Annotated in this window: 43 protein-coding genes, 2 pseudogenes and 1 riboswitch (1 of these 46 only partly in view); of the genes and pseudogenes, 35 read left to right on the forward strand and 10 right to left on the reverse strand. The window is 33.4% G+C overall.

All coding sequences use genetic code 11. The features are described 5' to 3' along the window. From ACSBO6_RS03775 to ACSBO6_RS03790, 4 genes and pseudogenes are all read left to right on the forward strand, one after another. Positions 1-711 carry the 3' portion of an MFS transporter gene (locus ACSBO6_RS03775; RefSeq protein ID WP_498844183.1) on the forward strand. It extends 615 nt beyond the left edge of the window, so the window shows 711 of its 1,326 coding nt (coding positions 616-1,326); its start codon lies beyond the left edge, outside the window; it ends in the stop codon at positions 709-711. A gap of 50 nt (positions 712-761) precedes the next feature. Beyond that, positions 762-1,727 carry an MBL fold metallo-hydrolase gene (locus ACSBO6_RS03780; RefSeq protein ID WP_498844184.1) on the forward strand — a complete coding sequence of 322 codons (966 nt, stop codon included), beginning with the start codon at positions 762-764 and terminating at the stop codon, positions 1,725-1,727. A 65-nt stretch (positions 1,728-1,792) separates the two neighbouring features. After that, positions 1,793-2,400: pseudogene (locus tag ACSBO6_RS03785) on the forward strand (SpoVR family protein); the annotation flags it as partial. A gap of 203 nt (positions 2,401-2,603) precedes the next feature. Then, a complete protein-coding gene (locus ACSBO6_RS03790) occupies positions 2,604-2,924 on the forward strand; it encodes a hypothetical protein (RefSeq protein WP_498844185.1) in 321 nt (106 codons plus the stop codon). 427 nt (positions 2,925-3,351) lie between these two features. Here ACSBO6_RS03790 and ACSBO6_RS03795 read toward each other — a convergent pair whose 3' ends face one another. Together ACSBO6_RS03795 and ACSBO6_RS03800 are read right to left on the reverse strand one after the other, a co-directional pair. Beyond that, positions 3,352-4,491 (reverse strand): D-alanyl-D-alanine carboxypeptidase family protein, encoded by a 1,140-nt coding sequence (locus ACSBO6_RS03795; protein ID WP_498844186.1) that lies wholly within the window; start codon positions 4,489-4,491, stop codon positions 3,352-3,354. Positions 4,492-4,678: 187 nt separating this feature from the next. Further along, on the reverse strand, positions 4,679-5,509 hold the full coding sequence (locus ACSBO6_RS03800; RefSeq protein ID WP_498844187.1) for a M15 family metallopeptidase: 831 nt from the start codon (positions 5,507-5,509) through the stop codon (positions 4,679-4,681). Positions 5,510-5,747: 238 nt separating this feature from the next. On the opposite strand from ACSBO6_RS03800, the pseudogene ACSBO6_RS03805 reads away from it, so the two are divergent. From ACSBO6_RS03805 to ACSBO6_RS03870, 14 genes and pseudogenes are all read left to right on the forward strand, one after another. Next, positions 5,748-5,909: pseudogene (locus ACSBO6_RS03805) on the forward strand (stage V sporulation protein R); the annotation flags it as partial. Positions 5,910-6,369: 460 nt separating this feature from the next. Next, positions 6,370-8,307, forward strand: coding sequence for a BglG family transcription antiterminator (locus ACSBO6_RS03810; protein ID WP_498844188.1), 1,938 nt, complete (start codon positions 6,370-6,372; stop codon positions 8,305-8,307). Between the two features lie 255 nt (positions 8,308-8,562). Beyond that, on the forward strand, positions 8,563-8,871 hold the full coding sequence (locus ACSBO6_RS03815; RefSeq protein WP_098843855.1) for a PTS sugar transporter subunit IIB: 309 nt from the start codon (positions 8,563-8,565) through the stop codon (positions 8,869-8,871). A gap of 22 nt (positions 8,872-8,893) precedes the next feature. Continuing rightward, a complete protein-coding gene (gene celB / locus ACSBO6_RS03820) occupies positions 8,894-10,237 on the forward strand; it encodes a PTS cellobiose transporter subunit IIC (protein WP_098843856.1) in 1,344 nt (447 codons plus the stop codon). Positions 10,238-10,428: 191 nt separating this feature from the next. After that, the gene (locus ACSBO6_RS03825; RefSeq protein WP_098843857.1) at positions 10,429-10,749 is read left to right on the forward strand and encodes a PTS sugar transporter subunit IIA; all 321 of its coding nucleotides are present in this window, start codon (positions 10,429-10,431) and stop codon (positions 10,747-10,749) included. A 176-nt stretch (positions 10,750-10,925) separates the two neighbouring features. Further along, positions 10,926-12,419 (forward strand): family 1 glycosylhydrolase, encoded by a 1,494-nt coding sequence (locus ACSBO6_RS03830; protein ID WP_498844189.1) that lies wholly within the window; start codon positions 10,926-10,928, stop codon positions 12,417-12,419. A gap of 549 nt (positions 12,420-12,968) precedes the next feature. Beyond that, positions 12,969-13,307, forward strand: coding sequence for a zinc ribbon domain-containing protein YjdM (locus tag ACSBO6_RS03835; RefSeq protein WP_498844190.1), 339 nt, complete (start codon positions 12,969-12,971; stop codon positions 13,305-13,307). Positions 13,308-13,504: 197 nt separating this feature from the next. After that, the gene (locus ACSBO6_RS03840; protein ID WP_498844191.1) at positions 13,505-15,271 is read left to right on the forward strand and encodes a SulP family inorganic anion transporter; all 1,767 of its coding nucleotides are present in this window, start codon (positions 13,505-13,507) and stop codon (positions 15,269-15,271) included. Positions 15,272-15,373: 102 nt separating this feature from the next. After that, positions 15,374-15,700, forward strand: coding sequence for an ArsR/SmtB family transcription factor (locus ACSBO6_RS03845; RefSeq protein WP_098843861.1), 327 nt, complete (start codon positions 15,374-15,376; stop codon positions 15,698-15,700). A 118-nt stretch (positions 15,701-15,818) separates the two neighbouring features. Further along, the gene (locus ACSBO6_RS03850; protein ID WP_098843862.1) at positions 15,819-16,019 is read left to right on the forward strand and encodes a hypothetical protein; all 201 of its coding nucleotides are present in this window, start codon (positions 15,819-15,821) and stop codon (positions 16,017-16,019) included. A gap of 181 nt (positions 16,020-16,200) precedes the next feature. Then, positions 16,201-16,773 (forward strand): hypothetical protein, encoded by a 573-nt coding sequence (locus ACSBO6_RS03855; RefSeq protein WP_498844192.1) that lies wholly within the window; start codon positions 16,201-16,203, stop codon positions 16,771-16,773. A gap of 362 nt (positions 16,774-17,135) precedes the next feature. Then, the gene (locus ACSBO6_RS03860; RefSeq protein WP_498844193.1) at positions 17,136-18,671 is read left to right on the forward strand and encodes a spore germination protein; all 1,536 of its coding nucleotides are present in this window, start codon (positions 17,136-17,138) and stop codon (positions 18,669-18,671) included. Position 18,672: 1 nt separating this feature from the next. Next, a complete protein-coding gene (locus ACSBO6_RS03865; protein WP_098843865.1) occupies positions 18,673-19,866 on the forward strand; it encodes a Ger(x)C family spore germination protein in 1,194 nt (397 codons plus the stop codon). Between the two features lie 13 nt (positions 19,867-19,879). Beyond that, complete coding sequence (locus ACSBO6_RS03870) at positions 19,880-20,977, forward strand: GerAB/ArcD/ProY family transporter (protein ID WP_098843866.1); 1,098 nt, start codon at positions 19,880-19,882, stop codon at positions 20,975-20,977. Here the strand turns inward: ACSBO6_RS03870 and ACSBO6_RS03875 are convergent. Together ACSBO6_RS03875 and ACSBO6_RS03880 are read right to left on the reverse strand one after the other, a co-directional pair. Continuing rightward, positions 20,966-21,169 carry a hypothetical protein gene (locus ACSBO6_RS03875; RefSeq protein WP_098843867.1) on the reverse strand — a complete coding sequence of 68 codons (204 nt, stop codon included), beginning with the start codon at positions 21,167-21,169 and terminating at the stop codon, positions 20,966-20,968. The genes ACSBO6_RS03870 and ACSBO6_RS03875 overlap by 12 nt on opposite strands. Positions 21,170-21,569: 400 nt before the next feature. Beyond that, entirely contained in the window at positions 21,570-22,457 is an 888-nt protein-coding gene (locus tag ACSBO6_RS03880; protein ID WP_180232773.1) for a LysR family transcriptional regulator, read from the reverse strand. Between the two features lie 221 nt (positions 22,458-22,678). Here ACSBO6_RS03880 and ACSBO6_RS03885 point away from each other — a divergent pair, with 221 nt between their 5' ends. The 15 genes from ACSBO6_RS03885 (at position 22,679) to modA (ending at position 47,861) form a co-directional block, all read left to right on the forward strand. After that, entirely contained in the window at positions 22,679-26,845 is a 4,167-nt protein-coding gene (locus ACSBO6_RS03885; RefSeq protein WP_180232775.1) for a S8 family serine peptidase, read from the forward strand. A 640-nt stretch (positions 26,846-27,485) separates the two neighbouring features. Then, positions 27,486-31,613, forward strand: coding sequence for a S8 family serine peptidase (locus tag ACSBO6_RS03890; RefSeq protein WP_498844194.1), 4,128 nt, complete (start codon positions 27,486-27,488; stop codon positions 31,611-31,613). Positions 31,614-32,071: 458 nt separating this feature from the next. After that, positions 32,072-32,488, forward strand: coding sequence for a type VII toxin-antitoxin system HepT family RNase toxin (hepT, locus tag ACSBO6_RS03895; RefSeq protein ID WP_098843873.1), 417 nt, complete (start codon positions 32,072-32,074; stop codon positions 32,486-32,488). An 884-nt stretch (positions 32,489-33,372) separates the two neighbouring features. Further along, positions 33,373-35,568, forward strand: coding sequence for a CDP-glycerol glycerophosphotransferase family protein (locus ACSBO6_RS03900; protein ID WP_498844195.1), 2,196 nt, complete (start codon positions 33,373-33,375; stop codon positions 35,566-35,568). Positions 35,569-36,123: 555 nt separating this feature from the next. After that, positions 36,124-37,362 (forward strand): efflux RND transporter periplasmic adaptor subunit, encoded by a 1,239-nt coding sequence (locus ACSBO6_RS03905; protein WP_098843927.1) that lies wholly within the window; start codon positions 36,124-36,126, stop codon positions 37,360-37,362. Then, positions 37,362-38,081, forward strand: coding sequence for an ABC transporter ATP-binding protein (locus ACSBO6_RS03910; protein WP_098843875.1), 720 nt, complete (start codon positions 37,362-37,364; stop codon positions 38,079-38,081). Before ACSBO6_RS03905 ends, ACSBO6_RS03910 begins: the two co-directional genes overlap by 1 nt. After that, positions 38,056-39,210, forward strand: a complete 1,155-nt coding sequence (locus tag ACSBO6_RS03915) for an ABC transporter permease (protein WP_483295152.1) — start codon at positions 38,056-38,058, stop codon at positions 39,208-39,210. The genes ACSBO6_RS03910 and ACSBO6_RS03915 overlap by 26 nt, the downstream gene beginning before the upstream one ends. Before the next feature lie 324 nt (positions 39,211-39,534). Continuing rightward, positions 39,535-40,368, forward strand: a complete 834-nt coding sequence (locus ACSBO6_RS03920; protein ID WP_098843877.1) for a DMT family transporter — start codon at positions 39,535-39,537, stop codon at positions 40,366-40,368. 11 nt (positions 40,369-40,379) lie between these two features. Further along, positions 40,380-41,681, forward strand: a complete 1,302-nt coding sequence (locus tag ACSBO6_RS03925) for a helix-turn-helix domain-containing protein (RefSeq protein ID WP_098843878.1) — start codon at positions 40,380-40,382, stop codon at positions 41,679-41,681. A gap of 135 nt (positions 41,682-41,816) precedes the next feature. Next, positions 41,817-43,046 carry a Zn-dependent hydrolase gene (locus ACSBO6_RS03930; RefSeq protein WP_098843879.1) on the forward strand — a complete coding sequence of 410 codons (1,230 nt, stop codon included), beginning with the start codon at positions 41,817-41,819 and terminating at the stop codon, positions 43,044-43,046. 14 nt (positions 43,047-43,060) lie between these two features. Next, on the forward strand, positions 43,061-44,236 hold the full coding sequence (locus ACSBO6_RS03935; RefSeq protein WP_098843880.1) for a M20 family metallopeptidase: 1,176 nt from the start codon (positions 43,061-43,063) through the stop codon (positions 44,234-44,236). 109 nt (positions 44,237-44,345) lie between these two features. Beyond that, complete coding sequence (locus ACSBO6_RS03940; RefSeq protein WP_098843881.1) at positions 44,346-44,540, forward strand: DUF3311 domain-containing protein; 195 nt, start codon at positions 44,346-44,348, stop codon at positions 44,538-44,540. A 1-nt stretch (position 44,541) separates the two neighbouring features. Then, entirely contained in the window at positions 44,542-46,014 is a 1,473-nt protein-coding gene (locus tag ACSBO6_RS03945) for a sodium:solute symporter family protein (protein ID WP_098843882.1), read from the forward strand. A 519-nt stretch (positions 46,015-46,533) separates the two neighbouring features. After that, positions 46,534-46,839, forward strand: coding sequence for a LysR family transcriptional regulator (locus ACSBO6_RS03950; RefSeq protein WP_098843883.1), 306 nt, complete (start codon positions 46,534-46,536; stop codon positions 46,837-46,839). Positions 46,840-47,048: 209 nt separating this feature from the next. Next, positions 47,049-47,861 (forward strand): molybdate ABC transporter substrate-binding protein, encoded by an 813-nt coding sequence (modA, locus tag ACSBO6_RS03955; protein ID WP_498844196.1) that lies wholly within the window; start codon positions 47,049-47,051, stop codon positions 47,859-47,861. A gap of 258 nt (positions 47,862-48,119) precedes the next feature. Here the strand turns inward: modA and ACSBO6_RS03960 are convergent, their stop codons facing one another. The 6 genes from ACSBO6_RS03960 to ACSBO6_RS03985 all read right to left on the reverse strand — a co-directional run bounded on the left by ACSBO6_RS03960 (position 48,120) and on the right by ACSBO6_RS03985 (position 53,618). Beyond that, the gene (locus ACSBO6_RS03960; RefSeq protein WP_498844197.1) at positions 48,120-48,584 is read right to left on the reverse strand and encodes a hypothetical protein; all 465 of its coding nucleotides are present in this window, start codon (positions 48,582-48,584) and stop codon (positions 48,120-48,122) included. A 189-nt stretch (positions 48,585-48,773) separates the two neighbouring features. After that, positions 48,774-49,199 carry a hypothetical protein gene (locus ACSBO6_RS03965; RefSeq protein WP_498844198.1) on the reverse strand — a complete coding sequence of 142 codons (426 nt, stop codon included), beginning with the start codon at positions 49,197-49,199 and terminating at the stop codon, positions 48,774-48,776. Further along, positions 49,171-50,367, reverse strand: a complete 1,197-nt coding sequence (locus ACSBO6_RS03970; RefSeq protein WP_498844199.1) for an MFS transporter — start codon at positions 50,365-50,367, stop codon at positions 49,171-49,173. The genes ACSBO6_RS03965 and ACSBO6_RS03970 overlap by 29 nt, the downstream gene beginning before the upstream one ends. Next, complete coding sequence (locus ACSBO6_RS03975; RefSeq protein WP_498844200.1) at positions 50,360-51,001, reverse strand: dienelactone hydrolase family protein; 642 nt, start codon at positions 50,999-51,001, stop codon at positions 50,360-50,362. The genes ACSBO6_RS03970 and ACSBO6_RS03975 overlap by 8 nt, the downstream gene beginning before the upstream one ends. Positions 51,002-51,114: 113 nt before the next feature. Beyond that, a complete protein-coding gene (locus ACSBO6_RS03980) occupies positions 51,115-52,371 on the reverse strand; it encodes a cytochrome P450 (RefSeq protein WP_098843889.1) in 1,257 nt (418 codons plus the stop codon). Positions 52,372-52,385: 14 nt separating this feature from the next. Beyond that, on the reverse strand, positions 52,386-53,618 hold the full coding sequence (locus ACSBO6_RS03985; RefSeq protein ID WP_498844201.1) for an HD domain-containing protein: 1,233 nt from the start codon (positions 53,616-53,618) through the stop codon (positions 52,386-52,388). Between the two features lie 270 nt (positions 53,619-53,888). Beyond that, a riboswitch (purine riboswitch) is annotated at positions 53,889-53,990 on the reverse strand. Positions 53,991-54,357: 367 nt separating this feature from the next. Here ACSBO6_RS03985 and ACSBO6_RS03990 point away from each other — a divergent pair. Both ACSBO6_RS03990 and ACSBO6_RS03995 read left to right on the forward strand, forming a co-directional pair. Then, positions 54,358-56,337, forward strand: a complete 1,980-nt coding sequence (locus ACSBO6_RS03990; protein WP_498844202.1) for an acetoacetate--CoA ligase — start codon at positions 54,358-54,360, stop codon at positions 56,335-56,337. A gap of 184 nt (positions 56,338-56,521) precedes the next feature. Next, positions 56,522-57,532 (forward strand): DNA/RNA non-specific endonuclease, encoded by a 1,011-nt coding sequence (locus tag ACSBO6_RS03995; protein WP_498844203.1) that lies wholly within the window; start codon positions 56,522-56,524, stop codon positions 57,530-57,532. Positions 57,533-57,671 lie beyond the last annotated feature (139 nt).

Here is a 57,671-nt window from a genome sequence, read left to right on the forward strand (position 1 = left end):
AGTAAAAGTGAATTAGATTTTATTAATCAGAATAAAGTGGCAACTCTACAAGTAACTACGAAGGAAAAAGTTAACCACAAGATTTACTTGAAAGATCGTACCTTCTATGTGATTTGCCTGATGATGTTTTGTCAGATTGGTATTCTTTGGGGATTTACAACGTGGCTTAGCACTTTTTTAGTCCAACAACACAACTTTAATATTAAGGAAATGGGGTTTGTCTCATCATTACCTCCAATAATTAGTATCATCAGTATTTTAATGGGAGGTTGGTTGATGGATAAATTTAATAAAATGAAACCAATTGCTCTGATTGCTTATATTGGATGTATTCCCGTGCTTTGGATGCTCGGATCAGTTAATAAGGGAAATACACCTATGCTATTAATTTTGCTATTGGCGTCAGGATTTTTTGTAGCATTTAACTCTGGTTCTTTAACAGCTGCACTTCAAAAAAGGTACCCTAGTGAAGTGGTCGGTAGTGTAACGGGAATAGTTAATGGTTGTGGTCAGTTGGGGGCATTTGTAACCCCGTTAGTAGCCGGTTATCTAATAACAGTTCGTACAGGTGGAAGTTTTGATTTCACTAAAGTATTTATATTTTTCTCAGTACTTGCGGCGATAGCAGCAGTTAGTGCTCTATTCCTAAAAGAAAAACCAGTTCAAACCAGTGAAATAGTTAAAAACGCTGTAAATAATCAGATTGTATGAAATAAATCTTAGTTTAACAAATGGCTAAAGTAGAGGTGAAATAGCCTATTATGCAATTAATTAATAAAGGAATTGAAAAAATGAAAGGATATGGCATTTATCAAGTAACAATTCCACTACCTTTTTGGAATGATAATGTTCATTGTTACTTAGCCTGTAGAGAAGGAAAATGGACAATAATCGATACGGCAATGAATCGCAATGAAACTCGCTTGGCCTGGGAAGCTGCGTTTAATAAATACAGTATTGAACCACTTCGAGATGTTGAGCGTATCTTGATAACCCATCATCACCCTGATCATTTTGAATATGCAAGAGAATTACAACAGCAGACTGGAGCGAATGTTTTTCTAAGTGAGAAAGAACAAGCAATCGCACAGAATAATCTAGATGTGGAATCACTTTCAAGATTTTATTTATCAGCAGGCGTGCCACAGGAACTAGTAAAGCAATTACAACCTGTGAACACATCAGCTAATAGATTTCCGAAAAACGTGTGTACCATAGAAACAAATAGGCTTTATCCAATTGGTGAGCTTCTTTTTGAAGCTATACCAATGCCTGGTCATTCGGATGGGCACATCTGTTTTTATAATAGTGAAGAACAGATTCTTCTGTCAGGAGATCATTTGACTAGAGAAACTATACCTTATATCTCATATCATGGCTACGGAAATCAAAATCCATTAAGTATCTATCTTGAGACATTAAAATCAATGCAACTAATGGGAATTTCATTAGTTCTACCAGGACATGGTCCCATTTTTATGGATGCACAAGAGCGAATTAACGAACTACTAAATCATTATGAAGATCGAATTGGTTTTGTACTCGAGCAGATTACAGGAGAGATGAGTGCATACCAAGTATCAAATACTTTATTTCCAATAGGTTCAAGTGTACTAGAAAAGTGGATTGCACTCGGAGAGACTAATGCCTATTTAAGTTATTTAGTTGCAAAAGGTGAAATACGTGAGTATAAAGATGGGCTTCAAAATAAATACGTAAGAAAGTAAATTATTTATGGATACTCTATATTTCTCTTAAATAAAGAAGAACATTTTAAGTTCTTTGAGAAAAACAAGGTTGGGCAAGTTATTGGCATATCCGTATCATGCGCGAACTAAACCTAGACTCAAACGAAGCAATCGAATACGCAAAACTAAACGCAGGTGTTGTACAGCCATCAAAAACAAGCATTAACCCGTAATATTTAGACTAAGAATGTTTGAAGATATTGAAGAGCGATATAATAATCCAAGCAAAGAAATGAGAGAGTTAGGTGTTAAACCTGGCAGCGGTCGAGAAAAAATGTTTGAAGTACGAGAGTTAGAGTCTGATAGTTCATTTATACGAAACTACTTAACAAAAGATCTTGTCATGAGTGAAGATATGTATTTATTCCAGCGACAAGGTAAGTAATATAAAGTTACGGATAAAGCGTGGGAAAATGTACGAGATCAACTTGTTGTTAGTAGGGTTAACGGTGGATTCCCTTATATTGTTGTTCAAGAAGGCGATTATTTAAAAAATGGGGAGCTTTATTTGAAGCATTCCTATGAACATATGGAACTTGATGTGAAGTATGTTGAGAAGGTAATGCCTTATATTCATCAATTGTGGGGTAGGGGAGTTCATTTAGAGACGAATATCAAGACCAAGCGTTTTTTGTTATTTTTTATGGTCTAAAAAATACACAGTAAAAGATAATTATAACATTCGTGAAGACGACTTTGATGAAGGCTTTCACAAAGAAGAAATAATATTTATAACTTAGAAGACTATAAAAGCTTTGGATAAGGGAATGTAACCATGATAGAATTTTATTAGACTATAGAACGATATTTTTACAATTTTTTGATTTAGATTTAAAGTTTAAAGGAGAAGTCTGTATGGATAATTTATTGAAAATTTTTAATCAAAAAAACTTCATATTTAAAAAAGAAACAACGAAAGCAATAGAATTTGAAAACATTCAGAGTAAAGAAGTAATTTATTTATTACCTACTGTTGAAATTACAATTGCTTTAGACCCTAAAGTAGTAGAAGGAAATGTAGAATTAGAAAACAAATCTTACGGATATACACATAGTACAGCCTTAAGTCGATTTCCAAAGAGGAAACATACTGGTAAAGACTTGATTCATTATGGATACTCCTTTAAATTTCAATCTAAAGATGAATTAAGTTCTTTCTTAAATAATTTGAATTAATAATAATCCAATAAACTTAAAATCAGTAATAGATTTACCTACACACTTTGAAATCCATTTTTCATTCAAAAAGATGAAGTATATATGAAAAGTGAAATGGCAGTGGAACTAAATTCCACTGCCATTTAAATGTTTTCTATACGATAAAAGTTGACGGTAAATACTTCCCTGTATCTTTCCAAATCCTTTAATTATAAAAACAAAAAATAACACGTAAAGAGGTCAATCTTAAATGCTTTTGTCATGAAAAATGCCTAACTTTAGCGACATAAAACAGTTCAGAATAGTTGGTGTAGAAGGGGGGAAACTTTTTTTTAGCGTAACCTACTAAAGTAGTTGTTTATGTGAAAGTTATTATATATTAAATAAATCGTTTTCCAACAGTCTAAAAAACTAATCAAATTGAACTGATTAGTTTTTTAATAAATTATTCACCTGAACCTGAATCATTTGCTGCAACTACTGGTGGAATTGGTGTAAATGTATAATTATATTCTGAAATAAGTTGTGTAGATTTGATTTTTTTTCCTTTTTGATAAACGTTTGTATAACCTACAACTTGTTTTGATAAAATACCGTTATCGTAAAGATTTTGTTCATCGAATTTATTTGGAACCACCTTTACGCTGAAATCTGATTTTGGCAATGCAGTTACCAATGTTAGGTTGGACATTGGACTAGTTTCAACTAGTTTATCTAAAACTGTGATAGTCGGTTTGAAAGTTGCACGATTAACAAACATAAGTTTTCTTACTTTCCCAAAAGCATAGGTATCTAAATTTCCAATATCTTTTACATAGTTTTCTTTTGTAGTACGGAGTAGCACATGGATTAATGTAATGTTTTTTTTACGTGTTGCTTCGATTAATGTGTTTTTTGAGGCATTTGTATACCCTGTCTTAGCAGCTAGAAAGTTTGGGTTGTTGAAGATTGGGTTTGTTTTTGTGATTGTTTTTGCTTGGCGAGAAGTTTTGACGGTCGTCTTTTTTGTGCTCATTACTTTTACTAGACTTGGGTATTTCAATGCTTGTCGTGTAATCATTGCCAAGTCGTATGCAGTTGTTTTATGTTTGCTGTTTGGCAAACCACTTGCGTTGGCAAAGTTTGAATTTTTAGCACCAAGTTGTTTTGCACGTTGATTCATTAATTTAGCAAATTCTGGTACACTTCCACTAATCCTTTCTCCAATAGCGTACGCAAGGTTGTTGTTGCTGTTGATCATTAAGATTTTTAAAGCGACATCACGTTTCATGCTTTCACCTTTTTTCAAGATGATTTCGTCATTGTTACGTGATTCTTTTACACTTTTAGCCGTCATCTTAATCCTATCTGTTGGTTTTAATTTTTCCAATAAAAGTATCGCCGTTAAAACTTTTGTTGTACTTGCGGGAAAATCTTGTACGGTACTTTTTTTAGAATAAACAACTTCCCCTGTCTCTGCTATAATCGTGACAGCTTTATCACTTTTAAGTAATGGGGGTTTCTCAGTTGCAGCATTTGCAGTTGAAAATGGTAGTATGCTCGCACTAATAAGTGTAAACATAAGTCTTTTGATAGTGTTTTTCATTTTAATCGATCTCTCCCTTTGATTAATAAACTTACTAAAGCGCTTTTTTTCATTCTGAATTAAACAAATAATTCTGAAAATTCAACTGAAAGTTTCTCAAACTAGAGCCAATGTATCGATGTGGGAATCAGGAAGAGATACTTATTCAATATCAAATACTCTCCATTTCTTCATACCTTTTATTAATTTAATACTTCCTAGGATCAACCTGAATTGGTTTGAAATTTTGGTTTCTATCTGAATAGTGCCACCATTCATTTTGGTAACCGACAAATCCTGCATGACTCATTGCTTTGTCTAGTAGTTGGTACAGTTTTTCTTGTTCGTTTGTACGTTTATAATTACGGTGCGCGAGGATTGAAAAATCATCAAAAGTTGATTGCATTTTAATTTCTTTTCCACTTAATGTACAAAGTGTGACATCAATTGTCGCACCTAACATATGACCTCGAATGTTATTTGGATCCGGTTTAGCAACATATGTAGGATTCGGATAAACTTTCCATAATGATTCTTGCGCTTTATATGGCCGATACGCATCCCATATTTTTAACACATATCCATGTTTTTTTAATGTACCATTCGCTTGTATGAGTTTTTTTGCTGTACTTGTTCTTAAAATAGCTTGATTAAAGTTATAAATTCGTTTCTTTGTGAAGTTGTTCGTTCCATTGTATCTTAAATCCACTACGATACTTTTATCTAGTTTTTTCACATTTGAGAATTCAGGTGTACTTGCTTTTTCAACTTGAACATACTTTCCATTGACATAGCGGTTTTTATTCTTGTATTTGATTTTATACCAACCATTTGTCTCTTTTTTTACGACACTTAGCTTCTGCCCTTTTCTTACCACACCTACTTTCTTATATTTTGTAGATGAACCAGTTCTCACATTTAAACTACTAGATGTTACTTTATAAATTGGGCTAGTAGCATTTGCGACATGTAATGTGTTAGCAATTCCAAAACTAAATAGTATTAGAAAAACGGACAGAAAGCTCCTCCATTTTTTCACTAATTATTCCTCCCATATGACTTTTTTTACTTATCGTTAGTACACTTTTAATTCTTTGTGTTCATGATAATTGTCCGAACTTTTTGCCCTTTGCGGATGCGTGATTTATCGATAAGATCAATAAAGTGCTTAAAAAGTAATATAGTCTATTTAAAGATTGTACAAAACATCTTGTTCTTAATCAAGAACAAGATGTTTTGTTTAAACTATTTTTAAGTTACTAGCACATCCGCATCATCGCGAACTAAACCTAGACTTAAACGAAGCAATCGAATACGCGAAACTTAACGTAGGAGTAGTTCAACCTTCTACAAGTATTAATCCATACTACTTAGGGCTAAGAATGTTTGAAGTACGGGAATTAGAGTCTGATTGTTCATTTATTCGAAACTACTTAACATGAGGAGTTCATTTAAAGACGAATATTGAGAATAAGTTTGTGTTGTATAGTTATGATGTGAAGATTATTCATCGGAAGTATATTTAAAAAGCCACCTTTTTTAGGTGGTTTCAGACTGTAGACAAACTCGATGAAATTTGAGTTTGTCTACAGTCTTTTTTGTTTTAAACTATATTAATAGTGGAATTATATTTAAAATATAAGTCTCTTATCTATTTTTAGAAGAACTAAATTCTAGAAAAGTGTAGATTTAAGACAAAGTTAATAAACTAATTATTTAAAATTTGATATACTACTAACGCAATAGGAGGCGTTAATTATGAATGTTGAAATGAATGGAGAATTTCACTAGACTAACTTTATTCTAGTTTCAAAACCTATTTTTCACAGATTAAAGTATTATTTATATAGATAAGTAGCATGAATCAATTAATAATAAGCTATTAAGGAGGATAGAAAAGTGATTTCGAAACGACAAAAAGATATCGTGATGTCTTTAAAGAAAGCAAAAGAACCTGTTACAGCCCAATGGATGGCAAAAGAACTTGGTTTTAGTGATCGAACCATTCGTAACGAGATTAAAGAGCTTCAATCACAATGCTCTCCGTTAGGAATAACCATTGAGTCGGTTCGAGGAAAAGGATATCTATTAGCTATTAAGGATTATGAAGTGTTTGAAAAGGAGTTTAATTCTAATGAGAATGAAGTGATCGATGAAAATAAATCAGATTTTTCCGAACAGGAAAATCGGGTATTGTATATATTAAAACGATTCTTATTAGAAAAGGGTCCAATCAAAATAGAAAACCTTGAGGGGGAGTTATTTGTTTCAAAGCCTAAGGTTCAAAATGACTTGAAAATTGTAAGAGAAATATTGGAAAGATATCAATTGAAGTTAGTTACCAGACCACATTATGGTACGCAGGTTGAAGGCGAAGAATATATGAAACGGCTATGTTTATCAAGTTTTATATTAAGCCGAAATAGCAACTTAATCATTGAAAGTAATTCTTTTCGTGTATTGGACGAAAACCTATTTGAAAAGATAAAACAATTCATCGTAAAAAAGGTGAATGAATACAAAATTGAGATATCTGACATTGCACTAGAAAATTTGGCGTCTCATATTACGATTGGATGTAAGCGAATTGAAGAAGGTTTTGTCATTGAGAACATTGAACACGATTTAACAGGAAAATATCCATTAGAAAAAATTGTTGCCAATGAAATTGTAAAAGAAGTTGAGGAGTTTACGGGGTTTCAATTTCCGCAATCTGAAATTAATTATATTATTGTCCATTTGTTGGGGACAAAATTAATTCACAAGAATACATTGAAAGAGTTTAGCCAATTTGATGAATTAGATAATATAATTCAGTGCATGCTGAAAAGATTGAAAAATGAATTAAATTGGGATTTTTATGATGATGAAGAGTTCATTCAATCGATGACTTTACATATACGGCCAGCAATGAACCGTTTGCGTTATAACTTGAACATTCGGAATCCATTATTGAGCGAAATTAAAAGGAAATATCCAAGCGCCTTTGAAGGGGCTGCTATTGCCAGCAGATGCATTGAGGATTACTTGGCGATTGAGGTAGAAGAAAACGAGATTGCTTATATTGCAATGCATATAGGTGTAGCATTAGAAAAAATGAAGACAAGACAGAAAAGGCCAAAACGGGTAATTGTTGTATGTGCTTCCGGAGTTGGAAGTGCAAAACTATTGTATTATCGTTTGCAAAATGTGTTTAAAGATGAAATCGATATTGTAGCTTCTACCAATTATTATCAATTAAGAGAATACGACCTTTCCTCTATTGATTTTATTATTAGTACCATTCCAATAAAAGAAGATATAGCCGTTCCAGTACAAGTGGTCAACACATTTTTAGGAGAAGAAGATATTGAAAAGATCCGAGATGATTTATTAAATGGTAAAAAGAATGGGGAAAAAAGTTATTTAGATGAATCAAGAGTTTTTATTCATAAAGACTTTCAGGATAAGGAAAGTGTTATCCGATTTTTATGTGAAGAATTATACAAACAAAAACTTGTATCCAAAGATTACATAAATTCGGTGTTGGAAAGGGAGTCGCTCGCTCCAACGAGCTTTGGGAATCTTGTAGCCATCCCTCATGCACTAACTCCTGAAACAGAGGACGCATTTTGGACTATATGCACGTTAAGAAAGCCAATCGAATGGACTGATAAACAAATGGTTCAATTTATCTGTTTGTTAAATGTAAGAAAAGAACCTAATGAGGATGATCTGGAAGGCATGTATAAAAGGCTCTTGGCATTAATTGAAAACAGTGCAACAGTCAATAAAGTAATAAAGAGTAAGTCTGCTGAAGAAATTATAAGGATTTTAAATGATACTAAATTGGTTTGAATAGAAAAAAATGAGGGTATTCCCAAAATTTAGGGATACCCTTTTTAGGCTATCAGCATGTTTTTTGAGGATAATTTGATTTTTTCCGTTACGTAACGGAAAAATCGTTTCTGTAAAATAAAACGCTTTCAAAATAAACTGTAAATGTAAGGTGATTAGAGTACTTTTAAAACATTTGCCAAATTAGACTGTAAGATTAATTGGCTAATTGTTTTTTCAAAAATATTATTGTGGATCAATAGGAGGAATAAACAGATGAATATTTTATTATGTTGTGCAGCAGGAATGAGTACAAGTTTGCTAGTGACTAAGATGGAAAAAGCAGCTGAAGAAAAAGGTTTAGAAGGAAAAATTTGGGCAGTTCCAGCTAATCAAGTCAATCATCACATTGACAATGCCGATGTCCTACTTTTAGGACCACAAGTAAGATACTTGCTTCCTAAATTAAAAGTGTTAGGTGAAGAAAAAGGCATTCCAGTGGATGCAATTAATCAAGTTCATTACGGAGTGTGTGATGGAGAGGAAGTTCTAAAAGCAGCTATAAATTTAGTAAACAATAAATAGTAAAAAAAGGAGGAAATAGTAGATGAGTAAATTCAATACCATACTAGAAGAGAAAATCATGCCTATTGCAGCAAAGATCGGAGCACAAAGGCACCTAATGGCTCTTCGGGATGGTCTAATTGCGACAATGCCATTCATTGTCATTGGTTCATTATTCTTGATCTTGGCTAACTTACCAATTCCAGGTTATGCTGATTGGATGTCTTCAATTTTTGGTCCAAACTGGGCGGCTAAATTAAGTTATCCAGTAGATGCTACTTTCAATATCATGTCACTAATTGCAGCATTTGCGGTGGCATATAGGTTAGCAGAAAGCTATAAGCTTGATGCGATGAGCGCGGGTACTATTTCAGTTGCTGCTTTTCTTTTAACAACACCATTTAGTTTCTTATTTACTCCAGCTGGAACTGATGCGGGAGTTTTGGTAACTGGAGCAATTTCAAAATCTTTCTTAAGTAGTAAAGGTTTGTTTGTTGCGTTACTATTTGCAATTTTATCAACAGAAATATATCGATGGTTCGTCAAAAAGGATATTGTGATTAAAATGCCAGCAGGTGTCCCTCCAAGTGTTGGTAAATCGTTTGCAGCTTTAATACCAGGATTTATTGTTCTTCTTGTAGTTTGGGTAATACGTTTACTTGTTGAGTTGACTCCTTATGAAAGTATCAACGGTTTAGTTACGACCCTTTTAGGTGACCCGCTTAAATTGGTAGGTCTTACACTAGGAGGATCCATTGTTGCTGAATTATTCGTAACTTTACTATGGGCTACTGGATTACATGGTACAAATATCGTTAAAAGTGTAATGGAACCAATTTGGTTTGGTGCTATGGGTGACAATATGACAGCATACCAGGCTGGTCAAACTCTACCACACATTGTTACACAACAATTCTGGGATAACTTCGTCCACATCGGTGGAACGGGTGTAACATTTGGTTTAGTTCTTTCAATGGTATTGTTTGCTAAATCACAACAAATGAAAAGTCTTGGTCGTTTAGCACTTGCCCCTGGTATCTTTAATATTAACGAGCCACTAATCTTTGGTTTGCCAATCGTGTTAAATCCGATCATGATTATCCCATTCGTCCTTACTTCAATCGTTACCGTTATTGTAACTTTTGTTGGTATGGATTTAGGATTGGTCGCAAAACCTACAGGAATTGCAGTACCTTGGACAATGCCGCCAATTATTTCAGGATATCTTGCTTCTGGCGGTCATATTTCAGGAGCAATCATGAATTTAGTTAATATTGTTATTTCATTCGTAATTTATACTCCATTCTTCAGAATATATGATAAAGCGAAGAAGAGAGAAGAAGATGCGATGAATGCGGGAAAAAAGAAAAATATAATCGCGTCATAAACTGAGCTGGGCATTAGTTTGACTAAAGCCTCTCTCTTACAAATAATGTGACAATAAAGATCAATCGTTTGCTAATGGAATTGGAAAAATGATCTTTGATAAGATGTTTAAAAACTTCTGGATTACGATTCAGAATTGGACGGAGAAGGGAATGTTCCCTTCCTAGTAAATCATTTGAAAGGCTGTTAATCATGACTAAAGAAGAACTTTACAATCTTGCATTTCAATTAATACTACATTCAGGTAATGCAAAAAGCTTGGCGATGGAAGCGATGCAGAAAGCGAAAGAAGGCAATTTTGATGAAGCAGAAGAAAAACTAACCGAAGCAGATTCTGCCTTTAATGAAGCACATCATGTTCAAACTGACTTAATCCAAAGGGAAGCTGGTGGAGAAAACGTCAATTTTCCCCTTATTATGGTTCATGCACAAGACCATTTGATGAACTCAATGACTCTTAAAGATATGGCTAGAGAAATTATTGAGTTACATAAACTGATCAAAAAGGCATAAAACAAAACGCTCCTCTAGAATTGCCCAACTATTTTTGGGCTTTTTTTATTAAAAATAAATTTCGCATAATAGTTCTTGTAATGATATTAAGGTGAGAAATACGTATTTAAAGAAAAATAAAGTGTGTAGATTATACTAATTAATCCGATTTGCCTATAGGAAGGAAATGAATTTTAATGAAAAAAACATTCCCAGAAAATTTTTTATGGGGTGGAGCCACTGCTGCAAACCAATATGAAGGTGGATACAATGAAGGCGGGAGAGGGCTTGCAACAAGCGACTTCATAACAAATGGTTCGGCAGACCGCCCAAGAAAAATTACAATCAAGTTAAAAGATGGAACAAAAACAATGGTAAACAGACGTCCTACTGGGGACCCCAAAATTGATACTATACCAGAAGGCGCAACAGGCTATATTGATGAAAATGTTTATTATCCAGGCCATAAAGCAGTTGATTTTTACCGCCATTACAAAGAAGATATTGGCCTTTTTGGAGAAATGGGTTTTAAGTGTTTCCGGTTATCTCTTAGTTGGTCCCGTATTTTCCCAAAAGGTGGTATTGAAGGGGAACAACCGAATGAGGAAGGATTAAAATTTTACGAGGATGTTTTTAAAGAGTGCAAAAAATATAATATCGAACCATTAGTCACGCTATATCATTTTGAAACTCCTGCTTATTTGGCTCATCATTTTAATGGTTGGAGCGATCGTCAGACGATAGATTGTTTTTTACGTATGTGCAAAGAAGTGTTTACTAGATATAAAGATTTAGTTAAATATTGGATTACCATTAATGAAATTAATGTATTAAATGGATATGCCTTTATGGGAACGAGGGAAGCTACCGCGCAAGCGCGCTATCAAGCTAAGCATCATATGTTTGTTGCGAGTGCTCTTGCCAATAAACTTTGTCACGAGATTATTCCAGATGCAAAGATTGGCTGTATGATTGCATTAAGCTGCATTTATCCGAAAGATTGTAAGCCAGAAAATGTTTTTGGAGCGTTGGATTATCGAAGAGGAGCTTTGATCTATTCTGATATTATGATGAGGGGATATTATCCATCATACGCTGACCACTTTTTTGAAAAATTGGGAGTAACCATAAAAAAAGAACCAGAGGATGACAAAATAATTAAAGCGTACCCTTCAGATTTTCTATCATTTAGTTTTTACCGAAGTAGTGTATACCATACTGAAATCGTACAGAATACCGATACTGGTGGACAAATGGGGGATGTAAATCCTTACCTAGAAAATACGGAGTGGGGCTGGGCAATTGACCCCGTTGGTTTAAGATACACCTTATCTGAACTTTATGACCGATACCAAAAACCACTCTTTATCGTTGAAAACGGAATAGGAACCATGGATAAACCAAATGAAAATGGATATGTGGAGGATGATTATCGCATCCGATATTTCCGAGATCATATAGCAGAAATGAAAAAGGCAGTTACCCTAGACGGTGTCGATTTAATAGGCTATACACCATGGGGTTGCATTGATTTAGTTTCAGCAGGAACTGGAGAGATGAAAAAACGGTATGGTTTTATTTATGTAGATATGGACGACGAAGGAAATGGAACATTAAAAAGAACAAAGAAAAAATCTTTTGATTGGTACAAGAAAGTCATAGCAACTAATGGAGAAGACCTTAGTTTTTAGATTGAGAGGTAGTCGTTAAACCTGTCAGCGGTCGAGAAATAATGCTTGAAGTAAGAGAGAGTCTAATTGTTCAATTATACGAAACTACTTAACGAAAGATCCTGACATGCGAGAAGCAATGTATCTATTTCAAAAGACCAATTTTAGGAATAAAAAACATTAGAAGTATATTTAGGACCACATCATATAGGTGGTTCTTTTGAGGTTTTAAGTTATTACTTTCCCTGAGAAAAATTAGATAGGGCGATCTGAACATTTTTTTAGCGGAAAAATGGACAATAGGTTATTGCATATAAATCATAGCTTTTATACAAGTAGTCAAATCTGCAACAATAATACCTTTTCCAATGTGGTTAAATTGAGCAATGTTAATTTTTTCAATTTCAAAAAAAAGTATATTCAAATATTCAAATTTACACAAATAAATGTTGCCAGGTTGTTTAAACTATGACAGTATAATGGGTGAAGAATTTCTTTTAAAGTTTGTAAAAGAGAAAAATTCTTATCAAAAACATAGATTCAATGCAATATCTAAGGAGGAAATAAAGTATGACTGATCTACCAAATTGTCCAAAATGTAATTCAGAATATACTTATCATGATGGTAATTTATTTGTTTGTCCTGAATGTGGCTATGAATGGACACAGGATAAAGAAGCTGAAATGGAAGATAAGAAAGTTGTAAAAGATGCGAATGGAAACATTCTAAATGATGGTGATTCAGTGACTGTCATCAAAGATCTTAAAGTAAAAGGATCTTCTCTTGTTGTTAAAATTGGTACAAAAGTAAAAAGTATCCGTCTTGTTGAAGGCGATCACGATATAGATTGCAAAATTGAAGGATTTGGAGCAATGAAATTAAAATCTGAATTTGTAAAAAAAATATAGATTTATTCCAATCACGATTGTAGAGGACCTTTTTTCGAAGAGGTTCTTTTTTTTGTTCGTTTTGTAGCATTGGAAATTGGGAAATAGTTACAATGCCTAATTAAAAAGTTTTATTTGACGAGAAAGAGAACTGTTATTATGATTATATTGAATATTTGTATATTCAAATAATCAAATATACTAGAAGGTGCGAAAAAGTGAAGTGGAGAGGGAGATTTGAAAATTATAATAGAGTATCTTTTAGAAAGGATTTAATTTCAGGAATAATCGTAGGAATTATTGCAATTCCTTTAGGAATGGCATTTGCGATTAGTTCAGGAGTAAAACCAGAATACGGTATTTATACAACGATTATTGCAGGGATATTAATCTCTATTTTCGGAGGATCAAAGTTTCAAATAGGAGGCCCAACAGGTGCATTTATACCTATACTTTTATCAATTGTAATTCATTATGGTTATGAAAATTTACTTATTGCAGGCTTTTTAGCAGGTGTAATTCTCACATTAATGGGGATCTTCAAATTGGGTTTTTTAATACAATTTATACCTCGTCCTGTTACGATTGGATTTACAGCAGGGATTGCAGTTATTATCTTTACTGGACAAATTGGTAATTTTTTAGGACTTCAAAATATTACCAAGCATGATGATTTCATCTCAAATATGAGAGAAATTGGACTGCATATTTCTACAACAAATACTTACAGTGTCATAACGGCGATCATCTGTTTAATTTCAGTTATTATCGTTAGTAAACTATTTCCAAAAGTCCCTGGAGCATTAATTGGTCTGGTTTTATCTAGTTTAATTGCTTATTTCTTATTTAAAGGGGAAGTACCAACAATTAAGTCCACATTTGGCGCTATTCCAAGTAGGTTGCCAGCATTTCAGTTATTAGAGCTGAATTTTGAAAAAATCCATACACTTATTGGGCCAGCGTTTGTCATTGCGATGCTTGGTGGGATTGAATCACTATTGTCTGCAGTAGTTGCCGATAGTATGTCAGGAAGTAGACACAATAGTAATAAAGAGTTAATGGGACAGGGGATTGCTAATATGGTTATTCCTTTTTTCGGAGGAATTCCCGCTACGGGTGCAATAGCTAGGACTGCTACTAATATAAAGAGTGGAGCTATTTCACCTATCTCGGGAATAATCCATGGTGTAATCGTCTTAATGATTTTATTAATGTTTGCACCATTAGCATCACAAATTCCTTTAGCAAGTATGGCCCCAATTTTAATGCTTGTAGCATGGAACATGAGTGAAAGAAATGAGTTTATTCATATTTTAAAAACGAAATCCAGTGACTCGATTATTTTAATCTTAACTTTTTTACTAACTGTTTTTCTAAATTTAACAACGGCTGTTGAGGTTGGCCTAATCGTTGCAGTTATTTTATTTGTCAAAAGAATGTCAGAACTTCATATCGTTAGAAAAGTATTACCTGATCGTACCCGTCAAAATCAAAAATTGATGCCAAATATGGTTAATGATGATCACGATTGTCCTCAAATTAGTATTGTCACAATTGAAGGGTCAATTTTCTTTGGAACTGCTAATCTATTTGAAAAAACAATTTTAAAGTTATCAGATAACAAACCAAAGTTTTTAATTTTAAGATTTGGTAAGGTTCCCTTTATTGATACAACAGGTGAAGCTAAGTTAGCCAATATCGTAAATTATCTCAGGGACAATGGCATTTTTGTGTTACTAACTGGTCTTCAAACTCAACCAAAAGAGTTACTAATTCGTACAAAACTGTATGATACGATTGGTAAACAAAATATTTTTGAACATTCAGGTGAGGCCATTTCATATGCATTATTAAATATAAATTATTATAAGTGTTTAGGCTGTAAGCATTTTGCGTTTTTAGAGTGTTCCAGCTTATCTAGTCCAAATCTAAAAGAGCAAAAAAATGAAGTAGTAGATCTAAATAGAACAAACTCTTTTGAGTAATTATCATAAATTTTAAAAAAACACTCTTTATAGGTATAATTAAAATGATAAATAGTTTGAAATTAGGATATGGACCAAATAGATAAGTTTGGAGGAACACAATTGAATTTAGAACTACAACAATTTAAAGCAGATTTTTTTAAAGCACTCGGCCACCCACTTCGAATTCGAATTCTTGAAATCCTTAGTGAAGGTGAGAGGAATGTAAATGAACTACAAAATTTAATCGGAAGTGAAGGATCGGCTGTATCGCAACAACTAGCAATTTTACGAAATAAAAATATTGTATATGGCATAAAAGAAGGGAATAAAGTTACTTATTACCTGAGGGATCCGATTATTTCTGAGTTATTAGTAGTTGCACGCCAAATTTTTAATAATCACTTAGTTGATACGATTAGTATGTTAGATAAATTTAATGAAGAATAATTAGTTATTCATAGATAAAGATATACTGCATTAATATGACATACGTAAGTCAAGGTAATATGAGTGGTAACTCATAAAAGATGCAAGATGAACTACAATAAAAACGGAGCGTTGATGTATGCCTTTGAAATTAAAATATGAAATACAAAAACGAGCAGCTGAGAGTGTAAAAGAGATCGTACAAAAGATGATCGGTTTATCGGAAGAAGGATTTGTCGACAAGTTCTATCAAGATCCGCAATTTCGTAAAGGGTTTGACACATTAGTAGAATTTTATATACAAGCAAAAAGTGATGTGCATAAAGAGGGAGAAACCTAATATTAGAATGTAAGAAGTATGTGTGAGAAATAAATGAGTCGGTAACCGAAAAATGACAAGACAATAGCAAGACTTTTAGACCGTTGATAATCGTATTAGATTTTGTTCTAAGGTCAATATATAAGTGTTTTCTAAGAGCCAAGACACTTTCTTTTAGTAAAAAATGAAAGGACTTAAAGTGATGGATACGTATGAAAATGAACGTCTCATGACAAGAGAAGAACTGATTCAATTTGGACATCAGTATTTAAATGGCGTTGGTATTTCATCAATCTGTAAGGTTTGTATTGAAATGGGTGGGTCTTGTTGTAAGTTTTGCGATGAGTTAGAAGAAGGCAAGGGCTGTAATAATAGAAATACGAGTTGTACTGCATGGTTATGTGGATATTTAAAGTTGATTCTTTATAAGGCAGGATTGCTCGATGAATGGGAACAATTTTGGGAGCAAATACCAGGTCAAGCATACAGAATGGATTATACGCCAAAAATTGTTTCGATCAAAAAAGAAATTGAAATCCCTTCTATTCAATTATTAAGTGAAGCTTTTGCAAAAGACTTAATTCGTATGAATGCGAAACTTAAAAATTCTGATTATATGATCGAGCTAAACGATACATTAGATCGATATATCACAAGATTCTCGGAATATAAAGATGAAGTCATATTGGAGAAAGCTAAAAATGATTTAGAAGATTTAATAAAATATTTTTACACTTTCCAGTTTGCTCTTCAATTTACTAGAAATGAAGAATAAGTCATTTGTGTAAAGCATGAATTCTCAATATGTTGAAAGATTTCTGCTATTAAAAAATACAGAAACGCATTAGTGATTGCTAATCGATATTATATTCGCTCATAAAAACGACTAAACCGTTACACCTGAAAATACAGGATAACAGCGGTTTAGTCGTTTTTTATATCGTCTACTTAACGGGGATAAGACTACTCCTTACTCTTCTCTTTTACTCTTTATTTAAGCAATCACCTAACATGCAGGGGACCATTACATGACTATTGTTAAATGCCAACTTTTTTTATCAGTATTATTGTTATACGTAGAGCTTTAATTGGATAAAATTGCTTATTAAACAATAGAAAATAATGGTGAGCACTTAAATGATCAAAAGACAGTCAAGACATCAAAAAGCTCAGTTTAAATTGTCATCGGATTTAAATACAAATTTAAAACAAATAAAAAATGAGTTGAAGTATTGTGCAGATTTAATTATTCGCGAAATCGAAGTCGGTGAACCGTCCAAACGGAAATTAGCGATAATTCATTTGCAAGGTATTTCGAATACGGACTTAATTAGCTTACATATTGTTAATCCAATATTAACAAAATGGAGTCATAAAAAAATTGATGAACTACATTATTTATCGTTTTGGAATGACCTAAAAGATAATACGTTTGAGGTATCACAAATAATTCCAGAAGCAAATTGGAACAAAATCATGACAGCGATTCTAGGTGGAGACACAGTTGTTTTTGTTGATCGTATTGAAAAGGTTCTTTTAGTTGATACAAAGAGTGGACAGTTTCGTTCAGTACAAGAGTCAACAGGTCAAACAATTATTCGTGGTCCAAAAGACAGCTTTACTGAATCAATTGCAACGAATATGTCATTACTCCGTTATAGAATTAGAAACCCGCTTTTTAAAATGGAAATGAAACAAGTAGGAGATGCAACTAATACTAATATTGTACTTACCTATATTGAAGATAAAGTGGATCATACTATATTAGATTCAGTTAAACAAAAAATAGAGAACATAAAAGTAAATGGTGTACTTGAGTCAATCTATATCGAAACACTAATTGAGTCAAACTCGCTTAGCCCATTTCCTACCGTACTGGACACGGAACGACCGGATGTGGTAGCAGCCAATTTATTAGAAGGTCGGATTGGGATTTTAGTAGATGGGAGTCCGATTGGATTGGTTTTGCCTGCCACTCTTCCTATGTTTTTTCAATCACCTGATGATTATTACCAACGCTATATCGTGGGTAATTTTATTCGTTTATTACGTTTTGGTGCTTTTCTAAACACGATTTTACTATCTGCTATTTTCCTAGCTTTAATCACGCACCATACACCAATGATTCCAACACCTTTACTTGTTAGTTTAGCAGCACAGAGAGAGAGTGTTCCTTTTCCTGCAATTGTAGAACTTTTAATGATGGAGATTGCATTTGAATTAATAAGAGAAGCGAGTATCCGAAGCCCTCGTGTTTTAGCAACTACTGTTGCGATCGTAGGCGCACTTATGATAGGGCAAGCAGTAGTACAAGCAGGATTTATCTCAACAGCTATGATTATTATAGTCGCGATATCAGGTATCTCAAGTTTTGCCATTCCTTACTACAGCATAGCTAATTCTGCGCGACTACTTAGGTATTTATTTATTTTAAGTGCAGGAATAGGTGGATTGTATGGAATAGCGTTAATGTTTTTATTTTGGCTCATTCACTTAAATGATATTGAATCATTTAATGTTCCTTATTTAACACCAGTTTCACCTTTCTCTCTAAAAGATCAGGAAGATCTTTTCATTCGCTTGCCTAGAAAATATATGAAAACCATTATAGAATCTCGAATTCCACAAGTATCAAGAGCAAAAAGACAAAAAAACAACAAACCAGGTGAATAAAATGATTCGAATTCTTAAACTGACAATAATTTTGTTTTGCTTCCTATCATTAGTAAGCGGATGTAGTGACTATACAGAATTAAATAAAAAATCATTTGTTATGGGATTAGGGGTTGATTGGACGAAAGATTCAAATTATAAAATCACGATGCAAATTATCAATCCGAAAGAATTAGCAGGTCAAGAAGGTGGTAAAGGGGAAGCCTCTCCAACCAATATCTATTCAAGTACAGGAAAAACACTTTCAGAAGCAGCTAGGAATGCCAATAAAAAAGTGACTAAAATCATGGACTATTCCCATGTCACACTTGCAGTAGTTGGAGAGGAAGCAGCGAAGCATGGGTTAAATGAATTTGTGGATGCAATTCTAAGGGAGCCGAGAATTTCAAATATCATGTCTGTCATTGTTGCAAAAAATACAACTGCGGAAAAAATATTAGGAACTGTTACACCTGTCGATCAGGTTTCATCAATGGAGATGGCTTCAAAAATGAAAAATAATCTAACTTCTCTTGGGGAATCAGTGAATCCTAATATCTTGCAGCTGGGCGAAAATTTACGCAGTACTGGTTCCGATATTGCGATCAGCGGTGTAAGTTTGATTGATGAGCGGCAAGAAAAGGGGGAGTTGAAGAATGTCGAGTCGATAAAGCCTACTCAAACATTAATTGATGAAGTGGCTTTGTTTAGACAAGGTAAACTTGTAGGATGGTTATCCGGTAAACAAACACGGGCGCTACTCATGATTCGTAAACAATTAGAAGAAACAAATCTCGCAGTTCCATGTGGCCATAATCAATACATTTCTTTGCGCATAACAGAGCAGAAACTTAAAACAGATGTAAAAGTAAATAATAACAAGGCATTTATTCGTATCGATAATTCTTTTCTTGCAGTTTTAGATGAAACGGGCTGTTCTAGTAATTTAGAAAGTTTCAAAGAAATAAATAACATTCAAAAGAAGGCAGGAAAAGTTGTTGAAGCTCAAATGCGTGATGGAATCTTAACTGCTCAAAACTATAAAAGTGATGTATTTGGCTTTGGTAATAGGCTTCATATCAACAATCCGCAACAATGGAAGAAAGTTGAAAATAAGTGGAGAGACCTGTTTGCGAAAGCAGATATTGAAGTAAAGGCTAAAGTATTTATTCGACGAAAGGGTATGCTTGCAAGTCCTCTGTTTAATAAAGAGTAAGCAAGGTGAATTTATGAAGAAGATGAAATTTAATAGTGAACAATTGTTTAGTTTAATGACAATATTCTTAATCGGCACCGCGGGGTTTTTAGAACCGGCGAAATCCGCAAAACAGGATTCTTGGATTGCAATCTTGATTAGCTTATTATGTGGATTACTATTGTATCGCATCTATATGGCGATCTATCACAATGACCCATCAAGTTCATTAATTAAATTTTTGCAAATCGCTTGGGGAAAATACTTAGGTGGATTTGTCGGTCTGATCTATATCATCTATTGTATCTATATCGCGGCTCGTGTTCTAAGAGATTTCTCTGAAGTAATCAGTACGGTTGCTTTGGAAATGACAACAATCTTCACAATCACAATCTTAATGATGTTTCTTTTGATTTACACTGTTATTAAAGGCTTTACAACTTTTGCGAGAACAGTTTGGATTTGCTTTTTGTTTACTTCAGCGATTATCACTTTATTGTTGTTCTGTCAGCTTATCGCAGGATTCTTTTCGCTTGACCGACTAAGACCAGTACTTGAGAATGGTTGGAGCCCAGTACTTCACACCGTTTTCCCGACAACGATTTCGTTACCTTTCGGTGAAGTCGTTGTGTTTCTGCTATTGATGCACCATTTTGATCGACCACATAAGTCAACAAAAGTAGGCTCATTCGCGATTGTAACCGCTGGAATATTCTTAGCCACTTCATCGATTATCCACCTTGGTAACCTAGGGGTTGATTTAATTGAAGCTTCTAATTTTCCAGTACTCTCAAGTGTTTCGTTAATTAATATAGGGGATTTTTTTACAAGATTAGAATCTCTAGCGGTGATTTCGTTTGTTATTCTTGGGTTCATTAAAATTTCTGTGTTCTTTTTTGGAGCCGTTTCAGGAACAGTCGAACTGTTTCATCTTCAGCACCATCAACTAATCACGTTTTTTATTGGTATAATCATTTTATTTTTTTCATATTTTGGAACGGGTTCATATTTCGAACATGAAAAGATTGGCTTTGAGATTATCCCTAAATATGTACATGTACCATTGCAGATTATCATTCCGATCCTATTGTTGATTACGATTAATCTTCAAAAAAAATTTTCATTTTCGTAGTCTCAATATACTTACTGCAAAATAAAAAATCAGAAAAACGATTAAAATAAAATCAATATTGACTAAGCCAATCCATCCTAAATTAATCGAAAGAAATACGTATTTATTTGGAAAACCTGTAATTAAATTGAGTTGATACACAACTAAAAAAGTTAACGAAAATAGAACGAGAAAAATAATGGTTTCTTTCACATTAAACCTCCTTTTTAATAGTAGTATGTGATAGAAAGTTTGAAAGAAATATACCAAATTTTACAAGATGGTAGTTCGTTGTTTGCATAACCACAAATATGAAGTGTTAAAATAACCATGACTCATAAAAGATCCATGGTTATTTAACCTTTATGTCATTATTATTTTTTAGCATAGCTTTAAATGGAAGAAAGTTTAAGACTTTAGAGTTTTGAAAGAAAGGTCTATCACAACCATATAGATCGAGAAAACTAAATGTATCAAAAAGGTTTGTATTTTTTTCTGCCCATTTTATAATACAGCTGGAATAGTCAAATTGGCTAAAAGCTTTAGCTAAGTGATGGGAGTGGTTCATGAGTAGTAAAATTAAATTCCCCTATCTAGTTTAGCGACAGACATTCTATTCAATCCAAAAATCTTGTACATAATTCAAAAATGTTCGAGCAGGAGAAGTAAGCTGTTTATCATTTGCGTAAATATAGCTAACCGGTTTTTCAAGCAGTTCACAATTCTTTAAAGGTATAATGATGATTTCTCCGTTTTGCACATCGACATCTTTAGTTAGCATTTCTTTATAGGCAAATGTAATTCCAACCCCTTCTTTAATTGCTTTTTTAATGATTTCTATATTGTTAGTCCGGATTAATACTTGATTCTTAGAAAAATAGGTATTCATTATGTTCCTTGTAAATTCCCCGATATTTGTAACAAAACATTCTTTTTGTAAATCCTCTGGTGTTACAAACTCATAGAATGCAAATTTAGAATTCTTTCCTACACAAATACAAGGCCTTCCTAAAGCCAATGTTTCATTCGCTATATCAAATTCACTTTGTATATCTGTTTTATTTGCCATAAGTAATCCGATATCACATTTGCCATTCTTTATATCTCTCAATACTTGAAATGTTTCCTTTTCTTGGATTTCGACAATCACTTCAGGAAAATCAGTTTGAAGTTTGACTAAAGCGTCAAAAGCACAATAGGTCAACCCTGGTACACAGGATATTTTTAGTTCTGTTTTAACTAGTGCTTGTAATTTCGCTTCTTCCCTAAATTCATCAACTTTTAAAATGACTTCAAATGCTTTCTTGATTACTGCCTTCCCTTGGTGTGTAGGGACCATCCCTTTTTTTGATCGTGTAAAAATTTGAATGCCGAGTTCTTTTTCCAAGTTGGAAATGGATTTGCTAATAGCTGGTGGGGAAACACAAAGTTTTTCTGCAGCAGTTGTGATTGAACCTTGTTTTCCTATTTCTGCAATGTAAAGTAGTTGTTCAAAATGCATAGAAAGCATTCCCTCCTTATATTAACCGATAGTTAATGATGGATAACTATTATGTATTTTACACTAATATTTAGAAAAGATAAAATTAAATAAAAATTATGAATATTATTGTCGAAATAACTAGATGGTAAAATTCTGATTTTTATCAAAAGTAGGCAAAATCTTTTTTTACAAAAAGTAGAATTATGTTTTGCCCAGAAAAAAGGTTGAGGAGATGCAATATGAAGAGAAAAAAGTTTGGCAAATTTCTTTCTGGGGCTCTGGTTGTTGGGGTTGCATTATCGCAAGGACAAGTTTATAACGTATTAGCTCAAAGTCCATTTAGTACAGATCCACTTGACAATCCACAATTTAATGCGAATACCGATGTAAACATTAATCCTAAAAAAATCTTGAATCTAACGCCAGAACAACGTGAAGCGATTAAGAATCTAGATAAGTTCAACGGAACGGGTCTTCAATTATCAGAAGATATAGACCTTTACAGTTCAAAAACTGTATCAGTAATCGTAGAGTTTAAAAATAAACCACAAAAAGTTGCTGTTCTTGAAGCAGCTGTAGATGGTCAAAGTTTATCTGCTGAAAAAGCCAAAAACAATGTAGAAAGTGATCATGCAACTTTCAAAAAAGTTTTAAAGTCAACGTTTAAAGATGATGCAAAAGGTTCCTACAAAGTAAAACGTCAATATAAAAACGCATTCAACGGAGTAGCATTACAAGTTCCGGCAAACAAAATACCAGAGTTAGTGAAATCAACAGCAGTTAAAGCAATTTATAGTGACACAACTGTAAAGTTAGATGAACCTGTACAAGAAACTACTTCTACTGAAGCAAAAGGACAAGGGATGGCGGCAGAACGATCCTTCCTTAAAATAAACGAATTGCACAAAGAGGGTTTCACAGGTAAAGGAATAAAAGTCGCTGTACTTGATACAGGTATTGACTACAACCATCCAGATTTAAAAGCTGCCTTTAAAGGCGGATACGATTTTATAAATAATGATAACGACCCAATGGAAACAACATATGAGGATTGGGTAAAAGCTGGTAAACCAGGAGGAGTTAACGGAGCAGCAAGTTACGTGACAGAACACGGAACACATGTATCGGGGACGATTGCAGGTCAAGGAACAGCAGATAGTGATTATGCAACTACTGGTATCGCTCCTGATTCTGAGCTTTATGTATATCGTGTGCTTGGTCCAGGAGGTAGTGGTCAAGCTGAAGGAATTATCGCAGCAATTGACAAAGCTGTGGCAGATGGTATGGATGTTATGAACCTATCACTAGGCGCTAACTATAATGATCCGATGGCTGCTGAAAGTATTGCAATTAATAATGCGGTATTAAACGGTGTAACTGCAGTTGTTGCTGCTGGCAATTCAGGAGATAAAATGTATACGTTAGGATTCCCAGGTGCTGCCGCTTTAGCGCTTACAGTAGGTGCAAGTGATGTGCCAATGAATTTCCCGACAATGAAAGGTCATAATGACAATTTAGAGTCTGATATGCGTTTATTGGCGAAAGGATATTCAGACGATATTTCTTCTCTAATCAGTAAGACTTATCAAATTGTGAATATCGAAGGGGTTGGCCAAGCAACCGACTATAAATCAGATGTAACCGGTAAATTAGTCCTTGTACAACGCGGAACGACTGATATTAACGATAAAATTTTACAAGCAAAATTAAAAGGAGCTGCTGCTATCCTTATCTATAATAACGTAGATGGGTACATGCCATTTTATTTAGCTGAAGGTGTAGACTTTATTCCTTCATTTAATCTAACCATGGCAGATGGACTAGCACTAAAACAACAAATAGCAAATGGCAAAACAGAATTTACATTCAGCGACTTAGGAGCAATTACAACAAAAGGTGACGAATTAGCAGCTTTCAGTTCTCGAGGACCTTCTCGCATGAACTATGATATTAAACCTGAAGTTACTGCACCAGGTGTAAGTGTATTATCAACTGTTCCAGGATTTATTCATAATCCAGCAAATCCAGCTGACTTTAAATATGCATATGATCGTATGTCTGGAACATCAATGGCAACTCCATTCACGTCAGGAGTTGCAGCATTATTACTACAAGCACAACCAAATCTACAACCAGAAGATGTAAAAGCAATCTTAATGAATACAGCAGACCCATTAAGCAAAACGTATAGCGTATTCGAACAAGGTGCAGGACGTTTGGATCCTTACCAAGCAATTCATTCTTCTATTGAAATTAAGGTGAAAGATAAAACACCAATGATTGTTAATGGAAGAGAAAAACAAATCAAAGAAATAACTGGGGCACTTAGCTTTGGTAATGTATATTCTACTGGTTTAGATGCAACTGAATCTCGTTCTGTAACGTTTGAAAACCATAGTGATAAATCTAAAACATTCGATGTAAGTGTTGTATTCCAAACAAATGTAAGAGGCTCAAATGACGCAGAAAAGAATGGCGTAACAGTTGTAACAGACAAATCGATTAAAATAAACGCGCAAAGTAAAGTGACTAAAAATGTAACAATTTCGATTCCAGATTCAGCAGAAAAAGGTATCTACGAAGGATATGTTATTTATACGAATCACAATGACAAATCTGAGACATACCGAGTCCCATTCGGTGCACATTATGTCGAAAAAGGATTTAAGGACTTTACTCTTTCTCGCCAATCACTATCGAATGATCGAAACAATATAGGTAGCCCATTAACGAGTCCTTATTTAACAGCATCATTCTCGTTGAAATCTCATATGAAATCGATCGATGTAGTACTTACTGATGCAGCTTCCGGAAAAGACTTAGGAATTACAAATTGGTTTGATGGTATGAATTATAACGAAAATCAACAATACACATTTGTACCATTCATGGGATACTATTACCCGTTTACGAATGAGAGTCATACTATGATTAGAGATAAGGCGGTATTACCAAAAGAAGGTCGTTATAAGCTTAAACTTGTTGGTTATAACGATGCTGGTGAAACATCTGTCATTTCTCAAGATTTATTCATTGACAATACAATGCCTACTAATTTTGATGTGCATGTAGATGGAGAAAAAGCAGATAATCCTTTTGTTGAATACAAAGAAGGTCAAAAAACACTTCCATTTACTGCTACCATTCACGACGCAACAATCGATACAATGAAGTCTGCTGGTTTCAATGTTAATCAATCTAAAAATACAATTGCAGCTGCTTATGGCGGTATGTTTTTAACGGATACAGTTGATTTAGATGCAAACGGAAATGCAAAAGATGAAATTCTAATGAATCCAGCTGATCCAGCATTCAACATTTGGTTTATCGGTGGTGACCAAGCAAGTAACACTTATGGTCAAAAACAATACTTCTTTGTAAAAGACACGACGCCATATGTTTACGGTCAACCGAATGTTAAAACACGATTAAACCGTGTTAACACACATGCTGGAGACACGCTTACAATTACACTTAGTGCAAACAACGTGAACAAAATAAAACAAGCAAATTACAATTTCACTACAGATACATTAGATACAACTATTGAAAGCATTAAAATAAATCCTGCAGCACAAGCTTTAGGTGGACAGTTAAATACAACAACGACAGCTCTTACCGGTACAAAAGTAAAATCTGATGTTAATGTTACATTTGATGGTTCAAAAGAAGTAACTGGTGATGTTCCAATGGTCGATGTAACGATTAAGATTCAAGATAATCATAATATTAAGAGTTGGTCTAGCTTCGAATTTGTGAATACAACAATCACAAGTGTTGATAATGTTGTAACAAATCCTTTTACGTATATTGCACCAATCGTTATTTTCCAAGACTTCTCTGCTGTAAAAGGTGTAGTCCGTGCGGAAGCCTTTTTAAAGAACGGTGGTACTGATTTATCTAAAGACTATTCAAAAGCTGGTGGGATTTTAACAGTCCAAGATCGTACTGGAAAAACATATACAGGTACAGTGGCTAAAAACGGACAATTTTTAGTAAATGGTTTACCACTGACTCGTGATGATTTGACGTTTGTTCAAGATATTCCTGGACACTTTACAACGTACAATAAATTTACGAATGCTTTTAGTACAATGGATGGCAACATGTATGGAATTCTTAAAACGTTAGGCACAGAAACTGTTGATACAGCAGTTGCTGGGGATGTAAATAAAGATAATGTGATTGACATAATGGATGCACTTGCGATTCAAACATACTGGGGAACAAATAAACGCAGTGCAGACATTAATTATGATGGTACTGTCGATGCAAAGGATATTGCTTTCGTAGAAAAGAACTTTAAAATGCAAAATCCAACAGTAATTAACGCTCCAAAGCCAAAAACGACTTTTAAGGGTGCGACTTTGGAAAGTATCTTAACTCAATTAGGATTAAATGATTAAAAGAAGGAAAAGAAAGGGAAAAGCAAAAGCTGTTTTCAATTTCCCTAAAGTAGTTTATGTAAAAGATCAACAAATTCCAAATGAACCGAAACCAAAGACTATATACAAGTGTTCAACTTTGAAAAGTATTTTAAAACAATTAGGATTAAATAAAAGAAAAACTAACTATTATGTAAAGAGTCCTAGAAAAATAGTTTCGCCGGTTCAAGAAAATCCAAAACCAAGGACTACGGGTGCAACTTTGGAAAGTATTTTAGTCTATTTAGACTTAGATAATTTGGAGTAGAAAAATAAATACTCTTATCAACTTCTCCCAATCATTTATGGGAGAAGTTTTTTTATTTGTATTTCTCTAAAGGATGGTTAAGAGTAGAGGGAGCTTGCCTAAAGAATAAAATTTATTTGTAAATTAACTTGTAGTTAACGATGGTTAATAATTATGTATTTTACAATAATCTATCGGAAATATAAAATTAAGTAAAAATTATGAATATTATTGTCGGATAAATGAATCAATAAAATTCTGATTTTTTAAAAATCAGGTCAAGACAGGTTTTCTAAAGATAATACTGTTTTGACTAGAAAAATAGATTGAGAGAAGGTAAACAAATGGGGGAAAAAGAGAAAGAAAAGTAAAGTATTGAAAAGTTTTTGTGTTTTAGCGTTAACATCCAGCTTTGTTCTAGGTTCCTTAGGAGAAGTTACGAACGTATCAAAAGCCGCAACTCCTAGAAATGTTGAAGATATTTTAGCAAATTTAACTTCTGAGCAAAGAGCAGCCCTTAAACAGCTAAAAACAAGCGAAGAATCTGGGCCAAAAATTTCTACTGATATTAACTTAGATTCATCAAAAGAAACAAGTGTCATTATTGAATTTGTAAATAAACCTGTTAAAGTCGCTCAAATTGAAGCGAGTATAGAAGGTAAAACATTATCAATATCTGATGCAGAAAAATTAATTGATCAAGACCATGCTACTTTTATGGAAGATGTTAATCAAATTTTAACAGAAAACAAAAGTAAAAAAGTAGATTATAAAATAAATCGTTCATATAGACATGCATTTAATGGTGTCTCTATGACTCTACCAGCAAACCAAATAAAGAGTCTATTAAAATCAGAAGCAGTTAAAAAAGTTTGGAGTAACCAGACATTTACAATTGATCCACCAAAGGAAAATGAACAACTTAAAGCTGATGAGGCCAATGTTGCAAACTATACTCCATATGATGCGTTGGATCGTTTACATGCAGAAGGATTTACTGGAAAAGGAATTAAAGTAGGGATTTTGGATACCGGAATGGATTATAACCACCCAGACTTAAAGGATGCTTATAAAGGTGGATATGATTTCGTTGATATAGATAATGATCCAATGGAAACGACTTACGCTGATTGGAAAAAATCTGGGAAGCCAGAAATAAGTAATGGTAGTACATTCTATACTGAACATGGTACACATGTTGCGGGAATTATCGGTGGGCGTGGTGTATCAGATAGTGAATATAAGACATTAGGTGCAGCACCTGAAGCTGAATTATATGCATATCGTGTCCTTGGTTCTTATGGAAGCGGAACAACTGAAGCGATTATTGCGGGAATAGATCAAGCATTACAGGACGGTATGGATGTCATTAATATGTCACTTGGGGCATCAATTAATGATCCATTATACGTTACTTCAATTGCAGTTAATAATGCAGTTTTAAGTGGCGTTACAACAGTCGTTTCTGCGGGGAATAGTGGAGATAAAATGTACACGCTTGGTTCACCTGGAACTGCAGCATTGGCGTTGACAGTTGGTGCATCATCCATTGCATTAGATATTTTTCAATATGCGGGTGTACAAGATGGAAAAAACTATACTTTAAGACAATTAGCAAGAAATTATAAAGATGATTTAACAACTTTAAAAGGTAAGACGTATCAATTAGTTGATGTTGGACTAGCTAATCCGGCTGACTTTAACGGAAAAGACGTAAATGGGAAAATTGCTTTTATTAAGCGTGGTACGATTGGATTGATAGACAAAATCAAAAATGCAAAAGACAAAGGTGCAATTGGCGTATTAATGTATAACGATGAAGCTAACAAAGCGGAAGGAGCAATACAAACATATTTAGGCGAGTCAATGGATGCGATTCCTTCATTCTCTGTTTCGAATGAAGAAGGCAGTTTAATTTTAGCTGCTATCAAAGCAGGTAAAAATGATTTAACATTCGGAGATTATCATAAAGTACAAACTGCTTCTGATGAACTAGCAAATTTTAGCTCTAGAGGTCCTTCTAGAGTAAACTACGATATTAAACCTGAAGTAACAGCTCAAGGAGTGGCAATTCTATCAACAGTGCCATTTTATATAAACGATAAAATGGTTGAAGGATCAAAACCTGAAGATTATAAATATGCCTATTCACGCTTATCAGGTACATCAATGGCAGCACCTTATGTAGCAGGTGTGTCAGCATTATTACTTCAATCAAATAAAGATCTTCAACCAGAAGATATTAAATCAATCCTAATGAATACAGCAGATCCTTTATCAAAAGCTTATAGTGTATTTGAAGCGGGTAGTGGACGCGTTGACGCTTATGAGGCTATTCATTCGAATGTAGAATTAGAAGTAGTAGATCAAACGCCAATGATCATTAATGGAAAACAAAAATCAATCGAAGAATTAACAGGTGGCATTAGCTTCGGATCATATGGTTTTAATGATCAAGATATTACGGATTCTCGCAAAATTACATTAAAAAATCGTAGTGAAAAAGTAAAAACGTTTAAAGTGGATGTGAAATTCCAAACTGGTTTAAGAGGGTCTAAAGATGCAGCAGAGAATAATGTTACTTTGACTGGGCCGACTTCTGTTAAATTAAATGGAATTAGCCAAAAAAACATCAAGTTTAACTTAACGATTCCAAAAACAGCGGAAAAAGGAACGTATGAAGGGTTCATTACATTTACAAATACAGAGGATCCAACGGAAAACTATCAAATTCCATTTGGTGGCCGTGTAGTTAATGAAGGAATCGACTATTTAAATATTTATAATCCAGTGTTTGGTGTAGATACAAACTGGCCAGAAAATGCATACCCACAATTATCGTTTAATTATTCATTGAAGTCACATATGAAAACATTAGATTTAGTGTTACAAGATGCAATAACAGGGGAAGACATTGGTTTAATTGGTTCATTTACACCAATTATATTGAATGAAAATCAAGACTATTTTGTTGGAAGAGGGTTTAATTCTCTGTACTATCCTTTTACAGGCGATGCAAAAGCCCCGATTAGTAGTGAACCTGTTTATGCAAAAGCAGGTCAATACAAATTAAAACTGGTTGGTACGAATGAAAAAGGTAAGTCTTTCACAAAGACTGCTGATTTCATATTTGACCAAGGAGCACCAAATATGACGACTAGCTTTGATCATTTAGATCAAAAAGTAATTGAATATAAAGATAGTCAATTTGATTCAAAAGGTGAATTTTTATACGACTTTAACATCAATTTAAATGATCCGGAAACTGATGAAGCAAGCCGTTTAGGTCTACCATTAAATCAATCTAATAACTCAATTGTAACGTTTTATGACAGTGAGAGACCATCACCTACAATTAAAACAGATAAAGATGGAAACTATTCAGATCAAATTTTAGTGAAAAAGCGTACTACACCTATCGAAGTTAAGTTTTATGGTTTTGATGCAGCAAAAAACTTTACAAGCAACGCTACAAACATGTTAAGAGTTGCATTTGTAGATCAAAATTTACCATATTTCTACTTAAAAGCCAATAAAGAGATTGTCACAACAGGAGATACAGTAAACTACAGTGTTCGTTCAAATAATATGAAAAACTTAAAAACAACAAAAATAAATTTACAAGTAGATCCAAACCTTGCAACAATTCAAAAGGTAGTTGTAAATGAAGCTGTAAAGCAGTATGGTGATGCGCAAGTTTCGGTGTCTTCAACACCTTCAGGCGCACTTCAACTTTATACATTTACATTTACTTACTCTGGAACTCAAGCTTTACCAGAAGATATACAATTATTTAATTTCGACTTGAAAACAGCAGAGAAATATTCAAATGGGATACCATTTTATTGGCATCTAATGAACTCATCTACGATTGACCAATCGAACGTTGAAACAAATAATGTCTATACGTTTATGGAGACTTACAAGATTAAGCAAGCTTATTCAAAACTAGATGGAATATTAAAATTAGAAGGTACAATAAATCCTACAACAGGTAAAACAAATTCTACTATTGATCAAAGTAAAATTGGAGCAAAAGTAACGATAACTTCATATGATGGAAAAACAACGGTACAACCAATCATAAACAAAAGTGGTCAATACAGCGCAGAAGGAATGAAAGCTGATCAAAAAGCTTATACTTACAAAGTCGATGTCCCTGGCCATTTTACAATGAACAGACAAGTGCTTTTATCAGAAGAAGTACGTGGAGAAACACTAGGAAAAAGATATAATCTTGTATTTCCAACAACAGCAGCTGGCGATGTAAATAAAGATGATGTGATCGACATTCTAGATGCTTTAACAATACAAACATACTGGGGTACAAATAAAGCAACAGCAGACATCAACTTCGATAAAGTAATAGATAAAAAGGATATGGACTACATCATTAAAAACTTTGGCTTACAAAACCCAACTGTCAATAAAGCGCCAAAACCTAAAACTACTTACAAAGGTGCAACGTTAGATAGTATTTTAAGTGATTTAGGATTAAATTAGTAAAAAGTATTTTTTAATTTAAAGTTAATATAGAGACTCAAGGGAATTACTTATTTGGAACCACGGCAAAAAAATCACCCAGTTTATAACCGGGTGATTTTTTATGGGAAAGAAAAAAACGATTTCATGTAAATAAAAGAAACAATTAAGTTTGTGAATGAAGGTAAGGATAATCCTAATTAATGTATCAGGTATTCTTTAATTGTTCTAACGCTGTTTATTCATTATTTTAAACAACAGAACGTGATATAATGAAAAATATTATTTTCATATTTTAGTAGTATATCGACAATGCTTCAACAGTAATTCAAGCTAAAATTATACTTAAAAGCAAAGTAATATACTGTTCAGAAGGTGAGCGGAGAATTAATTTTGAAATAAAAGCACTAAATATGTATGTATAGCTAAACGAAGACGGGAAGATATTTTAGATCTAATTAAGAGAAGAGGTTCTATTTATGAATAATCAAGTAATTTTAAATAAAATTTCAAGAATAGAACATAGCATCAAAAGAATTAATGAAGGTTATGATAATAACCCGTCTAATCTTACTGACTATACAAAACAAGATTCTATTATTCTAAACATACAACGTACATCCGAAGCGTGTATCGATTTAGCAATGCACTCAGTTGCAGTGAGAAAGCTAGGAATACCACAATCAAGCTGTGATGCTTTTGACTTATTAGTAGCTAACTCACTTCTAGATCTTGGATTGTCTATGAAACTTAAAGCAATGGTCGGTCTTCGAAATATTGCTATGCATGATTATCAAAATATTAACCTTGATATCGTAGAAAAAATTATTGAGAATCATCTTGGAGACTTTAAACAATTTACGCAACTTATTCTTAGAATTGCTGATACTTTTTAATAAGTGTATTTGGATGAATTAAAAAGAATATAAAGGAAGCTATTTCGTACTACTCGATCAATTCGTAGAAAAATATTCAATTGCGATAAATTACGTCATACAAAGTAGGGTTTAAAAAAGATTCAATTAGAATGCTACTGCAGTAAGCTAAGCATATCGTCTCTTTTTTCATTTTGGTTATGAAGAATGGGAGGATATGCATTTTTTGATTTTATTTTAAAAATTCATGTGATTAGTAGTTTTGTTTTAACAATCGTAGTCTCCAAAATTAAGTAATAAACCAAAATATCTTATCGTAGCTAGATATTTTTTAAAGATTTTATGTAGGATAAATTTTGCCAAAACTAATAGGTATTTGTTTTTTTTTCACTTTTCTCGAACTAAAATTAATGATATGATTTTATATTTAACGTGATAATACTTTTGTATCAATGTTGTATTTAGTATTCACACTTCTTCGAAAAAAAACAACATCCTTTTCAGAAAACATTTACCAAATGGTAAGTCGTGACTCTTTGCCTAATATGATTTATAATTAATCATGTTTGTAGGATTTAATACCTTATGTATTAAACAATCGGTCCACTAATAAGGGTGAATATTTTTTGTCATACTTTGTAGAAAAGAAATATGAAAAGTGTGTTAAACTAGAACAGTCTATAAAGAAAAAACTGGAGAAATAACAGAACTATAAAGTGTCAATTTGTCCGAATATGTATTGACATTAGGAGTTCAGTAACAAATTTACCAGAAGAACGGCAGATTGGAAAATTATTGTATAACCCATTAAAAATATAGATGAAAATATTTTCAATACTAAGTATAGAGAAATGCAGTTATTCTGCTAGACGACTTAGAAAATACAGAGCTATGGGGGGAATAACATGCCTCGTAAGGAAAAAGAGCTGACATTTAATGAGCAAGCTAATATAGAAAATCTAAGGGTTGAGGATTTATATATAACATTTGATATATGCTCTAAAGAATTGAAACATGCTAATAATGTTGAGTTCTATATAAAGAAAAGAAATGATTTTAAAACTATTACACTTGATGTAAAAAGGTCAGTATCCGGGAATAAAGAACACATCATCATTCCGATTAAGCAGTTTCAAGGTAAAATTACAGAAAACAGTCGCTGGGATTTGTTTATGGAACTATACCTTGATAATGTGAAAGTAAATAAACGAATCGGAAACTTTAATGAAAAGCATTTGTCAGAGAAAGATAAGCGTTTCGGCTATATAATGTTAAATGAAGTGTTTGGGATAGCACCATATTTGGCATTAAATAATGAGTTCTCTTTCCATTTTTGTACTCCAGAACAGTATATGAATTCAAAGTATCCTATAAAAACAAAAATCCATGAATTGTCTATAAATAAGCAAGGGGTATTAAAACTTATTGCCTCGATTAATCTAAAAGGAACACATGATTTTGTAGTAAATCATATCACACTTAGGTTAAGGCAAGATAAGAGTCATGTAATTCAGATCCCTTGTACTGAAGAGTTTTCTCGTGATAAGAATAGTAGAACGGTTAAAGCTGAATTAAATATCAGCCAGTTAGAATTAGACCAATTTTATTGGGATTTTTTCATTTCAATTACTATTGATAATGGTGATGAACATCATGCACGAATTCGCAATGATAATTATTTAATTAGTAAAAAATTGAAACATGGTATATTTAAATATACTGTAAATACTCCTGATAACTATATGATTTATCCGTACATTACTGCGAATGATTATCTAGCTTTAACATATCGACAAAAAGGCGAATTCGAATCCCTTCAGTATAAGATTAATGAGTATGCTGCCTTTTTCTTATATAGTTTATTGTTCTGGTATTTTACAAGGAAGCCAATATGGCTTATTCATGAAAAATACTCAGAAACGGCTCAAGACAATAGCTTCTATTTCTTTAAATATTGTTATGAAAATCAATATAATAAGAAGGTTTACTATGTGATTAAAAAGGGTTCAGCTGATGAAAAAAACTTGGCCCCTTATAAAAAACGTGTCGTTTACTTCATGAGTTTTAAACATCTTTTTCTATTACTTGCTTCCAAGTTAATTGTATCCTCGGAGACAAAAGGTCATGGATTTGCATGGAGAGTTTCTCAAGGAGTTATCCGAGATTTTTTATATGAGAAAAAGTATGTGTTTTTACAACATGGTGTTCTAGGTTTGAAAAAAGTTGGAAATTCATTTAAAGCAAAATCTTCTAACGGTGCAGACCTATTTGTAGTATCTTCTGATTTTGAAAAAGAAATCGTAAAAAGAGAATTTGGATACAAAGAAGATAACGTCATTGTTACCGGTCTATCTAGATGGGATGTATTAGAGGATAAATCGCATCAAAATACAAAAAAAGAAATACTCTTAATGCCTACATGGAGAAATTGGCTTGAAGAAGTAGATGATGATAAATTTATTTTATCTGATTATTATCATGTGTATAACAATCTAATCCAATCAGAAAAGCTCTCCAAATTGTTAAAGGAAAATGATCTTACATTGAACTTTTATGTCCATCCTAAATTTATGCCATATGTTGAAAACTTTACTAGTTCTCATGAGCATATAAATGTTATTCAATTTGGAGAAACAAATATTAATGATTTAATTATGCGATCAAGTTTATTGATTACAGATTATTCTAGTGTAGCTTGGGAAACATATTATCAAAAGAAACCGGTACTATTCTTTCATTTTGATTTGGATAAATATTTAGAAACTCAAGGTAGCTACATGGATTTAAGAAATGAAGTTTTCGGAGAAGTTGCTTACGACTCTTCAGAATTAGTTGATAAATTAAGCGTATATATAAACAATGGTTTTAAAGAAAAAGAAGAATTTAGTTTAAATAGAAATTATTATTTTAAACACCTAGATCAAGATAACAGCGCTAGAATTTTTAATTATATCAGTGAACGGGAAAAATCCCTTGTTAAATGGGAAGGGTTTCATAAAATATTAAAAAGAAGCTATCTTCTAAAATCCATTTATAGAAGATATAATCAAAACCCAATTTTTAAGCGGATTAGTACAAGCATTTTAAGTGTTCTAAAGTGAGAAGTTGAAATAGAGTATATTTATAATTTTAACTGCATTTTAGGTGATATAGATAATTGAACAGCTCTATTAGCGTTCAAAACTAAGACCGAATCATTATGAGAGTTGCTATTATAAATAAGTTATATTTTCAAGAATTATCATAGACTGCCTTTGCAAATATTGTAAAGGTAGTCTTTTTTTTGGGATTTGTTGTAGTAATCAAATTTTCAAAGTTACTTATGGATATAGAAAATGCTTTTATATTTTGGAGTAATGAAAAGGTTAGTGTAATGTAGGCTTAGGATAAAGCTAGAGCAAAGTTAATAATCAATTTACTATTCATGAAATTATATTAATAATCCATAGAATTTTTTAGTGAAAGTAAAAAAATCCCCTTCTATTAATTCAGAAGGGGTTATTTTTTTCGCTGTAAATAAGCGTTTTAAATGCTTGAAATCTATTAAGGAAAATTTAAGGTACACAACTCAAAATAGCCTTATCAAATGAAATTAGGAGGAGTAATGTTTCAGCAAATACGAAGTGAATCAAGATGATGGAGAGGAGAAAAGTAAATTGAAAAAGTGGGTTATTATTTCAGTTATTGTTGTTGCTGTTGGTGGAGGAAGTGGTTGGTTTATATATAGTAAGAGTCAAGCTAATCAAGCTCAAAATGTGATGGCTTCAGCACAAACAATTACGGTACAAAAAGGAAAGTTAGAAGTGGCTGTTACTGGATCGGGTTCTGTAACTGCAAATACTGACGAAGATGTTACTGCGGCAAATACAATTCTTGTTGTGGATGGTGTTAGTGTTTCATCTGGAGAATCTGTCGATAAAGGTGATACACTTGTGACATTTAAAAATGGTGAGGTTGTTACGGCACCAAAAGATGGAGAAATTACAAATGTTTACATAAGTAGTGGTAGCGGGGCATCGCAGGGGAAAGTACTAATGCGTATGGAAGATGAAGATGGGGTTACGTTACCGATTACAAGAGAGGATAGTGGCAGTTCTTCGAATAATTCTAGTACAGGAAATACTGGGGGTAGTAGTTTAGTAGCGGATATTGTAAATGTAAAGGAAGGCTCAGTTGTAAAAGAGGGTGCGACACTTGTGAAATTTACAGATGGTAGTATTTTACAGGCACCAGTTGCCGGAACAATTACTAGTCTTGCTGTTAATAGTGGAGATTCTGTACAAAGTTCGGCGACGGTGGCACATATTACAAATTACAGTTCTCTGGAAACAACAATCAGTGTCGATGAATTAGATATTACAAAGGTAAAAGTTGGACAGTCAGTAAAGATTACAGCAAGTGCTTTTGAAGGTGAAACATTCGATGGGATTGTAGCGAAAGTAGCAAATGAAGGTACATCGACAAATGGCGTTTCATCATTTGATGTAACTGTAAAAATTAAAAATCCAAAAGGTTTGAAAATTGGGATGTCAACGGAAGCGAGTATTTTAATACAAAGTAAATCAGATGCGTTATATGTTCCAGTAGAGGCAGTGTATAAAAATGGAAATGAAAAATATGTATTAGTTCCTACATCTACAGATGAATCTACAAAGAAAGTTACGGTGGAAACTGGTATTTCAAATGATACGAATGTAGAGATTACAAGTGGATTAAGTGAAGGGGAGTCTATTGAAATTCCGAGAGTTCAATCTAGGGGTAATTCTGGCGGATTTATGATGCAAGGTGGGGGATTCCAAGAAGGTGGGTTCCCTGGTGGAGGATTCTCTGGTGGTGGTTTCGGAGGAAGAAACTTTGAAAGAAAACAACCAAGTGGAGGACAAGGAGGTAAATAATGACTAACTTTGAGCCGATTATTCAAATAAAAAACATGACGAAGATGTATGAACTTGGTGGAGAAACGGTAATGGCTCTTCAGAGTGTATCTCTTGATATCCAAAAGGGGGATTTTATATCAGTCATCGGTCCATCAGGTTCAGGTAAGTCAACATTTATGAACATGATTGGATGCTTAGATCGACCAGATTCTGGGCGATATTTGATTGATAATGAAGATGTAGGGCAAATGAAAAGTTCGCAACTAGCAACTATACGGAATGAAAAAATAGGATTTATTTTTCAAAATTTCAATCTTATACCAAAGTTAACTGCGGTAGAAAATGTTGAACTTCCTCTTATTTATCGAGGGATGAAAACGGCTGAACGAAGAGAAATTGCTCTTTCGGCGTTAAAAAAAGTAGGTCTAGTAGATCGAGCGAATCATTTACCTACACAATTATCAGGAGGGCAGCAACAGCGTGTTGCAATTGCGCGTGCCCTTGCTGGAAGCCCTCCTATTTTACTGGCAGATGAACCGACGGGCGCTCTTGATAGTAAAACAAGTAAGGAAATTTTGGAGATTATGAATTTGTTAAATGAGCAAGGTCATACGATCATTTTAATAACACATGATTTAGAAGTAGCAAAAAATGCAAATCGTGTTGTACGAATTCATGATGGCCAGTTATACGAGGATGGAGGTGAATGGTTTGCAGACACTGAGAATGGCGCTTAAGAGCATTAAAGGAAATAAAGTAAGAGCGTTCTTAACGATGCTAGGTATTATTATCGGTGTATCCTCCGTTATTGTGATGGTTGCGATTGGTCAAGGGTCAACGAAAGAAGTGCAAGATCAAATAGGGAGCTTAGGTACGAATGTCTTAACAGTAAGTGTTACTGGCTCAGATGCAACGTTTAAAGAAGTTGATGCTAATCAACTTAAGGACGTTAGTGGTGTAGAAGCAATTGCTCCGACTGTCTCTGGAAGAGTATCTGTAAAAAATGGACAAACGAACGCACAAGTGTCAGTGACAGGAACAACTTCCCCTTATTTAAAAGTTCGCGATTTAGAGCTGCAATCGGGACGATTTATCGCAGACTTAGATAATGAAAATCGCTCAAAAATAGCAGTACTTGGCTCAAGTACTGCACGAACATTATTCGGTTTTGGAAATCCAGTTGGTCAATCTGTTAAAGTGAATGGAACTTCATTTAGAGTAGTTGGGGTACTTCAATCAGTTGGTAGTTCCTTAGGTTCAAGTGGGGACAGTACGATCTTTGTTCCTCTTAGTACTGCTCAGCGCTTGGCATCTACTACTTCAATTGGATCTGTTTATGTAAAAGTAGAAAATGAAGATATGATTAATTTTACATTGCGTAGAATTGAACAAAAGATGTTTACGATTATTGGAGATGCAGATAGTTATAGCGTTTCGAGTCCTGAGGATCTAATGGAAACTGCTTCATCTGTTAATAATACGATGACATTAATGCTAGGCGGAAGTGCTGCAATCTCACTTATTGTTGGCGGTATCGGTATTATGAATATCATGCTTGTATCGGTATCTGAACGAACAAAAGAAATCGGTATACGAAAAGCAATTGGAGCAAAGCGAGGAAGTATTCTTCTTCAATTCCTCATTGAATCAATGGTATTAAGTTCACTTGGAGGAATAATAGGTGTTGTAATAGGTGTAATAAGTGCGAAAATATTCACTATAATGACAGGAACAGCAATTGCATATTCTATACCGGTTATGCTGTTATCATTTATATTCTCTTTATTAGTTGGAATCGTATTTGGCGTTTTTCCCGCAAATAAAGCGTCTAAGCTTGATCCAATACAAGCCCTTCGATATGAATAATATGTATAAAGAGGTTGTCCTAAAAGTAAATCTTTTAAGGGGCAACTTTTTTTTGTGTAAAAAAGGAAATCGTTCTCCGTGATCAATTAATCAGACTAAAGTAAGAAACCTTATTAAGTTGATTCTCTAATAAAATAGTATTTTAGGTTTCTATCAAATGATGTCAGAATAGTCTATAATTGTGGTCATAACCTGAATTAGACCGTAAATGATGAAAAATCAGTATGAGGATTCCTGATGAGTATCGTGGAGTTTTATACTATCAAATTATGAAGGAGGTTCTCACATTTAAACAGATAATCAACTAGAGAGAGGAGAAAATATATGTTTTTTCTTGCATTAATCAGTTCTTTTTTGAATGCAGTGAATGCGTTGTATGCAAAAAAAATAACCATGCAAATGAAGGATAATAATAGCTTTATTGTAACATCTTTTTTAGTAGTCACCATTTTGTTAGGCTGCGTAATGCCGTGGTATTATTCCTTTTCTGTTACTCCAGTTACAATAGGTTTACTAATCATTGTGATTATTTTAGATGCATTGTCTAATGTAACATTTTTCTTAGCGCTAGGACGAATAGAAGTATCTCAACTAGCAGTGTACACTGCGTTGACTCCATTATTTACGTTTATTCCAAATAGTATATTGCACGGATTCGATCTACATATCTTAATTCCAGTCTTGCTTATTGTGCTTGGTGTATATTTTCTAAATGTAAAAGGTAGAAACATGTTATCTCCATTAGTAGAAATAAAAAAACCAGGGAATTTATTAGGGGTTGCGGCTGCAGTTTCAGCGGGACTCAGCATGGTTCCTACTCAACAACTGCTCGTTCATCAATGGATAAATGCTCCTACACTTTACTTTTTCAGAGCGAGTGGGATTGCTTTAATTATCTATTTAATCCATCGTCCGAAAATTTGGTATCCTAAATTGAATATGCATCTTTCGATTCGTGGGGTGCTTGCGATTTCACAATGGATCGCATTGTTTGCAGCTTTAAAGATTGCTAATGGGACTTTAGTTGTAGCTTTAGCTTATACTTCACCAATATTTGCGTTGTTTTTAGCAAGAATTTATTATAAAGAAAAAATTACAGCAGCTAAGTTGATTGCCTGCTGCATTACCATTTTAGGAATTTTATTTATTTTAGAGTAGTGGAGGAAAAGATGAAAAAAATTCGTTTAGGTTTACTTGGATCTGATGATTCGATTGACGTTATTCAATCTGTCATAAAGGAATACCCTGAATTTGAATGTACGTCTATCATTTATTGGAGAGAAGAGGAAATACCAGATCTTTTAAGTCCTATTGCAAATGATTTTGATATTTGGCTATTTTCGGGCAAGGTCCCTTATGCTATAGCCAAAAGCTGGGGTGGAATTACAAAACCGATGTTTTTTACGCCCCACACTGGACCGAGTTTATATAAAACTTTGTTACAAATATTCTATCATAACCAGATTGCCATGGAGCAAATCAGCTTTGATAACTTCCATTATGATGAACTTAAAAGCATATTAGATGAAGCGGAGATTAAAGCTGATCAGTTGTTTTTGAAATATTATGAAGGAGAAGTTGATGCAGATGAACTTGCCGGATACCACTATGAGTTATGGAAAAGTGGGAAAACACAAGCAGCAGTTACCTGTCTTCGATCGGCACATATTGAACTAGAGAAGATGGGTGTCCCGGTTTATCGTGTACTTCCTGCGAAGTCTGCTATTGAGTCTGTACTAAATTTAGCACTCCGAACTTTTGAGATGTTACACTTTAAAGAAAGTCAAATTGCCGTTCAAATGATTGAGGTTGACTCTTATTTTGGACTGGCGAAGGATACTTTTTCGACTGATGAAATTTACAAAAAAGAAATTAAAATGGCTGAGAAGCTTCTCGTTTACGCCAAAAAAGTTCAAGGGTCACTAAAATCTGCTGGTCCCGGTAGATATGTCATTTTTACAACCCGAGGACTTTTACAGGATATAACGAATGAATTTTCTTTTATACCGAATTTTAAAGATCTTGAAGAATTAAAGAAAGAAGTCATTACTTGTGGAATTGGAATCGGTAAAACGGCTTACGAAGCAGAAATTCATGCAGGAAGAGCATTATTTCATGCTAAAGAATATGGAAAAGGAAGTTGGATGGTTGCTCTTGATAATCAGACGATTGCGGGTCCATTGGGAAGAGAGGAACAAATTACATATTCTTATGTCTCAAAAGAACTACAAAAAATAAGCGAACAAACATCTTTAAGTATTTCGACACTTAGTAAACTAGAATCTATTCTTAAAAAAATAGGAAAGAGTGAAATTGGGGCTCACGAGCTAGCACAATATATGCAAATCATGCCGAGAAGCGCGCGTAGAATTTTAAAAGAATTAGAGGAACAAGGAATTGCTCAAGTTATTGGAGAGGAAACACCTTTTTCTCGTGGAAGACCTAGAAACATTTATAAAATAAGCCTTTGACAAGTGATCAAAGGTTTTTTTGTTTTTTATATAATATTCTGAATATTATTACTTAACAAATTAAATAATTGATGATATAGTTATGGTCATAGCCATAAATAGACCTAAAATAAAATATATTTAGTAGGAGGAAAAATGATTAATCAGGATAGATTGTGGAAACACCTTTTGGAATTAGGGTCCATAGGAAAACAAGATTCTGGTGGAATTACGCGTTTGTCCTTTACAGATTATGAGAGAAAAGCTAAGGAATTAGTTACTTCCTATATGGTTGAAGCAGGGTTAAAAGTCTACGAAGATACCGTTGGAAATCTTATTGGACGTAAAGAAGGGACTAATCCAAACGCACCAGTTGTACTTGTAGGCTCACATATTGATTCTGTATATAATGGCGGAAATTTTGACGGACCACTTGGCGTTCTCTCGGGGATTGAAATTCTCCAGACGATGAATGAGCAGAAAATCACAACAACTCATCCAATTGAAGTGATTGTATTTACAGATGAAGAAGGAGCAAGATTTAGCTTTGGAATGATTGGAAGTCGGGGAATTGCTGGAACGCTCAGCTTAGAAGATCTTCAAAATAAGGATCAACAAGGGATTACCATAGCACAAGCGATGAGCGAGGCAGGATATGATCCACTTTTAATTGAACAGTCAGTCAGACCTAAGGGATCAGTAAAAGCCTATGTAGAACTACATATTGAACAAGGAAAAGTGCTTGAAAATGGTAATTTATCAGTAGGAATTGTTACAGGAATCGCTGGCCCGTTATGGCTTAAATTCACAATTGAAGGTAAAGCAGGACATGCAGGGACAACTCCAATGAATGACCGTAACGATGCTTTAGTTGCTGCATCCGGGATTGTTCAACTCATAGAAACTGAATCAACTAAGACAGTATCAACAGTAGGAACAGTTGGTCAATTGCAACTATTTCCTGGAGGAATAAATATTATTCCTGGGAAGGTTGAATTTACCTTGGATCTACGAGATGTTAACGAAGCAGTTCGAGATGAGGTTGAAAATCGAATTGTAGAAGAAGCAAGAATTTTATGTGAGCAACGTGGTGTAGGATTAGAAATTGAAGTTCTACAACGTATTAAACCAACATTATGCTCGAGTGAAATTCAAGATATTGCAAAATTGGCTAGTGAAAAGATTGGTGTGGAACCATTTTTTATCCCAAGTGGAGCTGGGCACGATTGCATGCAGCTGACAAGTCTATGTCCTATAGGGATGCTTTTTATCCGTTCAAAAGATGGAATAAGTCATCATCCTGCTGAATGGAGTTCAAAGGAAGATTGTACAGACGGTGCGAATGTACTTTATCATACTGTACTTCAATTATCTAATAATGAATAGAGGGAGTTACAATTATGCAAACAATATCTTTAGATCGTTTAGTAGAGCAAACAAAAGAAGAAGTAATTAAGTGGAGAAGGCATTTCCATCAGTATCCGGAGTTATCTTTTCACGAAGAAAAAACAGCTCAATATGTGTATGATACACTTCAAACTTTCGAGAATTTAGAGATATCTCGTCCGACAAAGACGAGTGTTATGGCTCGTCTGATTGGTTCAACGCCTGGCAAGGTTTTAGCAATTCGAGCAGATATGGATGCTTTACCCATTGAGGAAGAAAACACTTTTGAATTTGCCTCAACAAATCCAGGTGTAATGCATGCTTGTGGACACGATGGTCATACAGCAATGCTTCTTGGCACAGCGAAAATCCTATCTAGTTTAAAAGATCAGATTAAAGGTGAAGTTCGATTTTTGTTTCAACACGCTGAAGAGTTGAACCCTGGTGGTGCAGAGGAAATGGTACAAGCAGGAGTTATGGACGGAGTAGACATGATAATTGGTGCACATCTTTGGGCTCCTATGAAACTAGGTACAGTAGGTGTTGTATATGGCCCGATGATGGCTGCTCCGGATACATTCTATATTACCGTTGAAGGTAAGGGTGGACATGCGGCACTTCCTCATGACACGATTGATTCGATTGCTATAGCTTCTCAAGTTGTAACGAATCTTCAACATATCGTTTCTAGAAATACTGATCCGCTTGATAATCTAGTCGTTTCTGTTACCAAGTTTATTGGAGGTACAACTCATAACGTAATCCCAGGTTCAGTAGAAATCTGTGGAACTGTCCGTAGTTTCAACGCTGACCTTAGAAAATCGGTGCCTGAACTGATGGAACGAGTTATAAAAGGAATAACTGAGGCTCATGGTGCACAATACAAATTTGAATATGAGTTTGGATATCGACCTGTTATAAACGATGAGCAAATTACGAAAGCTATTGAAGAAACCGTTCTAGAAGTATTTGATGAAAAGACTCTTGACCTTATGAAACCAAACATGGGTGGTGAAGATTTCTCTGCATTCCAACAAAAGGCACCGGGCACTTTCTTCTATGTGGGGGCAGGAAACAAAGAAAAAGACATTATTTATCCACATCATCATGCTCGTTTTACAATAGACGAGGACGCTTTGGCAATTGGTGTAAACTTATTCGTTCATGCTACATTTAAGCTTTTAGATTAATAGACTGATGGTTAAGTAGATCCTTAATTACAAGGATCTGCTTAATCTAAAAAACGTTTTCTGAATATTTAAACTAATAAAAATTTAAATTGAAAGTGGGGAACAATTTTTGAAAATCTATCATTTATTAGCACTTATTCCATTTGTTGCTATTCTAGGCTTTTCATCTTGGGCAAACCATGTTGAGCCATTTGTATTAGGAATGCCTTTTCTACTGTTTTGGGTTGTATTATGGACGGTTTTATCAACACCAGTTATGTGGATTATCTTTAAACTAGATTCGGCGAATAAGGGGGACAGTTAAGATGAATAGTGCATTAATTATCATTTTTCTTTTTCTTGCAATATCGATATTTCTAGGGGTACAAGCTAGAAAAGGTAAAGACATGAATCTTGAGCAATGGAGTGTTGGAGGAAGAGGATTTGGAACGATTTTCGTGTTCCTCTTAATGGCTGGTGAAATCTATACTACCTTTACGTTCTTAGGTGGAAGTGGCTGGGCGTATGGAAAAGGAGGTCCAACCTACTATATCACTGCTTATGGTGCACTTGCTTATATTATGTCTTATTGGTTGCTTCCAAAAATATGGAAATATGCTAAAGAAAATAAGTTAATGTCACAGCCGGACTTTTTCGCAAGTAAATACAAAAGTAAGGCCCTTGGCGTTTTAGTTTCACTAGTTGGTGTAGCTGCTGTAATTCCCTACTTAGTTCTACAATTAAAAGGATTAGGAAGCATCGTTTCGGAGGCTTCATATGGAATGATCTCACCAACATTTGCGATTTGGATCGGTGCTATTTCGGTAACTATTTATGTCATGATATCTGGTATCCATGGATCAGCATGGACTGCAGCGTTAAAGGACATTATGATTCTTGGTGTTGTTCTTTTTCTAGGAATCTATTTACCTTATCATTATTATGGTGGATTCCAAGCGATGTTTGAAGCAGTTGATCAAGCGAAACCAGGTTTTCTAAATCTGCCAAAAGAGGGATTAAGTGTATCCTGGTTTAATTCTACAGTTCTTCTAACAGCTTTAGGTTTTTATATGTGGCCACATACTTTTGGCTCAGTCTATTCAGCTAAAAGTGAAAACGTATTTCGTAAAAATGCTATTATCATGCCTTTATACCAACTTGTGCTGCTTTTTGTATTTTTCGTTGGATTTGCGGCAATTCTTCAAGTTCCTGGGCTACAAGGTGCGGATGCAGATCTGTCTTTATTAAAGTTAAGTAAAGCAACTTTTAACCCATGGTTTGTTGGAATCATTGGTGGAGCAGGCGTATTGACAGCAATCGTGCCAGGCTCGATGATCCTAATGGCATCTGCTACTTTAATATCAAAAAATATTTATAAAGTGTTTGTTCCATCTGCTACAGAAAAGCAGGTTGCAGTTTTAGCGAAATACCTTGTTCCTGTAGTTGCCTTATTCGCAGTTTTTTTCACATTTAATGGTGGAACAACATTAGTAACATTACTTTTAATGGGTTACAGTCTAGTTACTCAATTGTTCCCAACACTAGTCTTTAGTTTAATGAAAAAGAACTTTGTAACGAAACAAGGCGCATTCGCTGGTATTTTAACTGGAGTTGCAACAGTTACTTATGTCACTATAAGTAATACAACAATCGGATCTTTATTCCCAACACTGCCTCAATATATTAAAGATTTGAATATCGGTGTTATTGGTTTAGTTGTCAACCTTGTATTTTTAGTTGTTGTTAGTTTAATTACTAAAAATGTATCGGTTCAAAGTAAAAAAGAAATTGTAGCTTAAATAGAATTATGTACTAACAAATATCCCTAGGGTTGATTATTTTAATCAACCTCTATTTTTTTATGAGCTTTTATCTAAATTCCCCCAAATGCAAATTTATAGTTAGAAAGACTTAAAGAGTAGACAAATCCAAACTAAACCGCCATTTATAGGTGGTTTTTCTATTTGAGTAAAATAATATTGGCCTATTTAACATAGATTTCTCCAGAAAAATTGGTTAATAAACGGGAAAACCCAATAAAATCAAGGCTAAAATAACCCAAGTTTAAATCAAAGGGAAATCAATTTAAAATGTAGAATTTTTCATTATTAGAGTTGGAATCATTTGAATTTGGTCAGTTGGTTTTTTGGAAGAAGTTAGCATCAGTAATATAAACGATTTGATTTATCAGTGAAAAATTAGCATTTAAATAAAAAAACCAATGTTGATACTTTTTTTCAAAATTAAAATGACATCAACAATTAATAAAATAAAACTAGGACAGGAATAGCAACATCTTAGAGTATGGGGGGATCAAGTTGCATATTAAACAATTAAGTCATCTTTGTGAAGTTTTAGAGAGTGGTTCCTTTACGATTGCAGCGCAGAAGTCTTTAATTAATGAAGCTGACATGAAAGAATCAATCAATAGTTTAGAAATTGAATTTGGCATAAAGCTAATTGAGTGTGACGACGAATTTAAAGTAGTGCCTTCATTTGAATGCTTACAAATTATTACGCATATAAAGGAAATCGTAAGGAATTGTAGAGAAATTGACGAAGAAATTAAATCCTTACATAAGAAATCTTCTGTAAATACAATGTATGATGTGGGACTGCTTTGATCCTAAATAGTAAAGTATTTTAAATGTAGGACCAAATCATAATAGGTTTGGTCTTTTTGGAATGACTTTTATTTTTCAATAAAGTATCAGTAGCCTTCTCATATCTAATTTAATCTTTATATCTTTACGTCCTAAATCTTTCTTATTTATTTATAACTAAATATAATTAGATATAATTAGTTATTTTTTTTAAGAAAGGTAGATGAATAATGAAAAAACGTTATTCTTTATTTTTATTGATAACAATGTTGTTAGGACTATTCGTATCTGGATGTTCAACAAATGAACAAGCTACAAAGCCAACAGGCAAAAAACAAGAAACTGTTAAAAAGAATGTGGAATTGACAATCTCAGCAGCAGCTAGTTTACAGGATGCACTAAATGATATTAAAGCAAACTTTGAAAAGGCTAACCCTAATGTGAAAATAAACTATAACTTTGGAGCATCAGGAGCATTGCAACAACAAATTTCTCAAGGAGCACCGGTCGATCTTTTCTTCTCGGCTGCAGAGGACAAATTTAATAATTTAGTACAAGATGGTCTTATTGATAAGAGCCAAGGTAAAAATGTAGTTGGGAATGAACTTGTATTAGTTGTACCAAAAAATAAAAATAAAGATATTAATTCTTTTGAAGATCTTACAAAAGCAGACAAAATTTCTATCGGGACGCCAGAAGCGGTACCAGCAGGACAATATGGTAAAGAAACATTGAAAAATTTAAATGTTTGGAAAGCGATTGAAGGAAAAGTAGTATATGGTAAGGATGTTAGACAAGTACTTTCTTATGTAGAAACAAATAATGTAGACGCAGGGATTGTTTATAAAACAGATGCGCTAACATCTACAAAAGTAAAGATTGTAGCAACAGCCCCTGAAAATACGCATGATCCAATCATTTATCCATTAGGCGTATTAAAGAATAGCAAGCAATCTAAAGAAGCTAAAAAGTTCTATGAATATCTTCAAAATGACGAGTCTATGAAGATATTAGAGAAGTATGGGTTTAAAGGACTAAATTAACTTACATTAGCTGACTGAAGTTTTTAGGAATGAGCCGATTAAATAATTGGCTCATTTTTCATTTTGGAATCTTGAATGAAATTTAATGTAAATGATTTGTTTGTTCTGTATAAAGAACAGTTATGAAGATTTGTTCATGTTTGTTTAGAAGGGGAAAATTTAAAGAGCGGGCTACTATTTAAAGTTTGCCAGAAAAAATTGTATCAAATAAAACTCTTTATAAGCTAAAGGAAAAATAGAATGCCGAATAATGTTAAACTAGTGAGTGTATTCCTTTATTGATATATTGAAGAGTTTTCGGTCTCTTTTGCCTTTTTGACCAATTAGCCAATACCAACTCTGTCCAATATAAAAAGAGTTAGATACAAGTTGTTCAATATACTTTGAAATAATTCCATTGATTTTTTCTTTTTCAATTTTATTTTTTATAGACAAGGCAATGACAAAATAGGATTTATCACTTTCAAATTCCAGTAATTGAAGATGATATCTGCCACCTTTTTTTTCATTAAAATCATTTAATACGTGATCTATACAGTCTCTGACATCAATGTTATATTTAGCTGCATCGCTCCAATTTGATATGAGAGAGTCATATAACGAAACTGTTAGGATGTAATATGATGCATAGTCCTTAGGATTAAATTTTTGATTCTCATCCTTAAATTGATATAAAGGTGGAACAACAAATTTTTCATAATCAGCAAAAAAATCTTCAGTCATGTTTTTACCTACTTTCTAGTTAGAACAAAAGTTTACTATATCGAATATAAAATATAGTTTTTCCTATTCTTTCCAAAAATAGACACGAGGAAAATGTATAAGATTTTTATAAAAAGCAGAGTTAAAAAAATTCAACTCTGCTTTTTGTTTTAATCGGATAGACAATGGATTTTTTTAATCTAATTAGTTTTATAGAATTTGAATCGAGAATACTAGGGAGGTAAAATCACCGTTCGCAAAAGCATCATTACAACTGTAGACCATGAAATCTTTCTCCTTTTTCATTCTCATACCAGAATGGAAATCATGGAAGCCCACCATTCGTTCTTCTTCCCATACATTAAAAACATTTAAAAAGCCCCTAGAACATTTTAAAATCAGTTCTGATTGAATTTCATTCCCCCATATAATGATTGTTTTTTGTTTTGGGGCATTGTTGATTGATATACCATTTTCTGAAATAAATCCGACACCTTGATTTCTAGGGGAATTTAAACTCAAAAATTTCAACTTAATCTCTTTTTCTTCATTCATTTGAAATACTTCTGTATGAATTGTTTCATCAGATTTTAAAGACTTGTTCGTACTATATACTTTTTCTTTTACTAGTAACATTTTCACTTATCTCTCCTGTTAAGTTATTTTGATCCCCTAATGTTAATTTCAAAAAGTAACACAGTCCTAAACAAGGGACACAGACTAATGCCATACCTAAAAAAGTAAAAGATGGAGATATAGAGTAGAGGTAGCCACTGACTAAAGTCAAAATCCCGCTACCTAAACTTAAGCCTAGAGCTGCATAAATTCCATGAGCAAAGGGGAAGTACTTATTTTCTATGTTTTCATCTAAATATTTCACAAAGGCATATTGAGTGAGCCCAAAAGTAATTGAATGTAAAAGTTGAGACAATACAAAAACAGAAATGCTGTTAAAAGAAGAAATCAATACCCATCTTAAGATAGAAGCACTTACACTAAACATTAATAAAGCTGGAACAGAGCGTCTTTTAAATAGAAAGTCAGATACATAGAAGAAAGCAATTTCTGATAGTACAGCAATGATTAAGATGAATCCTGTAAAACTAGTTTTCACCCCTATATTTTTCAAAAAAAGCACAGCATAACTATAATATGCTGCATGTGCAGCTTGAAGGGTAATGCAGATTGTTAATACGATTAAAAATGATTTTGATTTAAATAACTTAAACAACGGAACTTTCTTTGATGTTATTTTTGTCCTTAAAGGTATAGGCGCACGAATGGATGTAATAAAAGTAAGTAGAACACATCCAATCATCAAAAAGTAAATAACTACATTCTCACTTTTTAAAGATATGAGTATTCCAGTTAATGATAGAGAAATAATATAGCCGATCGAACCATATGACCTACTCTTTCCATACTCTATTTTGCTTTCTCTAATAAGGATAGATGCCATAGCCTCATACATAGCTAAAGGCATTGGATAAACAAGGCTTAGTAAAACCGTAATGAAAGCTACAGCAATTAAACTATTAAACGGAATTAATATGATTAATAACATAACAGAAATTAAGGAAACTACTTGATTTAATCTTGCTAAGTTTAAATATCTACTTATAAATGGAAAAATAAAAAAGGTTGTAAATGATCTTGTTATTAGTCCTAAAGCAATGATAAGTCCAGCCTCATCTGCTGTAAAACCTTTGCTTGTTGTTAGCCAAGCAGACCAATATGGCACGAAGATCCCAAAAGTGAAGAAAAATCCAAAAAACTGTAAAGACATCCATCTTTGACTAGTCATTTGATTCCTCCCATTTCGGAAGAATTAGTTTTTGATGATTTTGTTTTATCATAAAATCATGAACTTTTTGAAAACTGTATTTAGTAGAATCCTGATCGTAATTAGAAGTTGATGGATCGGTAAAACCATGACTTCCTTCTATTTTAATGATTTGAACCTTATCTTTTGTTTTCAATTTAGTGACGACAATTTCTGGATCAAATGATTTTTCTTTCGTTGGGAAAATTAGTAAGGTCTCACATTTTGGACTAACTCCCAAGTAGTCCCTAATCCTCGAACCATAAAATCCAATTACTCCATTAAATAATCCCTCATATTTACTGCATAGCCATGCAATCGTTGCACCAACACTAAAACCTAAAATATACAAATTATTACAGGTAGTTCGAAGTTCTTTAGCAAGAGTGATAATTTTATTGGTAGCTAACTCAAATCCGATTTCCTGAGTAAAATGTTTATAAGCTTTATGTTCATCCTTATAGCAATAGTTCTCTATATTATTTAATAAATTTGGGCATACGACTATAAATCCTAACTTATTTAAACTGTTGCAAATATCTTTTATATGTTTGTTAATTCCATAAATTTCGTGAACTACTATGATGGTAGTATGATGAAACTCGCAATTTTCCAATTTTAAATCACCTCTAACTTAGAAAAAATAGGAATAGAATTTTGTTCTATTCCTATCATTGTGTATCAAAGCCCTAAAAACATTTTGTTATTATATCAAATACCCCATTAATATCAGATTTTTACCTGCATCTGGATCATTCCAGTGAAAGTAGGGTTTGCAGTCCATTCTGGATTTTCTAAATCATACAATGATTCGATCGTTGGAAAACGAGTTATTACTTCCTTAAGTATCTCCATGATCTCTACACGAGCAAAAGCAGCAGCTATACAAGTATGATACCCTCCACCGAAAGCTACGTGACGGAAACCAGTTCGACTTATATCCATTTTTTCAGGATTTGCAAATACTCGCTCGTCACGTCCAGCAGAAGCTAAGAAGAAATAGACAGAATCATTTTTCTTGATTTGCTGCCCGTGTAATTCTATATCATTAGAAGCATGTCTAACAATATATTGGATTGGCCCTTCTAGTCTCATTGTTTCATCTAACACTTTTGGAAGAAGAGACATATCCTTTTTAAGCATTTCTAGAACATTTTGATTCTTAAAAAGAAGATGTAATGTATTACTTAACACGAATTGAGGTATTTTATGTCCACCGAAAATTAAGTGCATTGTTTGAGCAATTAATTGATCATCAGTAAGTTCACCATCCTCGCCAGGAGTCTCAGAGATTAACCTACTTAATAAATCATTTTTCTTTTCTTTTCGTCTTTCCGCAATCGCATCTGAAAGGTATGTCCAAATTTCTCTTACACTTCCTCTAACTTGTTCACTAATTTCTTTACTAGGAACATGAGACACAACGAAATCCTGCATAAATAATGCGATATCATCAGACCACTTAATGAATCGATCAACTTCTTCACCAGGAATTCCTAACATTTTACAAAGAACCATCGCAGGAATAGGGTGTGCGATCTCCTTTACAAAGTCAAATGAACTAATGTTTTTTTCAAGTACTTTATCAACGATTGTAGAAACAATTTTCTGGATTTCTGGTGCAATCAGTTCAATTTCATTAACTAAAAAGGCTCTGTTCATATAGCCTTTTAATTGTGAATGAACTGGTCGATCATTATAGACCATCCAAGTTTTAATGATATCGATTATATCCTTAAAATGTTGATCTTCTCCTTCAGCAAGATTACTCATTTTATTCGGAATTACCTTACTTGAAATAAATTTATCTCCAAGTAAATTTTTGGACACATCCTCATATCTTGTTATAAACCAAGATTGCATTTCTTCATGCCAAAAAACGGGTGCATCATTTCGTAATCTTTCATATAATTCATATCTGTTTTCATAATACTCTTTACTATTTAAACTGAACTGCTCGACAGATTGTTTTACATTTATACTCATGTTATTTCCTCCTGTTATACTACAATTATTTTTTTAGTAGAATTACTTACAAAATCTACAATCTCCATATCACTGAAATGACAAATTACGTCACAAACAAAACGTGAACGCTCAGTATGGTTAGAGATACTAATTAATTTTTGTAGGATTTCCTTATCTAATTTCAACAAAGAATCCGCACTATTTAAGTTAAAAAGATAATCGTAGGTGAACTGTATATTATGAGTAATCTTTTTATCTATTTCTCTGTTAACTTTTCTTTCTAAGAAACATTTCTTTGTAATTTGATTTAATAGAAAAAGTTTTAATTCATTTTCAATTGGAAGATTCAATTTACTATACATTGGTTGTGATTCGTTTATCGTAATCACTAATGTATCGATAAAATCATGAATAATATGTTGCGGTGGTTCTGATCTATACTTTCGGTAATTCTGCAAAATGTCCCTTAGTATATTATTCTTAATATCTTCCATCATTTTTGGAAGGAAATAATGTAATTCAGATCTACTAATTTCAGGGAAAAAAAGCATTGTCTCCTCTAGCATCGCATCTTCTGTAAAATATCTGTTAAGTAATTGAGTAAATCTATTTTCTCCATAAAATAGAATGAGATCTTTAAGATCCGATAGCGCATAAGATAACGTGTCTGCTATGTCTACGATAGATTGCTCAATAACAATTTCCTGATATGTCAAAAATAAAGGTTCTAAATAGTCTGCCATATACTCGTAATAGCCTTTAATTAAACCGTTATATTCTTTTCTAATTAAAGGGATTTTAGTTTTGTATTTCATTAAAGCTGTAAGGGTTCTATATTTAAAATCATCCGAACTATTGACTAAAATTTTAACGCTCTGTGCATTCGATTCAAATCCACCCATTTTTTTCATCATTTCATCTAGCACTCGTTCACCAGAATGTCCAAATGGTGGATGACCAATATCATGAGCTAGACTAATAGCCATTACTAATTCTTTATTTATGGATGTAATGTAATTCTCTCGTAAATAATTGTTAAGACGTTCTATGATTAGGCATGAAATATGACATACGTCAATAGAATGAGACAAACGATTATGGAAATGCTCTGAGTTGGGAATTAACTGTGTTTTTTTTGCTAATTTTTTTAAATGGGGGGATTCTAAAACTGCATTAAAGTCATGTAAGAACGCAATATTAGCTTCTTGCGTTTTTTTGTCAGATAATCTTAGGTGGTCAAAAGTATGATACATGGCCTTATACATATCATTAAACCCCTTCTATAAATTTTTATTTAAGAAAACAATTAAATGACATTAAAAAACCAAGATAAAGTAGGACGTATTCTCCACTAGAGATAAGTCCTACTTTATCTTGGCTTGTAAAAAAGTTGAAATTTTGAAGGTTGACACTATAGTCCTTGAAATAGATGGAATACGTACTTTTAAATATTCTAGATTAATAGAGTATTTATAAGTAAGTTAATCTATACAAAGGTATATAGTGATCCCTATTACATTCAGCTTTTTATACTTATAAAGTAAAGATTACCTCGTAGTCTAATTCTTAACGGGAATTAGGTAGAGACTCCCAGACCATATTTCCGGGTATATACGAGTTATAATATATTTATGGTAAATAATGTTATAATTGGTAATAATAACCTGCAGGATTATCAATTAATATATTACATTTAATCAAATTAAATATCAACACTATCTCTATGAGGATATAGTATGAAGTTTTTTGGCACATTTAAATATTAGTAGTTAAATGTGCAGTATTAAAGAGTGCTTTTAGTTGAATGATGATTTATTTTCGATATTGACAGTCTATTTAGTGTGTAATAGTATAATAGTTAATTTTTAAATATTTAGTATTTTCAGGAAAATAATTAATACATAATGGAAAAATTTTAAGTGATTTTCATGAAAAGGGTTGAACGAGCTATGCGCAGTACTGTGGCATTAAAATAAATAGATTGCTAATTTAGGAGGAGTAATAATGAAAGCGGTTACTGAAGGTGCTTTATTATGGGAACCAACTAGGCAGCAAATTGAAAATGCTGGAGTTAGCCATTTTATGAATTGGCTTGAACATGAAAAAAAACTATTTTTCAATACACAAAGCGAGTTATGGAAATGGTCTGTGGAAGAATTAGAGTCCTTTTGGGAAAGCATTTGGAAATATTGTAATGTCATTTCGCACGCGCCGTACGATCAAGTTCTCAAAGAGAGAAAAATGCCAGGCGCAAAATGGTTTACTGGATCTAAAATAAATTATGCAGAACATGTATTTCGAAATGATCAAGGAGATCAAACTGCATTAATTTTTCAATCAGAAATTACTCCAAAAACAGAAATAAGTTGGAAAGAGCTTAAAGAAAAGACAGGATTAGTAGCAAATTCTTTAAGAGAATTAGGTGTAAAACCTGGTGATCGAGTTGTAGCATATATGCCTAATATCCCTGAAACGATCATTGCTTTTTTAGCTTGTGCAAGCATTGGAGCTATTTGGTCAAGCTGTTCACCAGATTTTGGTACGAGTAGTGTAATTGACCGTTTTAAGCAAATCGAACCGACTATTTTATTTGCGGTGGATGGTTATTCTTATAATGGAAAAGTTCAAAATAGGCTATCAAGCGTTAAAGAGCTACAGTCTGAATTACCTACATTAAAGAAGACAATTTTAGTGCCATATGTGAATTTTGATGAATACAAAATGGAAAGCAATATCGTTTTTTGGAATGAATTATTAGTGGGAAGCAGTGAACTTACTTTTGAAAGTGTTCCTTTTGAACATCCATTATGGATCTTGTTTTCTTCTGGAACAACAGGTTTGCCTAAACCAATTGTACAAAGTCAAGGAGGCATATTAGTTGAGCAACTAAAGACATTAGTAGTTGAACAAGGAATAAATCAGGATGATGTCATTTTTTGGTTTACTACAACTGGCTGGATGATGTGGAATCAATTAGTTGGTGGTTTGTTATCTGGCAGTACGATTTTATTGTATGATGGAAGCCCTTCTTATCCAAGTTTACATATATTATGGGACCTTGCAGAAGAAGTAGGGGTAACATTCTTTGGTACAAGTGCAGGATTTTTAAGCGTGTGTGAGAAGCACGGAATTGAGTTGAAAAATAGACATAGTTTTTCTAAATTAAAGTCTATTTGTTCAACGGGATCTCCACTATCAGTAGAAGGATTTTCCTGGGTTTATGAAAATATAAGAGATGACATTTGGCTTGTTTCAACTAGTGGAGGTACTGATGTTTGTACAGCATTTGTTGGAGGTTCACCTATTCTTCCTGTTTATGCTGGGGAGATTCAAGCTCGTTCATTAGGAGCTCATGTACAATCATTCGATGATGAGGGAAACTCAGTTATTAACGAGGTGGGCGAATTAGTGATTACTTCTCCTATGCCTTCCATGCCACTTTATTTCTGGGGTGATTTTAATAATGAACGTTATCTAGAAAGTTATTTTGAAGTTTATCCAGGTATTTGGAGACATGGAGATTGGATTAAAATTGATGAAAAAGGTAGTTGTATCATATATGGGAGATCAGATTCAACTATAAATAGACAAGGAGTGCGTTTAGGTACTAGTGAAATCTATCGAGTTGTTGAAACGCTTGATGAAGTAATGGAAAGTTTAGTGATTGATTTAGAATTACTTGGCCGTCAGTCATTTATGCCATTATTTGTTGCACTGAAACATGGGGTTGTGTTGACAAATGAATTAAAAGAAAAAATAAAAGTAGAAATTAAGCAGAAGGTTTCTCCGCGATTTGTACCTAATGAAATATATGAAGTGGAGCAAATTCCAAAAACATTGAGTGGAAAAAAATTAGAAGTTCCAATTCGTAAAATATTATTAGGATTTTCTCCTGAAAAAGTAGTCAACAAAGGTTCGATGGCTAATCCAGAGTCATTAAAGTTTTTTATCGATTTGGCACAAGTTTTAAATGAACAAAATTGAAAAAGTCTAGAACGTTATCTTTATTATGAGATAGCGTTTTTTTCTCTATTATGATTGATTGTTGATTTTATTATGAAACTTACTGACAGGATAGCTGCATAGGGTTATAATAGCACCGTCGATATATTCCAAGAAAAGATCAAAATTTGTTATCGTTTAAATATGATTTTTCTAGAGGAGAAACATGAGAAAGGTGTGCAGAAGTGTGAACAAAAGAATATTTTTGAGTTTATTTACTGTGATTCTACTATCTGTATCTGTGGGTTGTGGAGAAATCACTGAACAGACATCGTCAAAAAAAGTGGAAACCACAACAAGCACGGATTCTAAGACTGTTGAAACGAAAAAGAGTAATGACAAAGAAAAACCAACGAGTGATAGTGGACCAAACAAAAGTGTTCCTGCATCTAGCACCTCAAAGGCAACAGGTACAACGGGTGGATTTGATTACAGCAAATATACCTTAATTGTAGTAAACGGCGGGGATCTATCAGGACATAGACAGCCGAATGTCAAAGTAGATGTTGGATTTGGAGAACGGGAATATTGGGCGTATACAAATGAATACGGTCAGCTAATACGTGTTGAAGCGAAAAAGATAACACTTCAAAATTCGAAAACTGAACATGTTTTATCATCAGGTAGATATTACGCTGATGAAGCAAATGTTCCTGGTACAGAGAGTCCGATCTTGGATCAAGGGCATGTGATTGCAGACTCGCTTGGTGGAGTATCAAACGCATATAATATTACTCCTCAAAACAGCAATCTCAATAGGCATGGTGATCAAGCCTATATGGAAAAAGTGATTCGAGATGCAGGAGGTTGTACAGATTTCGTAGCAGTGATTCAATATCCAAATACACACACGCAAATTCCAAACCATTATAAATTCACATACAAAATTCATGGCAGATCCATTACAGATGAATTTGACAATGTAAACCCAGATGAAGTAAATAAAAGTTTAGGGAAAACGACAAATGCGAGCAGTACGCCAAAGAAAACAGACAATGTACCTGCAAACAAAGCGAAAAATAGTAATGAAGATATTAGTAAAGTGGATACCAACCATAATGGAAGAGTTACAATCGCCGAAGCCAAAGCTGCTGGCTTTAAAATGCCAATTACGCGCGATTCATGGCTCTATAAATATATGGATGATCGAGATGGTGATGGATTAGTAGGCGAATAAATGGTGTCAATCATGAGCGTTATACATTCTATTATGCCATTTGAATAAACAAATGATTCACCAAGGAATGTATCAAAAAACATAGTTTTTCATTAAAACAATACCCCTTTAAGGAGTATAGTTATCTCAGCTTTTAAAG

It is taken from the genome of Bacillus sp. AL-1R (genome assembly GCF_052180195.1).
Classification (GTDB): Bacteria; Bacillota; Bacilli; order Bacillales; family Bacillaceae_G; genus Gottfriedia.

Excerpts from the sequence above, each read along its gene's own strand:
- ACSBO6_RS03920 (WP_098843877.1), top strand. The coding sequence starts at position 39,535 with ATGTTTTTTCTTGCATTAATCAGTTCTTTTTTGAATGCAGTGAATGCG.
- ACSBO6_RS03870 (WP_098843866.1), top strand. The coding sequence starts at position 19,880 with ATGAAGAAGATGAAATTTAATAGTGAACAATTGTTTAGTTTAATGACA.
- ACSBO6_RS03970 (WP_498844199.1), bottom strand. The coding sequence starts at position 50,367 with ATGACTAGTCAAAGATGGATGTCTTTACAGTTTTTTGGATTTTTCTTC.
- ACSBO6_RS03795 (WP_498844186.1), bottom strand. The coding sequence starts at position 4,491 with ATGAAAAACACTATCAAAAGACTTATGTTTACACTTATTAGTGCGAGC.
- ACSBO6_RS03900 (WP_498844195.1), top strand. The coding sequence starts at position 33,373 with ATGCCTCGTAAGGAAAAAGAGCTGACATTTAATGAGCAAGCTAATATA.
- ACSBO6_RS03945 (WP_098843882.1), top strand. The coding sequence starts at position 44,542 with ATGAATAGTGCATTAATTATCATTTTTCTTTTTCTTGCAATATCGATA.
- ACSBO6_RS03985 (WP_498844201.1), bottom strand. The coding sequence starts at position 53,618 with ATGTATAAGGCCATGTATCATACTTTTGACCACCTAAGATTATCTGAC.
- ACSBO6_RS03835 (WP_498844190.1), top strand. The coding sequence starts at position 12,969 with ATGACTGATCTACCAAATTGTCCAAAATGTAATTCAGAATATACTTAT.
- hepT (WP_098843873.1), top strand. The coding sequence starts at position 32,072 with ATGAATAATCAAGTAATTTTAAATAAAATTTCAAGAATAGAACATAGC.
- ACSBO6_RS03910 (WP_098843875.1), top strand. The coding sequence starts at position 37,362 with ATGACTAACTTTGAGCCGATTATTCAAATAAAAAACATGACGAAGATG.
- ACSBO6_RS03925 (WP_098843878.1), top strand. The coding sequence starts at position 40,380 with ATGAAAAAAATTCGTTTAGGTTTACTTGGATCTGATGATTCGATTGAC.
- ACSBO6_RS03885 (WP_180232775.1), top strand. The coding sequence starts at position 22,679 with ATGAAGAGAAAAAAGTTTGGCAAATTTCTTTCTGGGGCTCTGGTTGTT.
- ACSBO6_RS03860 (WP_498844193.1), top strand. The coding sequence starts at position 17,136 with ATGATCAAAAGACAGTCAAGACATCAAAAAGCTCAGTTTAAATTGTCA.
- ACSBO6_RS03865 (WP_098843865.1), top strand. The coding sequence starts at position 18,673 with ATGATTCGAATTCTTAAACTGACAATAATTTTGTTTTGCTTCCTATCA.
- ACSBO6_RS03850 (WP_098843862.1), top strand. The coding sequence starts at position 15,819 with ATGCCTTTGAAATTAAAATATGAAATACAAAAACGAGCAGCTGAGAGT.
- ACSBO6_RS03960 (WP_498844197.1), bottom strand. The coding sequence starts at position 48,584 with ATGACTGAAGATTTTTTTGCTGATTATGAAAAATTTGTTGTTCCACCT.
- ACSBO6_RS03930 (WP_098843879.1), top strand. The coding sequence starts at position 41,817 with ATGATTAATCAGGATAGATTGTGGAAACACCTTTTGGAATTAGGGTCC.
- celB (WP_098843856.1), top strand. The coding sequence starts at position 8,894 with ATGAGTAAATTCAATACCATACTAGAAGAGAAAATCATGCCTATTGCA.
- ACSBO6_RS03780 (WP_498844184.1), top strand. The coding sequence starts at position 762 with ATGCAATTAATTAATAAAGGAATTGAAAAAATGAAAGGATATGGCATT.
- ACSBO6_RS03790 (WP_498844185.1), top strand. The coding sequence starts at position 2,604 with ATGGATAATTTATTGAAAATTTTTAATCAAAAAAACTTCATATTTAAA.
- ACSBO6_RS03825 (WP_098843857.1), top strand. The coding sequence starts at position 10,429 with ATGACTAAAGAAGAACTTTACAATCTTGCATTTCAATTAATACTACAT.
- ACSBO6_RS03880 (WP_180232773.1), bottom strand. The coding sequence starts at position 22,457 with ATGCATTTTGAACAACTACTTTACATTGCAGAAATAGGAAAACAAGGT.
- ACSBO6_RS03935 (WP_098843880.1), top strand. The coding sequence starts at position 43,061 with ATGCAAACAATATCTTTAGATCGTTTAGTAGAGCAAACAAAAGAAGAA.
- modA (WP_498844196.1), top strand. The coding sequence starts at position 47,049 with ATGAAAAAACGTTATTCTTTATTTTTATTGATAACAATGTTGTTAGGA.
- ACSBO6_RS03815 (WP_098843855.1), top strand. The coding sequence starts at position 8,563 with ATGAATATTTTATTATGTTGTGCAGCAGGAATGAGTACAAGTTTGCTA.
- ACSBO6_RS03980 (WP_098843889.1), bottom strand. The coding sequence starts at position 52,371 with ATGAGTATAAATGTAAAACAATCTGTCGAGCAGTTCAGTTTAAATAGT.
- ACSBO6_RS03830 (WP_498844189.1), top strand. The coding sequence starts at position 10,926 with ATGAAAAAAACATTCCCAGAAAATTTTTTATGGGGTGGAGCCACTGCT.
- ACSBO6_RS03990 (WP_498844202.1), top strand. The coding sequence starts at position 54,358 with ATGAAAGCGGTTACTGAAGGTGCTTTATTATGGGAACCAACTAGGCAG.
- ACSBO6_RS03965 (WP_498844198.1), bottom strand. The coding sequence starts at position 49,199 with ATGTTACTAGTAAAAGAAAAAGTATATAGTACGAACAAGTCTTTAAAA.
- ACSBO6_RS03855 (WP_498844192.1), top strand. The coding sequence starts at position 16,201 with ATGGATACGTATGAAAATGAACGTCTCATGACAAGAGAAGAACTGATT.
- ACSBO6_RS03995 (WP_498844203.1), top strand. The coding sequence starts at position 56,522 with ATGAGAAAGGTGTGCAGAAGTGTGAACAAAAGAATATTTTTGAGTTTA.